Genomic DNA, 57,671 nt, shown 5'->3' with positions numbered 1-57,671 from the left:
TATATATTTAAGTTATTAAAAAATCCCAATTAAGTTAATAATCAGGCTTTAATAATCAATTATTTTTATAAACTAATATTTTAAAGAACATTTATATTTGCAAGCAGATTTTTTTATTATTGCTAATAAAAATTGTTCACTGAAAATGTCTGCCAAGTAAACTTAGCAGACGCTCACAATTTTTATATTACAATTAATCATATATAATAAAAAAGCCAGATTAAATTAATAATCAGGCTTTAACAATCAATCATTTTTATAAACTAATATTTTAAGGAACATTTATATTTGAAAGCAGGCTTTTTATTATTGCTAATAAAAATTGTTCACTGAAAATGTCTGCAAAGTAAACTTAGCAGACGCTCACAATTTTTATATTACAATTAATCATATATAATAAAAAAGCCAGATTAACTTAATAATCAGGCTTTAATAATCAATCATTTTTTTATAAACTAATATTTTAAGGGACATTTATATTTGCAAGCAGATTTTTTTATTATTGCTAATAAAAATTGTTCGCTGAAAATGTCTGCCAAGTAAACTTAGCAGACGCTCACAATTTTTATATTACAATTAATCATATATAATAAAAAAGCCAGATTAAATTAATAATCAGGCTTTAACAATCAATCATTTTTATAAACTAATATTTTAAGGCACATTTATATTTGCTAGCAGATTTTCTATAATCATATCGCTTGTTACATTTTCAGCCTGTGCTTCATAGCTTACGCTTATTCTGTGTCTTAATATCTCATAGGCAACAGCTCTTATATCTTCAGGCATTACAAATCCTCTGCCCTGCATCATAGCATTTGCTTTTGCGGCTTTAGTCAAATATATTCCTGCTCTTGGAGAAGCTCCGTATTCTATGTATTCGCTTTGAAGTTTATAATCTTTAGGATTTCTTGTCGCATCTATAATGTTCACTATATAATCGATCAGTCTTTCTTCTATATGAATTTGATTGGCTAATTTTCTTAATTTTTCTATAGTTTCTATAGTTGTTATAGGTTTTAATTCTGCCGGTTTGGAAGATGACATGTTTTTTATTATAGTTTTTTCTTCACTTTTAGTAGGGTATTTTACTATAACTTTAAGCATAAATCTATCAACCTGAGCTTCAGGAAGAGGATATGTTCCCTCCTGTTCTATAGGGTTCTGAGTGGCTAATACCAAAAATACATCAGGAAGTTTATATGTTTTATCTCCTATAGTAACCTGATGTTCTCCCATAGCCTCTAAAAGTGCTGACTGTACTTTAGCAGGCGAACGGTTTATCTCATCTGCTAATATTATATTAGAAAATATAGGTCCTTGTTTAGGAAGAAATACAGAATTTTTTATATCATAAATTTCAGTACCTACTATATCAGCAGGAAGCAAATCCGGTGTGAACTGTATTCTTTTATAGCTTGCATCTATTGTGCTTGCCAATGATTTTACGGTTAATGTTTTTGCAAGTCCCGGTACTCCTTCTAATAACACATGCCCATCGCATATAATTCCTAATAGAAGTTTATCGAGCATGTTTTCTTGCCCAATTATTACCTTTTTTATTTCATTTTTTATAGCATTTACAACATCAAGAGCCATTTTTGAGGCTTCTGATATAGCCTGTAAATCCCTGCTCGCACTGGCTATTTCATTACTGATTTCATTCGTATTTTCGCTGTTATTCAAATTATCTGTCATATATTATTCCTCATAGTTCTATTATATATTTTAATTATGATTATTTTTATTTTCAAAGTTTTTTTTATTTAATTTATACTGATCTCTTATAAACTTATAAATTAAAAGTGCTATAAGAATTATTACTATCCATTGTCCTATCATTATTAATAGGAACCATGAACTGAATACTCTTATATTATATTCATCTATTATCTGCTCTTTTGGTACTAAACTGTTTCCTCTTTCTACATTATAATATCTCGCTTCCAACTCAGGTATTTTTAATTTTCCATTTCTTAAAGGCTTCATAGTATATATTATTTTATAATTCATAGTTGGAATTTCATTATCTTTATGTATAGTTTCTATTTCTACTCTTTCATTGAGAACTTCAAAATCGCTTATGGCATTCGTATTTATACCCTCTGCTTTAAATTTATCTGCATCTCCTGTATATATGAGAGTATACTCTAAATTCTGCCATGGATACATGTTTTTCTTACTCACTTTTTCTTCTACTATTACTATAGGGTATAGTGCATTTACTGTTATCATCATTAATAAAATATAGTATTTAATCATTAAAGTAGATTATATAAAAATATAAAAAAAGTCAATATATGAAATATTTATTCAAAGTTTAGTTTGCTAATTTCTTCTATTAATTTGGTACTTTTTATTGACATATTAATAATGCTAAGCATAAGCTCAAAAATATACCTGCCTCCGGAATAAAGATTAGGGTTATTAATAATACCGCTGTCTTTATCCTTTGATATCTGATACCTTTCTATCACCCAATCAATAGCACTCTTGCTGTTGATTTTATATTCATAAGCATTCTGAGGTATATCTATAATATCAATATTTTTATTGTATTCTATAGTTCTGCCATTATCTTTAATTTTCATTTTTTCAACATCATAAAAATCTTCTGCATCCATATCAGCAAGCAAACCATCTTTATATTCAAATTTATCCCATTTAGTATAACTTTCATAATTAATATGTAAATCTGCAAGCTCTTTTCCTAAAGCGGATAATTTCCTGAAATCTCTGCTTAACGGTATTCTAGGTGCTTCTTTAGATAGTTCATTTTCATACTCTTTTAAATAAGCTTTATGATGAAGCACACCATATATGTAGTAGAAAATATCTTCCTCATTAATAGAGCTGTCATTATAATGCTCCCTAAATATCCTCAAAGCATAATCGTTAATAGCATAATTCCTTATACCCGTATCATCATAAAAATAAAGCGGATATACCTGTGAATTAGGTAAAAACTGATAATCTATAATATCATTAGATATCAATACAGAAAATTCTTTACCTATCATAGCACTTGTAATAATACTTATATTTTCACTGTTATTTTTTGGAAATAATGATAAAAACTGAGAAGGTCTTTCATTCCATTCTTTGCTGTAATATAAATACTCTTTCATAAATGGTCTATACAATACTTCTCTTATATATATATCATTGTATTTTTCTATATTCTTTTTACTTATTAATCTCTTTTTTAATGCATCTGTCCAAGATATTTTTGTCTTATCTGTAGTGATATCATCATTATCAAGCATTCTATAATAATCTGTTTTCTTTACATTTACTAATTTATCTTTAAATTTGTTAAAATTAAATTTTGATAAATCTTTATTATAAGCATCAATACATTTTCTCATTGACTCTTTTATTTTTGATTTAGCAAAATTATATACCCAAGGATCTCTGCCTGATACAGAACCGCATCCATTTATATTAAAAATTACATAGTTATCTGAATTATTTATTTTTCTTAATTTTATATATTTTTCCCAGACTTCAGAATTCATTCTTTTATTAATCCAGTCATTTTTCTCATTAGGCACTATATTTATAAAATTTATATTATTAATATTTTTAAACTCTTTTAATTTATATAATTTATCTTCTCTGCTTAAATAATCACCTATATCATAATAATAAATATTTCTTTCTTTTTTACTTTTATCTTTGATTAAAAATATAATAGCTATACTTGCCCTAGAACCTGCATCAAAAATTTTACCTCCTTCTTTTCTTGACAATTCTCCGCTTGTTCTCTGATTTCCTCTTAAATTAATTATATAAATATTGCTGAATTCTTCATATAATGATTTTCTTATTCCATCAGCACTTACTGAATCTATGAATGAGCCATTAGTTATAAAGCCTATTATTCCTTTATCTTCTAATCTTTTTGAGGCTATATATATTGACTGCACCAATGTATCTCTTGTATTTTTTGCTAATTTCGCATTTGAGTATTTCCCATAATTATTTTTTATTTCTTCCTCAAGTATTGGGTGTCTTATATTGGCATTATTATCATTTTGATTTTTTGCTCCTCCGAAATAAGGCGGATTGCCCAATATTACATTTATTTTTTCATTTAGTATATGTCTTCTTATTTCTTTATTCTCTTTAAGCTCGGCAAAGTCAAATACATCATTTTTATAGTCTTTTTTCTCTAAATAGTCCAAGCTGTCCGCTAAAGCTATATTTTTGAAGCCGCCTAAATTACTATTTCTTTCATTGGCGGCATTACTAATATTTATCATAGCTATATAGTATGCAAGCAGTATTATATCCTGAGCAAATAATTCATTCTTATATTTATTTTCTAAAGAATCATCATCTATTAAATTATTATCTTTCGATAAAAGTCTTGCTATAAAACTTCCTGTACCTGTAAATGGGTCGAATATTTTTACATTGCTACTGCTGAAATTTTGATTAAAATGCTTTTCTAACAATGCATTTATTGAATGAAGTATAAAGTCAACTGCTTCTATAGGAGTATAAACTACTCCCAATCTTTCGCTTTGCTTTTTGAATGCAGTTTTAAGAAAAGTATCATAAAGATTTTTTATTAATTCCTGTTTGCTTTTCTGACTCTTTGCAAGTTTGGCATTTTCTTTAACATTTTTATAAAGTTTATCCAAATCAGTAGTTTCTTCTCTGCCCAATCCTAATTTCTGAAGTTCATCCACTATTTTATCTAATGCATTGCTTATAGGGTTTTTATTAGAATCATCTCCGAAAAGTGCATCAAATATAGGCTTTGTAATAATATGCGAACATATCATATCTATAGCTTCATCTTCTTTTATATTTGAATGTATATTTTCTTTTAATGAATCCCAAAATACATTTAATATTTCAGGGTTTTTATCAAATATGTCTTTTAATCTTATATTTATAGTTTCTGCTATTTTTGCCGTTTTTGCAGAGAAACTCTCCCAATATCCTTTATCTCCTAATTTTGTAGGCATTACATTATATACAGAATTTGCTATATCCTGCAATGTAGTCAAATCAAATATATACTGTCCTTCTTCCTCATCTTTATTTTTACTGTCTTTTTTATCTTTTTTCTTTGGGTCTGTTTCTTTTGATGTGTTATCGCTTATTGCTATTTTTATTTTTTCTCTAAATACTGCTTCATCTACCAAACTAGGATCATGGCTTCTTAATGCTTTTAAGATATTCCATATATTTTGGAAATTTGTATTTTGTACTGCTTTATCAAGATTATCAATTTCATCTTGAGTTAATGCAATAGGAAGTATTATATATCCTGTTTCTTTGTCAGGAGCCTTTCTCATTACCCTTCCTACTGCCTGTATAATATCAACCATAGCATTTCTGCCGTCAAAAAATATTACTGTATCAAGTGCAGGAACATCAATACCTTCGCTTAAACATCTTGCATTAGATAAAACATTGCATGTATTTTCTGCCGGATTGTCTAATTCTGTGAGTTTATCTAATCTTATTTTTGCATCCATAGTACCGTCAATATGATCTATATATATATTAAGATTATTAAAAGAATCATTTTCTAATTTCTTATCATAGCATCTTATTATAGTTCCGAATGAGTTTTTAATATTTTTACTTGTAGCTATATTTCTGCAAAAACTTATAGCTCTTCTTGACGGATTTTTATCCATTTCATTCATAAAATCTTTATCTTCTTTATTATGAATATCTAAAGTAACTAAATCTTTTTTGCTTAATCCTTTATGCGTACCTATTATCTTACATACAAAATTATGATCTATAAGTTTATGATTAAGTTCTTTATTTTCAGCTTTAAGTTCTACTATGGCATTATTAGCTATTTCTGCTAAACTTTCAGATTTTAATACTAATATAATAACTTTATAGTCTGTTAAAAGCTGTTTATTTACTGCTTCTGCAAAATTTATGCTGTATATTTCATCTCCGTATATTTCTGTATCGTCCATAGAAAATATTTCGCTATCTCTTTCTTTTGCCTTAGCCTTACTTTTTTCTGTATACACTTTCGGAGTAGCTGTCATATATATACGCTTTTTAGCTTTTATATTCTCATCTTTATGGCATAGAACAAATCCATTCAATTCTTCATCTTTTACATCTCCAAATAAATATTCTTTGCTGTCTTTATTTGTATTATTAACCATAGCACCTACTGTTCTATGTGCTTCATCGCAAATCATCAAATCTATTTCAGGAAGTCCATTTTCTTGTGCTTTTTTTATATTATAAGAACTTTGATAAGTAGAAAATATTATAAATCTTTGTGAATTATTTTTAGCTTTATTATAAGTTTCTATTATATCCTCATACCTTGTAGACGGAGCATACGGTAATTCTATTGGGTCTGTATCATCTTCACTTTGTCCTGATTTACTATCACTGCATACTATAGATGCTAAAAAAGGATCAATCTTTTCTTTACAATATTCTCTAAAAGTTTGCCCTAATAATGCTATACTTGGTGCTAAAAATACTATTATTCCATTTTTATCTGTTATACTTTCTGCTATTTTTAAAGATGTAAATGTTTTCCCTGTACCGCATGCCATTATTAATTTTCCGCGTGTATTAGTAGGATTCTTAAAGTATTTTTTTGCATTATTTACTGCTTCTATTTGATGTTCTCTAAGTTTTTTCTTTTCTTGTATAGGCAATTCGGTTTGATTTTGGTTATTTATATCTATTTTTCCCCAATCTATATTTGAATTAATAAAATCTTCTGAAGTTATTAAATCTATTGGTATTTTCTTTCTAATCTGTTCTATTTCTTCTTTGGCTGTTTTTGTAATAGCTGATGTAGTTATAATTATTCCTTTTGAAAAATCTATATTATTTACACCGCTTTGCAGCTTTGATAAAAATGTAGATAAATTTTTAAATCCTATTGTATTATTTTCAAAAAACTTACACTGTACAGCAATGAATTTATTATCATGAGTTTCTATAACTATATCTATACCATCATCATTTTCATTTTCTCTATATTCCCATTCATTCCATAAGGATATTTTTTTGTATGAATTTGAAGTATTATTTTCATTAAGTAATTGCTTTGATATTTTTTCAAACAATTCTCCTTTTTTTCTATTTGTAATATCTAAATTTCTTAATTTATTAATAACATCTTCAAAATTTTGACTCATTGTTATCTCCATAAAAAACAATAAAAATTTTTTGTAATAAAAAGATTGTAATATTAAAATAATTATCTAAGGAATTGACTGAAATCAAATGTATATGATATAGATGCCCCTATTCCGAAATAAAATCCTGTTGATAATTGCTCTAAATACGGTGTAAAGTTTATAGACAAGCTTGCATCACTGTTTAATACTAAATAGAGACCTACTCCTAAATGATTAAGATACAATAAGGCATTATTATAAAAGTCATAAGCAAAATGATATTCTAAATATATACCTGCCAAAGAGAATCCGAATAATGCTCCCGGATAAACTCCGAAAGCTGTTTTTAATCTTATAGATTCAACAACTCCTCTAGGATCATCAAAATACATAGGAAGCTCAAAATTAAAAAATGCTGTAAAAAAGTCTCCTAAACCTATTAAATAGTGAAGCTGAGGATTAAGTCCGAATTTCTGCTTAGATGATCCGGGAAATAATACTTCAACAGCTCCTATGAATCCGTTGAAAAATTGGAATCTAGGCATTATAGAAAATTGAGGCTGTCCCTCCACACCTACGCCTATTTCCGGAATATAAGTTATAGGAACTATTCTTGCAAATATATCTAAATTTCTAAGTATTCCGAAATTTATCATTAAAGGACTCGATAAAGTGTATTTTTTTGTACCTATTCTGTCATTATTAAGATAAAGAGTTCCCCCAAGACGAAGTGCTCCTGTCATACCGGTATACATCTTGTAGGGAAAAGAATAAGCTAATGCTGATAATATTAACATTAAAACAAATGTGAATAAAAACTTTTTCATATATTATATCTTCTTATTTTCTATAGTAATACACTTTATATTATCTAATATAATATATTATGTAAAAAATATCAATAAATAAATATGATAAGTACTGCAATAAAATTGAGTATTTATAAAAAAAATTAGTCCAAAATTTGACTTATAATCTATATATGATATAATATCCGGCAAGTTCATCGGAGGACTTATTGGATAGAAAAATACCAAAGGTTGGATAAGATGTCTAATTATTAGATTTCTTTTTCAGCTTTTTATTTTTTAGGGGTTATTTTATGGATATTCTTAAAACTGATGTGAAGAAAATATTTTTTAAGTATCTATATGCTAGTTTCGGCAGTGCTTTAATAGCGGCAATTTATTCTATAGTTGATGTTGCTATGGTAGGGCAGTATGAGGGTGATAATGGAGCCGCTGCTTTAGCTGTATTTGCTCCTATATGGAATATAATATATAGCATAGGCATGTTATTTGGTATAGGTGGTTCTGTACTTTTTAGTAAGGCAAGAGGATCTGGAGAGCATGAAAAATCAAATATTTTCTTTACTTCTTCATTTATTGCTTTATCAATAGTTATATTTATAATTTGGGTTTTATCAATAATATTTGAAGATAATATACTTTATTTTTTCGGTGCTGATGATGTACTTTTAAGATTAGCTAAAATATATTTCCTTCCTATAAAGATAATTCTGCCTTTATTTTCATTCAGTCAGTTTTTTGCAGCATATCTTAGAAATGATAATGCCCCTATGAAAGCAACTATTGCCGTTATGGCTGGAGGTATATTTAATATATTTGGTGATTACTTTTTTGTATTTGTATGCGACATGGGTATATTTGGTGCCGGTCTTGCTACTGCTATAGGACAAGTTATCACTGCTTCAATTTTAATATCTCATCTATTTACAAAAAAGAATACTTTAAAATTTGTAAAAGTAAATAAATTATTTTCATTATCAAAAAACATTGTATCTATTGGTTTTTCTACATTTTTTATAGATATAGCAATGGGAATACTTGCTTTAATGTTTAATAATCAAATAATGAAATATTTTAATTCTTCTGCATTGGCGGTGTATTCTGTAATAATAAATATTAATATATTAGTTCAGTCATCAGCTTATGCAATAGGACAAGCTGCACAGCCTATAATATCTTCTAATTTGGGAGCAGGAAATATGGATAGAATAAAATCTGCAGTAAAATACGGTATATTTACAGCTTTAATATTGGCTATAGTTTCTACTTTATTTACATACTTTAATACAGATTTCTTAATGAAAGTATTTATGAAGCCTTCAGATGAAGCTTTAAGCATATCAAAAAATATTATGAGAGCTTATTTTATATCATTTTTGATACTTCCTTTTAATATATATGCCACATACTATTTTCAGGCTATAATGAAACCAGCTTCTTCATTTATAATTGCAATATTAAGGGGACTTATAATAAGCGGTATTTTAATATTTGTAATGCCTTTAATATTTGTAAGAGATAGTATATGGTATGTTATGCCTATTACAGAAGTTTTAACTTTTATAGTAACAGCAGTATTTTTTATAAAATATAGAACTTCAAAATGATTATATATTTTATAATGATGAAATAGAATGCAATTATTTATCATAGAAAAATATACTTGTTTCAAAAGTACTTAACAAGATTAATTATGAAAATTATTTAATTGTAAAACTACAAATATAATGTTTTATATGTTGTGTAATTTGTTATTTAGTATATAAATATGTGGTCTTTTGCGAAGCGTATACGAGCTTGTTGAGTATATAGTTTATCGCATGCCGTAGGAATGCTTTGCGATGAGACAAATAGGGCATACATAGCGTAGTCAAAATAAGGTGGTTACTGAAGGCATGCAGAGCGTGGAACGACTGTGAATCTCCAATTATTAAAACTGTAAATATTATTAAAAATTATTGTATAATAATATTACTGTATATATGTATCGAACTGCGGTAGGTATATTTATATATAAAGACTATTAACTTTAATAAATTACTTCCGATAATAAGTTGTATATTTAATAAGGTTAATAATTTATGTATTTTAATGTTAGAATCGGCTCTAAAATATTCTATAGTATCATATTAGTTGGAATAGCTTTTATGGTATATGTATTTGTGTTTAGCTCTAAAGGATTTCTTACATTAGATGCTAAAAAAATTATTATAGAAAGTAAAAAAAAGAGAGTTGAAGAATTAAACAGAAAGAAAATTCAAATATCAAATAACATAGAAAGGTTAAAAACTGATAAAGAATATATATTATCTTATGCTAAAACATTCGGCTATTTAGATGATACTAAAAATGAAAAGATTATAAAAATTATTAGAGATGATAATAAAGAGACAAAAAATACCGAACTTCAATCGCAATCAGATATAAAAGAAAGTGATAATTATTATATTAATATCAGGGGTGCTTTAATATTGGCATCGATGATAGCCCTTTGTTTCATAACATATTTACTTCTTATAAATAAAAATTTACTTCCAAAATTAAAAAAGAAAAAAATAATTATTTCCAGAGGTTAACTTATAAAACTAAAAAAATATTTATGTTTTTTAGTTTTCCGGTAATTACCGCTATATTTTAAAGTATGAATATAGATCATTAATACTTTTTAAAATTAAAGAGGATGATTTAAAGAAAACACAAATCCGGCATCTTTATTTATAGGTTCATAAAAAGGTACAAAGCTGAAAGTGAATCCGTCATTTTTTTTGTTGCCGAAGACTCTTTGATAGCTGTCATAAGCCACCGCAGCTCCGCAGAATAATCCTGCTGTTATTTCAAATAATGTAGTTGATATCCATAAAGTTTTATATCTGCTTCTTCCTGTAGTTGAAGTAGCAACATTTGAATTTTCTATAGAAGTTAAACCTAATGTCAAATAAGTTGCATAAGTATATGAAAAGAATGCCGTTAAAATAAAGGTTACTTCTGTATATCTGAAAGGATTACTTTTGCTTGTATCTTCTATTAAAACAGGAGAGCTTATAACACCATTTTGTTTTATAATATTTGTACCTTCCATATTAAAGAATGATTCAATACTGTTAGTATTTATATTATATTCTGTTTTTAACTGTTCATTTGTTTCTATTACGGGTTTTTTTTCTGTATTATTGCTTTCATTAGTTCCGTATTCTTTAGCTATATCCGAAAAGTAGAAAGCTCCAAAGAATGTGTTTGATATGATAAATAATATTGCTATGATTTTTGTACTCATTATAATATAAAAAATGCTCCAAATGTAAATTCTAATCCTGTAAGATTAACCGTTTTAATTTTCTCTGGTAAAGAAATTTCATTACCATCACTGAAAACACCTAAATTAATAGGATTAGTGTAAAATCTATATCCGACTCCTAAATTTAATCCTATAGTATCTGTGATATTATACTGTAAAGAAGCTATAGCCCCTATACCAAACATAATATCTCTTGAATCTATTTTAGAGCCGTTTTTCAAATAGCTATAATTATCGGTATAGTAATTTCCTCCGAATACTTCTCCTATAGTTGTGAAAGATATTCCCATACCTATATACGGAGAAATTACAAATCTTAAAACTTCCTGATATAAATTTATATTAATATCAAAATTAAATCTAGTATCTACTGCATAACTTGATTTTAAAAAGTCTCCGAATAATATCCCTATACTTAAATTTGGAGAAAATAATACTCCATTATATCCCATTTTTATATGCAGTCCTAAAGCATATTCATTCTTTTTTAATGATATTTTTATCTTTCCGCCATTTGGTTTTAAACTGCTCTGATATATTCTTTCTGTATTATTTATATTATAGGAAGCATAATTTAAGAATATTCCGATACCGAAATCGCCTATAACAGTTTCCCTTGCAATATCTCCTACCTGTATATTATTTCCTCTTGATATTTTTGCTATAGAATATTCATTGTTAAGTTCTTTTATTCTTAAAGTGCCTTTATAATTATATCCGCCGCTTATTATATTTCCGGAAGGAAGTATTATATCTTCTTTTTTGGAATAAACTTTAAATCTAGTTTTTGAATTTACTCCATGATTTTTACCTGCAAGCAATATAACATTTCCGCCGTCTACATCGGCTATTGTTAATGTTATTTTAAATATGCTTCTCATTTTGCTTTCAACTTTATAAGCTAAATTATTGCAGGCATCATCTATAAGACTTTCTCTTAAAGAATAAGAAGGGTATGTACTAGTGCTGTAATATGAAGAGCCTTCTAATTTTGAAGAGTAAAGTATTTTAGTAGTTTCAACATCCACTATTTGAAGCACCATTTCAACTGTAGAATATAAACTAAAACTTCCGTCATCATTATATTCTGCAGTAACATTGGCAGATATTATTTTTCCGGTTACTGCCTTTGAATAACCGTATATTTTACCAACTTCAATTACTTGCTTTTCTGTGATTCCTGTTAATTGAAGCTCCATTTCTTTTAAATATTTATCTAAATTTTTTCTATCTACTATGTTAAATCTATTCATTCTTGTCAATGAATTTTCTATTAAAGATGTCATTTTAGTACCTAAATTTTTTCCGTATCCTGATGATGTACTTTCTATTTCAAATACAGCTATATTCTCTTTTTCATAAGTTTCGCCTATTTCTTTTATCGTTTGCTGGGATAGCAATATAGATGGAAGTATAAGTATTAATAATATAATTCTTTTTATAAACATCTTAAATATACAGTTTTATTTTTGTTAAACTAATAAAGTATATGTTATATTCTTAAAATAAAAAAGTCAAATTTATACAGTTTTATTCTTATTGATAAATTATTAAAAAGAATATATATTATATCGTATTAATAAAAAGGAGTATAAAATTATGAGTGAAAACAGCATAAAATATAGTTCTGCAGGAAATTTGGTATGTTTAACTATGAATAAATCATATAATATAACTAGTTTTACTATAGATGAAAGTCTTTTAGCAAAAGATCAGAAAGAATTATTAGAAGAAATGATAAGTTCAAGCATTAATGAAGCTGTTTTAAAAGTAAATGAATTAAGAAAAAAATTAGAGGAAGAAGATTCTGATAATACTTCAGAGCAGGTTAAGCAGCAGCCTAATTTGTTTAATATGAATTTTAAAGATATGAATCAGATGTTTAATGATATAAGTAAAATGACTTCTGTAGAATATAAGGATGGCAAAATAAATATTTCTTTAGATTCTATAACTCCTGACATGATATCAAAGATGAATGATATGATGAATAACATTAATAATAAAAATAATGACGATGACAATAATAATAAGGAATAATTATTTTGAATAATATACAATCCTTAGATAAACTTACACAGATAATAGCAAGACTTCCTGGAATAGGTACAAGAACAGCTATGAGACTTGCTTTATATTTATTTGACTGCGATGATGAGTATTTAAAAGAATTTTCTGAGGTTCTTTCTTCTTTGCATGAAAATATTAAGTTATGCAATGTATGCTATAGTTTGAGTGATAATGATATTTGCGGTATATGCAGTAATGATAAAAGAGAGCATAATAAAATATGTATTGTAGAGTCATATCCTGATATGCTTGCTATAGAAAAAACAGAAGAATATAATGGAGTTTATCATATATTAGGAGGGCTTATATCTCCGCTTAAAGGCATTGGTATAAGCGATATAAGGATAAGAGAACTTATAGAAAGAGTTAATAAAAATAGTGTAGAAGAAATAATGATAGCATTCAGTGCATCTTTAGAAGCTGATACAACTGCATCGTATATTTATAAAACATTAAAAGATAATAATTTTAACGGCAGGATAACTCGTATTACTTATGGAATATCTTTGGCAAGCGATATAGAAAATGCTGATTCCAGATCTTTAGCCAGAAGTATTTTAGACAGAGTAGATATGAATTAATTTTTATATTTATAGTTAATAAGCAGTTTATATATAATTTTTCAATATATAAACTGCTTTTTAATAATTTAAAGCTCTATATTTATCTTGCCGCAGAATTTTTCTACTCTGCTTTTTTGTTCGTATGGTCCTCTTTTATAAATATCTTTTAATTTTTCTATAAAATATTCATCATTAAATGCTTCTTTATCAATATCTCTTGAAATTTTGTATGCTTCAGTGAGGTTTTCAAGTTTGATGTATGATAAATATAAATAAGCATTATTATTATTCATTTTTATAATTTTATCATAGTCTCCAAGCTCATAATAGGATTTTAATATAAATGAATTAAGAATATTCTTTTTATCTTCATCTATATAAAAGATATTATTGATAGATGAAATAAAATTAATTACTTCATTATACAATTTAGAATTAAATTTTTCATTTATGATATTAAAACAATATTCCATTTGAATATCGGATGCTGTTAATTTAAAAGATCTTATATTATTTGAATCTAATATTTGTTTAAAATATTTTAATGAATCTTCTTTATAATTTTCATCATTATTTATTTTATATAAACTATATGCCATATCTGATAATATATTGAGTTTTTCAGCATTATATAAATCATTATTATCATTCATAATCTCATCATATATATCATATAAAATATAATCATTTACATCATCATTAATTTTTTCTCTCTCTTCTATAACGGAATTAAATATTGAGTGTAGGTAATTACGATAATATATGTCTTTATCATGCTTTTTAAATTTTGATTCAAAATACTTTAATAAATAATCAAACCTATTTCCATATTTCTTAATACTATCAAATATATCATTTTTTATATAATCATTTTTATATTTTAAATATTTTTTATATTTATACTTAATTATATAGAGCTTGCATAATTCCTCATTTATATCAAGATTATCATAAAAATAATATTCTCTTTTCTTATCAATATATTCTTCTAAATATCCAATTCCTTCATCAAATTTTTCTAGTTTGCATAAACATACAGCAATATTAAATGTTATATTATAAGCAAAAGTATCAAAACGATTATTTTCTAAACAAATATATCTTGATATAATAAAATAATTTAATGCCTTTTCATAGTCTGAGTTTTTTAAATTGTTTTCTCCGATTAATTTATAAATACTATAATCATATAAACAAATGTTTTTAAAAAAATTATTGTATTGTGCGTGGTTAGAATTTTTTTGATAATATTCAATATTTGCTGCTGCTTCTTTTATATATTCATAATCATCTGTATACTCATATAAAGACAGCTGAATTACTGCTATAAAAATATATAAAAAATTATAAGTATCTTTATTCTGATTAAAACATTCAATTATATTTTTATAAAATTCTAATGTCTTATCAAGCATACCATATTTATTATAGAAAGAAGATATATAATGTATATCTTTTTCCAGTGTATAGCTAAATGAGGAATTATTAAAATAAAATTTTATTTCATCTTTTTTAGATAATACTTCTTGCAAGTAATAATGATACATATCTGAATTATCTTCTGAAGTTTCATAATCATTATTAATAAAGCTATATAAAGCTGAATAATAATCAAAAGCCCAATTATATGTGTCTTGTAATCTTTTTAATTCTTCTAAAGATTTTTCATATTCTCTCAAATCAAAAAGTATTTTAGCTCTATTCAAACTTAAATCATTATATGATATATTATTTGATTTTCTTAATTCAATAGCTCTTTCATAAAAATACAAGTCTTCAATAGATGGTTCATCATCTTCATTAATATAGGCATTAATATATATGTATTCATTATATATTATATGAATAGTACTAGTAAATTTGGATGTATCATATGTATTGTTAAAATATGCTAATACAAATGAATATATTTTTTTGTTTTGATGAAATATTTTAATTAATTCTTCTATTGATGATATTTTTCCTACTTTTAAATCAAAATATAATCTTAATATATAGGCAAAATAATATAAATAATTATTATCATCAAAATTGCAGTATTTATCAGCATATTCAATTATATAATCTTTTTCTAAAGGAGAATAGTTAATACTTCTATATAAAACTATCATCATAGTATTTTTATATTTATAATTATCACAATTTAATTCCAAAGCCTTTGCCAAATATTCAATAGAATCTTTGTACTCATTTAAGCAGTATAAACAAACTGATATATTATAATAGATTTCATCTAATTTATAATATTCTGAGTTTAAGCATTTTTTGAAACGCTCATAAGACTTTTCGTAATCTTTCATCATAAAATAATATACAGCAATATCATAATTAAAATCTTCTATATCTTTAATAAGTAGTATTAAATCTTTTTCATGTCCTGTTTTAAAAATAAGGCAATATGATACTATATCTATTATAGTTTTATGTATTTGTTTGAATTTAATTGAATATTGAAGTAAGTTATATAAATAATTAAAACTATCTTTATTTTTTTTATTTTCTTTAAAATCATTATAATAAAGCTCTATAAAAACACTAATTATTTCAGCTAAATTTGTTTTATATCTCAAAGCATTAAATATATCTTCTTTTGCTTCATCTTTCATTTTTTCATCGTTATTTTCAATGCCAATATGTAATTTTATTTCAGACCTTTTAGCATAAGCATTTCCTAATTGAGGATTAATTTTTAAAGCTTCGTCAAAATCTTCCAAAGCGTTTAAAGCATTTATATCATCTGCTTTTTTATCTGCTTCATCTTTTTTATATAATTCATAATAGTAAGAGCCTCTAAAATAATATGCTTGGTCATTATCTCTGTTTAATTTTATAGAATCATTTAAATATTTTAAAGCTTCTTTAAAATTATTTTCTTTATAATTTATAATGCCTATATATAAATAGCATTCGTCATTATTATATTTTGATTCTATGGATTTATTAAAATATTCTTTAGCTTCATTGAAATTGCCTTCTTTATAATTTAAAAATCCTTTATAGAAATTTAATTCATCTGAATTGTAATTTTCAATAACTATATGTAAATCATCTCTAAACTCTCCATAATTGTTTAGTTTATAATTTGTTTTAAGTCTGTAAAAATAAGCCTCAAAATTATTACTGTTTAGCTGTATAAAATCATTTAAATATTTTAAAGCTTCTTGAAAATTATTTTCTTTATAATTTATAATACCTATATATAAATAACATTTTTCAGTATTATATTTAATTTTTATAGATTTATTAAAATATTCTTTAGCTTCATTAAAATTGCCTTCTTTATAATTTAAAAATCCTTTATAGAAATTTAATTCTTCATTATCAAAATTTAATTCTATAGCTTTATTGAGATTTTTAGTAAATTCTTCATATTGATTTAATTCATAATTTGATTTTGCTATGTAAAAATATATTTTTTTAGAATCTTTAGTATTAAGTTCTAAACATTTATAATAATCATCTATAGAGCTTTCAAATTCCTTATTTTCAAATTTTGCTGCAGCTCTGTTATAGTAGTATGAACAATTATCATTATTTAATTCTATACATTTATTAAAATATTCTATTGATTGATTATAATCATTTTTATGGTAAAAACATATACCAATTAGATTATATATTTCGCAGTCATCAGTGTTTGATTCTATATATTTATAAAAATTTTCTAATGCCTTATTATATTCTTTTAATTCATAATATGATTTAGCAATATATTTGTATGCTTCAATATTTTCTTTATTTAATTCTAAACAGTTATTAAAATAATTCAAAGCATTTTTGAAATCTTTAGCATTATATCTTTCAATACCTATATTTAAATATTCTTTTTCTTTTTTTGATAATGCTTCAGTATCAAATATCATTTTTTTTATTTCTTCTTTAGTTTTTACTTCTTCTTCTAATCTGCATATTTCTTCAAGTATTATAAAATGATGATATGAATATAATATTTCTTTTTCATCTCTTTTATAATGATTTAATAAATCTTTATAAAATTGTTTATGCAATGTGGTTCTTATAGATTTTATATCATTTTTTATTATAAAACTTTTTTGTAAATGTTCTAATTTTATATTATATACTTGTTCTATAATTTGATATTTGTATTTACATAGATGTATAAAAGCAGAATTTTTGAATAAACATATATTATTTTTTAATGTTTCAATTAATTCATTATCATCATTTAATAATGTTTCAGATGTTTTATATCTGCCTTTTTTATAAGATATTATTATAATATTGCTTGAATTTTCTTCAAACTCATTTAGGTTTTCAGGCAAATAAAATGGTTTATTATTAATATTATATTTTTTCATATTTATACTCCTGCTTAATAGTCTAATTGTATTTTAGTAAAAAAACATTAAAAATCAATATTGAGTATTATGGAATTATCAACTAAATACAGATACACTTCTAAATACACTATTAGATACACATTATTATATATAAAAATACACTTTAAGTTAAAAAAAATATATATTTTTTATTTTATATATTGACTTAATTTTTAAGAATTTAAATATTATAATGCCATATTTTTATTATTGCTATATAATACAAAATTTGCTTGATTTAATAATAATTTATGATAATGTTAATAAGGTTTAATAATAAAATAAAAACATAATTGAGGATTATATGAATACTAAATACATATTTGTAACAGGCGGAGTTGTATCTGGTTTGGGAAAAGGAATAACTGCATCTTCATTAGGAAGACTTCTTAAGGCTAGGGGATTAAGTGTTACTATACAGAAATTTGATCCTTATATAAATGTGGATCCTGGAACTATGAGTCCATTTCAGCATGGAGAAGTTTTTGTTACTGATGATGGGGCAGAAACTGATTTGGATATTGGGCATTATGAGAGATTTATAGATGAAAATTTAAATAAATTTAGTAATGTTACAACAGGAAAAATTTATCAGCATGTTATAAATATGGAGAGAGAGGGTAAATATTTAGGTGAAACTGTTCAGGTTATACCTCATATTACTAATGAAATAAAGAGAAGAATATACAGAGAAAATGATACAAAAAAGACTGATATAGTAATAACAGAGATAGGCGGAACTATAGGCGATATAGAGTCTTTGCCTTATATTGAAGCTATAAGACAGGTAAAAACAGAATTAGGGCAGGATAATGTTTTATATATACATGTAACATTGATACCTTTTATCAGCTCATCTGAAGAAATAAAGACAAAACCTACTCAGCATAGTGTAAAAGAGCTTATGCAAAGCGGTATAATACCGGATATTCTAGTATGCAGAACAAGTAAGCATTTACAGGAATCGCATAAATCAAAAATAGCATTATTCTGCAATCTTCCTAAGGAAAATGTATTTGAAAACTTTGATGAGCCTAATATTTATAATGTACCTTTAATGCTTGAATCGCAGGGACTTTCAGATGTGGTATGTAAGCATTTTAAATTGCAGACTGCAAAAATAGATTTAACAGATTGGACAGATTTAATAATAAGGCAGAAAAATATTTCTATAACAAATGAAAGAGTAAGAATCGCTATAGTTGGAAAATATATATCTATGAAAGATGCTTATATATCTTTAATAGAGGCTTTGAATCATGGCGGCATATATAATGATATTAATGTTGATATAGAATGGATTTCAGCTGAAGAATTAGAAAATAAATATGATATATCCGAATATTTTAAAGGCATTCATGGACTTATAATACCGGGCGGATTTGGAGAGAGAGGAATAGAGGGAAAAATACAGGCTATAAAGTATGCAAGAGAAAACAAGATTCCTTATTTTGGTATATGTTTGGGTATGCAGCTTATGAGTGTTGAATTTGCAAGAAATGTACTAAAATTGGAAGATGCCAATACAATAGAAGTGAATGAAAATACTAAAAATCCTATAATTACACTTATGGAAGAACAGAAAAAAAGCATATTAAAAGGCGGTACTATGAGATTGGGTGCTTTTGACTGCGATGTAAAAGATGGAAGTTTGGCACATAAACTGTATAATAAAACTTCTATTAGTGAAAGGCACAGACATAGATATGAATTTAACAATGAATATATAGATGTAATGGAAAAATCAGGATTTATTGTAACAGGCCGTATGAAAAATGCTGATTTGGTCGAGATTGCCGAAGTTAAAGATCATCCTTTTATGATAGGAGTTCAGTTTCACCCTGAATTAAAATCAAGAATTACTAATCCGCATCCTTTATTTGTAGGATTTATAGAGGCTGCTAAAAGATTAAAAGTATGATTATTATGATTCAGTATGCATATTTTTCATAAAAAAAATTTTTTGTTGCTGCAGCAATCGATTTTTTTATATATCTATTAGATAATAACATTAAAATTAAGTAAGGCTTATAGATGGAAAATTATATTAAGAATATAGATTATAAAAAAATAGTTAACTTAAAAGATTTAATAGCAATTAAAGATATATCTATGCTTTCATTAGTTGATAGAAAAAGTTTAGTTATGTCAATAATATCAGCAGATAAAGATAAAGAAATACCTACGCATACAAGTACAGGAGATGTTCTAGTTACAGTGATTGACGGAAAGGCACAAATAACGGTTGACGGCACTTCATTTGAAACATCAGCAGGAGAATCTATTTTAATTCCTGCAAATACATCTCATTCATTAAAAGCTATAGAGTCATTCAAAATATTAGTCATACAAGTGAAACCAGAGTAACCCTAAATAAATTCATGACTATGGTATGGAATAAATTCTTATTCCATACCATACTTATTTAACTAAAAATATTATAAATACTTATTTAAAATTTAATAAAAATAATATATATTATTTAATATTATATATTGTTTATAGGATTTATATTATGGGAAAAGTGAAAAATATTTTTACTATGGCAACTTTACATCTTATTAAAAATTTACTAAATTTTTCTTTAAGATTGCTGCCCGTTTTTATAGTTATTTTATCATTATTAAAACTGTCAAAAGTATTAATTGATTTAAGCTGGTATTTTATACTAAGTATTTTATTAATAGAAGTTATACTTATAATATTTGCATTAGTCTTTGATTTTATGTTTTTTAAAAATAATAAAACTTCTGATAATACTTCAAGTTCATCAGATGATGCCAAACAAGATAATTCTAATACATCAGAAGCTGCAGCATCTAATAAATTTTCTGTATTGAATATAGCCGTAATATTTTTTGCTTTTTTGGGTATAATATTTGTAATATTAAAACTATTCAAAGCTGTTGATTGGAGTTGGGTATGGGTTCTTTCTCCATTATGGCTTTCTACAGCATTAGTATTATTTATATTATTAATATGTTTTATAGTATTTATAGTATCTGCATTAACTAAAAAGTCCAAAGCAGAAGATAATAATAATTCTAAGCAGTCTTCAGAAGATGCAGATAAAATGGAAAAGACGGATAATACAGAAAATAAAGATAATAAAACAGAATAGTTAAATAATTAATTTAAGGAATATAATTCAATGGAAAATATGTTATTAAATATTGTTTTCACGGCAGCAGGAATATTGCTTTTATATTTGGGCGGAACATATATTGTAGACGGCAGTGTTATGGTGGCTAATAGGCTTAAAATACCGTCTATAGTTATAGGGCTTACAGTTGTTGCTATGGGGACATCAATGCCGGAGCTTTTTGTGAGTCTATTCGGAGCTTTGAGGGGAGAGAGTGCTATTGCAGTAGGTAATGTTATAGGAAGCAATATATTCAATGTTGTATTTGTACTTGGAGTGTCTGCTTTATTTATGACTATGACTGCCGGTAAAAAGTCATATTATGTTTCTATGATATCTATGTTTATAATGTATGCTGCTTTAGGTATTATGCTTTTTAATATTAAAACTAAGAGATTAAGCGGTGATAAAATATCAATAATTGAAGGTGCTATACTTATAGTTTTATTATGCGTATATGTTTATTATTTATATACTGTAATATCCAAAGATAAAGACGAATTAGCAGTATTTGAAAAGGAAGTTTCATCATCTAGTAAAACGCATTCTATATTCAGAGCTATATTTAAAATAATAGTTGCTATATTGGCATTGGCATTTGGTTCTGATGTATTTATTAAAGGCGTTACAGGAATATTTAGAAATTTCTTAAGCGAGCATATAATAGGTTTTATAGTTGTTGCTGTAGGTACAAGTATACCTGAACTTGTTACAAGTGTAATAGCTGCTATCAAGAAAGAGGCTGACATATCTATAGGTAATATAGTAGGAAGTAATATATTTAATGTAGGAGCAGTTTTGGGTATATCCTCTATGGCCTCATTCAAATACGGCGGAATAATTTTAAGTCAGTCTCAAGATTATTTAATGGATTTTTCTATTATGGTATTTGCCGGATTATTATTATTAGCTTTTACTGTAAAAGGAAAGAGTTTGGGTAAAGTAAAAGGTGTTATATTTTTAATTATATATATTGCTTATGTTTCTTATCTTCTTAAAACTACATCTGTATAAAATTAATTATTTATTAATATATCAGTAAGTTTTGCTTGGTGATTTTCTATTGTGTTATTTTTAATATATGTTTCAAATATTAATTGGGTGCTGTTATTTTTATTAGATAATATATATACATAATCTCCAAGCATAACTGCTTCATAAACATCATGGGTAACATAGAAAAAAGTTTTATTTGTTTTTGATTGTATATTTTTTATTATATCAATAAGTTCTTTTTTTCTTTTTATATCCTGTCCTTGTAATGGCTCATCCATAAATATAAAGTTTGAATCATAAGCTAAAGCTCTTGCTAGAGATAATCGCTGCTTCATTCCTCCGCTAAGCTCATTAGGTTTTGAATTTATATTATTTATCAGTCCTGTAATTTCTAATGCATTCTTTATTTTTTTATCCATTTCATTTTTATTTTTAATTTTATCTTTTAAAACATATTCTATATTTTTATATGAAGTTAAGAAATTTAACAGTCTAGGTTCCTGATATACAAATGCTTTATCATCTTTGTTTATTTTTGATGCTATTATATTAAGCAATGATGTTTTACCTGAACCGGAAGAACCTAATATTATATTTATTTTATCTAAATGAAAATCTATATTAAAATTTTTAAATATTATCAAGTCATTATAGGAGAGATTTATATTTTCTAATCTGAATATATAATCATTTATTTTATTTATCATGATTTATCCTTATAATGATTTCAAATACAGCATTAAATATTATTGCAATAAGACAGTATGCAAATAGACTTACACTGTCTAAATATAAATGAGATTCATAAAGTTTTGTACCTATTCCAAAAACAGGTAAAGCTAGTATTTCTGCTGCCAATATGCTTTTCCAAGTTATACCCATAGACTGAGATATTCCTGTAAATATATATGGTTTTATATACGGTATATAAAGGTCTATTATCTGAGTTCTTAAAGATACATTATATGATATTGACATTTCTATTAATTTTTTATCTACATTCATTATTCCATTAGTTATAGAATCGTACATTATTGGAAAAATAATAAGCATAGAAACAAATATAGGGACAGTATTATTATTAAACCATATTATAGCGACTAAGATTAACGGTATAGTAGGTATTGTTCTTATGAAATTGATAATTGGTATTAATGTATATCTAATAGGCATAAATATTCCTGCTGATATTCCTATTATGAATGCTGATAAAAAAGATAATGAAAATGTGATTAATACTCTTAATAAACTTGATAATAAATCTTTGTAGAATGATTTTTCAGATATTATTTCTATTAATTTTTTTAATATATTTGGTATATTGGGAAAAACTATTTCTGAATTTATTTTTAAAGCAGTAAAATACCAAAAACTTATGAATATAATAACACCTAATATTAAATATATAAGTTTTTTATTTTTCATTTTTATTTACTATTTTATTCTTTTGAATATAAGAATTTCATTATCTAAAGTAGTAATTGTGAGATTATTACTTGTAAGTTCTATTGAAGATGCTTTGCTTAATAGTTCTATATATTTTTTTTCTTCTTCCACAGCTTCCGAAGTACCGCCCATTTTGGTAACTACCATATCAGTAAATATTATCATATTACCTCTGCGCATTTCATATTTACCTAAATAAGTATTGAATCCGCTGTATCCATAAAATTCTTCATTGTAGAATGATATTGTAATGCCTCTTCCTTCAAACATATTGCTAAGCTGAAAAGTTTTTCCATTTAAAGTACTTGTAGATATATTTATTGATTGTGATGTTGTATTACAGGAGCTTATAAACATTATTATAGTAAAACTTAATATTAAAATAAAATTTCTTATCATTAAAAATCCTATATGCATTATACAATATTACTTAAAATTCTTCAAAGACTAAATTCTCACTGGATAATAAAGTATATATTATTAACTGTCTTCCATTAATTTTATAAGAAGTAGCATTTTGCAGCATATTGAGATATTCCATTTCAGCAGCAATTCTATCGCTTGTACCAGATTTTTTAGTCATTGAAATTGATAATATGTTAAATATATCTCCGTCAAGAGTATATGAAGATGAATAATTATTAACAGCAGAAAAACCATGTATTGTATCTTGTGTAAACTCTATAGTTATGTCCATATCAGGATATATGCTTACCAATTTAAATTTTCTTCCAAAAAGTGAATCATTTTTTGATTCTTCTATATGAGTAACTTTTGAAGTTGAGCATGAAAATATAAACAATAAAGCTGCCAAAATATGTACAATATATTTCATAATTATCCTAAATTTAATTTATAATATTAATATTGTCGGTAAAAAATCATTATATTTGATAATGTAATTTTATATATTATTTTATAATGTTAGTACTATAAAACATATTGAAGTTTTATTATTTTTATATATAATATATAATCATATAATATTAATATTTTTAACTATAAGGGTATGAAAACTAATGAAAAAAATTTTAATAATTATTTTTATATTATCATTGCTAGCAGGATGCAGTAATGCATCAAAGGATAATAAAGTGTCTTCAAATAAACTTAAAGTTTATGCAAGTATTTATCCTATATACGATTTTGCTAAAAAAATATGTGGAGATAAAGCAGATGTATATAATATGACTTCTGCAGGGTCAGAGCCTCATGATTTTGAAATAACTTCAAAAGATATGGCTGATTTAACAAAGGCAGATTTATTTATATATAATGGCGGAGGAATGGAGCATTGGGCTGATACAGTTAAAGATAGCATAAAAGAACTAAAATATATAGAAACTTCATCTAATATTAGTAATGAAGGATTGGATCCGCATTTTTGGCTTTCACCTATTAAAGCAAAGAAACAAATGGAGAATATAAAAAATGCATTGGCGGATATAGATTCTGTTAATGCAGATTATTATAATTCTAACTATAATTTTTATGCAAATAAATTAGATGAATTAGATAATCATTTCAAAGAAGTTTTATCAAATATAAAAAATACTAACTTGGTAGTAACTCACCCTGCTTTCGGACATTTCTGCAAAGAATATTTATTAAATCAGGTAGCTATTGCTAGAGATGAAGCAGATCCTAAAGCTATGTCTGAAACTATTGATTTTATAAAAAATAATAATGTAAAAGCTATATTTTATGAAGAGTTTTCAAGTTCTAAATTAGTTGATTCTATAGCAAAAGAAACAGGAGTAAAAACATTGACACTAAATCCTATAGAATCTTTAAGTGAAGAATATATTAAAGCAGGAAAAGATTATTTTTCTGTAATGGAAGAGAATCTTGCATCTTTAACTAATGGACTTAATTAGAATAATATTATGAGTAAGATTGTAGAGTTTAAAAATGTGCATTTTGGATATACTTCTGATGATATACTTAAATGTATAAGTTTTGATGTTAATGGCGGAGATTTTGTATCTATAATAGGTTCTAATGGAGCAGGAAAGAGTACCATATTAAAACTTATTTTGGGTGAGATTAGTCAATTCAGAGGAAGCATAAAACTATATGAAGAAGATATAAATAAATTCAAAGATTGGAAAAGAATAGGCTATTTAGAGCAGAATGCATATTCAAAAATTGTAAATTTCCCAGCCACTGTTTATGAAATAGTTATGTCTAATAATTTTGCTGATATAGGTTTATTTAAATTTCCTAATAAAAGTCATCGTATAAAAGTTATAAAGGCATTAGAGCTTTTAGGTATGGAAAAATATAAAAATAGAATGATATCAAAGCTTTCAGGCGGACAAATTCAAAGAGTATTTTTAGCGAGAACATTGATATCAGAACCAGACTTACTTGTACTTGATGAGCCTACAAATGGGGTAGACAGAGAAACTATTGATTTAATATATAAAATCCTACAGTCTTTAAATAAAGAAAAAAAAGTAACTATAATAATGGTTACACATGATATAGAAAAAATATCTAGTATATCCAACAGAATATTTTGTTTTGAAGAAGGTTCTTTAGTAGAGCTTGAAAAGAAACAAATATACGATGAACTTTCACATAAACATAAACATCCTAATAGCGACAATGTTTGTTCTTGTTAATTAATTTTATTTACATACCCCGCCCTTTATTTTTTCTGATTTATTTTGCAATTTTAATACTCATTATATTTATTGATTAATTAGAATTTTCAGCACCCGCCCAAGTTTTGATTAAATTTAGAATTTTATTCAACGCACGGTGTATTCTCTTTTTTATATGATTTAAATTCTATTGTTAATTAAATTATATTTGAAATTTTATTTTGCGTGCGTTGAGATTAACTTTAAATTTAAATAAATTTAGGGTGGGTGTTATAATAACAGAATAAGTAAAAAATAAATATGATATTATATTATCAAATTAGATTATAAATTTATAGGGCGGGAATATGTAAGTTAGTTTTATGCTTCATTATGTTTTGATGATAAAGCAGATTTTAATAATATTATAATTATAAAAGTTGTTATGCTTATTAGAACTATAGTTGCACCGGGTTTAAGACCTTGATAATACGAAATGAATATTCCTAATATTGTGAATAGTAAATTAAAGAGTACAGCAAAAATAATAGTTTTTTTGTAACTATTAGCCACCTGCATAGAACATGCAACAGGTACTACCATCATTGATGATACTATTAAAGCACCCACTGCTCTTGCTGATATTGATACAGTAACAGCAGTTAATATTGTGAAAATGAAATTAATTCTATTTACAGGCACGCCGGAAAGTTTTGCTAATCTTTCATTGAAAGTTATATAAAAAATTTCTTTGTATAGGAAGATGAAAATTAGTATTGATATGAAACTTATTAATATTACTAATTTCAATTCAAAGTCGCTTATAGCAACAATACTTCCGAATAAGAAACTGTTAAAGTTTGAATTGTTCGCTACAAATCCGGAAAGAAGCCCGGCAACTCCTATAGACAAAGACATTATAATTGATATAGACATTTCTCCATATTTAGCTATTTTTTTTCTTATAAACTCTATTGATAATGCAGATAGTATACAGAATATTATGGAGGCTACTATTGGGTTTATGTTAAAAACTAAACCGAATGTAACACCGGCAAGTGAAGTATGTGATATAGCATCTCCTATCATAGAAAGTCTTTTTAATACAACAATCACCCCTATGCAAGGTATTATAACAGCAAGCATAATACCAACTAAGAAAGCTTTACGCATAAAATCATATTCAAATATTTCCATAGGATTTTCCCATATAATTAAGTAAAAAGTATATTATCTTATTTGCTTTATAAGTTTGCAAATTAGTTCTGCTTCATTTTTCTGCAAAGTAGGGTATATAGGCAATGATATACTTTTTAAATATGCATTTTCAGTATTAGGGTAATTTTCATTAGGCAAATTAAGATACTGATGCAAAGGTTTAAATATAGGTCTTGCCGCTTCTACATTATGCCTTTCAAACATCTTTATAGCATCATATATATTCATACTGCCATTGAGCATGCAAACATATCTGTAGTATGAAGGACTTTCACTGTCATGAGTAGATAATTTCATCAAATTGCTTTCAAGTATAGCATTATCATAAAATGAAGCTATATCAGCTCTTACTTCAACCATTCTTTCAAGATGTTTAAGCTCTTCTATACCTATTGATGCTTGAAGGTCAGTTGCACAGTAATTGAATCTTTTAATAAATTTTTCTTTTTTATCATAATGAATTATATCCCTTATAGCATCCATTCCTTTTTTCTTTGTGAGTATCATACCTCCGGCACCTCCAGAAGTAATCATTCTAGTAGCAGAAAGAGAGAAGTAAGCAAAATCTCCGAAACTTCCAAGTAAAGTATCTCTGTATCTGCCTCCCAAACTATGAGATGCATCCTCTATAACAGGAACTTTAATATCAGCAAGCTCATCTATTAAAGCACAATTTCCAAACATATGAGAAACTATAATTGCTTTAGTTTTTTCATTGATAGCCTCTATAACATTGTCCATAGATATTTGAAAGCTGTCTTCATCTATATCTATAAGTACGGGCGTAGCTTTTAAATTTGTAACGACTTGAAGGGGTGATGCGTTAAGGAAAGAAGACATTATAACCTCATCTCCTTCTCCTATATTAAGATGCCTTAATATAAGCTCTAAGGCAGCAGTTCCGCTATTAACAAATATGGCTGTAAAACCTTTTCCGAAATAATTTGCAAAAGATCTTTCAAATTCTTGTATAACATCACCTGTAGCAAGATTATCGCTAATCATTACTTTTAAAGCAGATTCTAAATCTTTTTTTCTTATAGTAGGTCTGGAATGTCTAATCAATTTTCTGTTCCTTATATAAAGTTAAAATATTATAGATGATGATATCATAAAATATATTATTTTCAATATTATGATAAATGCTGAATGTTTGATTTTTTATTGTATTTTTATTTTATTTTTAGTATAATTCTTTAGAGTGAATTATAAGGATTATAAAAAATATGAATAATTTAAAAAATAATATAAAAATTATATTTTTATTTTTAATTATTTTTTCATTTATACTTAACATAATATTATCTTTTCGCATAATTCCAATAAGAAGTACTTATGATGATTTTCAGCATTTTTATGATATGTATAGATGGTATGAAAAAGGTGAATTTCCTGTAACAAGTACTAGATTTGAATTATCTGATACTTATAAAGAGGAATTTACAACTCCAAGGGTACCCGGAGGAGCTTATTATATATTCTATACTTTATTCTATAGACTTTCAAATGAAAACTTATATACTGCCAAAATTATCAATTATTTTTTTAGTCTTTTAATAATATCATTGTTTATATTTTGGATTTATAAAAGATTAGGACTTTTTGTTTGTTCATTAATGTCTCCGCTTATTCTGCTTAATGGTTATTTAGTAAAAGCTATGACTAATTTTTGGAATCCCAATATATCATTAATATTCAGCTTTATATTTTTTATTCTTCTTTATGAATATATTTATTCATGTGAAAATTCTAATAAAAAAGCTATTATCTCATCTATATTTATTTTCCCTACATTGGCCATTGTTGCTCAAGGACATTTTGCTTCATTTTTTTCTGTAATTCCTACTATGATATTTTATTTGATATTAACTTACAAAAATACTATTAAATATTTAAAATATTGGATTTTAGGAGTTTTTTTATCGTTTTTGGAATATCTGCCTTACTTGATTTCAGAGTTTAATAATGGTTTTCATAATATAAAATTAATGCTTTCAAAAGGTTCTAATGCTGACGGAATTACGATTGCTAAAATACAAGCATTATTTTTCTTTCCTACAAATGAAATGTCATCTCATTATTTACGAGGTTTTAGAAATATTATTGAGTTTTGGACTTTATCACCTTCTTACATATACGGATTAATATTTTTAGTTTTTAGTCTTTCATTTTCTATTTGCTGTTTAATAAATATGTTTTATTTTGTATTTAATTTTAAGTACAAATCTCATGATACAATAGAAATGTCTCTTTTAGAATTATCAAAATTTTTTATTTTATCAGTATTTATTACTCTTTTATGTTTTTTGATTTTCAGATTTGGGGAGGGATATTTCCATTATTTATATGGGCTTTTTTCGGTATCTTATGCACCTATTATTTTATTTTTATTTCAAAAAGAAAATTTTATTCTAAATAATAAAAAAATATTTTTGGGTTTATATGTTTTTTTAGTATTAAATGCAATAGCCATGTTTGGAAGTATTGAAAGATATGTAGTAAAATTTGAAAAAATGTCATCGTATCGTAATAATAATACTATAATAGAATTTTTAGAAAATAATAAATAGTAATTTTATTGACTTTATTACATCGGTATTATATACTACTAATAATAGTAATTATTTAAATTTTAAGGAGATATAATAATGAAAAAGTTATTTATTGCTTTATCAATTTCAATATTATTAATTGCATCATGTTCCAAAACAAATGATGCAAACACCTCATCAAATAATGAATCTAAAAAAATAGGAATACTTCAGCTTGTAGAACATACAGCATTAGATCAGGCTAATAAAGGTTTTGTAGACGGCTTAAAAGAAGCTGGTTATGAGGATGGAAAGAATATTATAATAGATTATCAAAACGCTCAGGGAGAGCAGGCAAACTGCATTACAATATCGCAGAAATTTATTAATGATAGGGTAGATTTAATATTGGCAATAGCAACACCGGCAGCACAGGCAGTTGCTAATTTAACTAAAGATATACCTATATTAATTACAGCAGTAACAGACCCAGCCGATTCAAAATTAGTTGCTGATAATAATGCTCCGGGCGGAAATGTTACAGGTACTTCAGATTTAACACCTGTAAAAGAACAAATGGATTTATTAAAAAAATTAGTACCTTCAGCACAAAAAATAGCATTTTTATATAATTCAAGCGAACAAAACTCTAAATTTCAAGTTGATATTGCAAAAGAAAAAGCAGATGAATTAGGCTTATCCTATGTAGATGCTACAATCACAAATCCTAATGATATACAGCAGGTAGTTCAAAGTTTGGTTGGCAAAGTAGATGCTATATATGTACCTACAGATAATATGGTTTCTGCAGGAATGGCTAATGTTGTTTCTATCACAGAACCTGCCAAAATACCTGTTATATGCGGAGAGGCTGGAATGCTCAATGCGGGCGGACTTGCTACTTATGGTATAGATTATTATGAATTAGGAAAATTGACAGCTAATCAGGCAGTAAAAATATTAAAAGGAGAATCTCAACCTGCTAATATGCCTATAGAATATATACAAAACCCTGTATTAGAAGTTAATACTAATGCAGCTCAGAAATTGGGTGTTACAATACCTGCAGATTTATAATAAATATAATTTATGACTATACAAAAGCCTGTATAAATATTATATAGGCTTTTATTTTTTTGTTTTATGAATAATATAAAGATAACGATACAATATGACGGCACAGACTTTTACGGCTGGCAGATACAGCCTAATTTGAGAACGGTACAGGGAGAAATATATAAAGCGGTACAGAAAGTATACGGCGAGAAGATTACTATATACGGCTGCGGCAGAACAGATGCAGGAGTGCATGCTTTAGGTCAGGTAGCTAATTTTAGAGTTCCTAAAATGCTTGTTCCTATTAATAAGGTGCATATAGCTTTGAATTCATATTTAGATAGAGATTTAAGAATAATAAAAGCTGAAGAAATGCCTGATAATTTTAATGCAAGGGCTTCAGCTATATTTAGAGAATATTTATATATAGTTCATAACAGCAGCACTTCTTTTCCATTTTATGAGAGATATGCTTGGTTTTACAGAAAAAATATTATAGATGAAAAATTAATCAATGAATATGCAAAATATTTAATAGGAGAGCATAATTTTACATCATTTTGTTCTACAGAAGATGAAAATGATTCTAAATTTAGGTATTTAGAGAGAGTTAAAGCCATAAGGAAAGGGGATACTATATATTTTATTATTAGGGGCAATGCTTTCTTACATAATATGGTAAGAATTATAGTTGGTACTTTGGTAGAGGGTCAGAAGAAGAAAAAACCTGTTAATTTCATAGAAGATATATTAAAAAGAGAGGACAGAGCATCTGCTTTTGTAACAGCTCCGGCACATGGACTTTATTTTAGAAGAGCATTTTTTAAAGGCGAATAATTTTAATAAAAAAACTAAATAATAAAAACAAAAAAAACTTGAAATAAATTTTATATATGTTATAATGGCATTCATATTTGTTTGGAGAGTTCGTTCAATTGGTAGAGCAGCGGTCTTGAAAACCGCCGGGCTAACACCCATGTGGGTTCGAGTCCCACACTCTCCGATTACTTAATAGCTTCTTAAATATAAGGGGCTTTAGCTCATCAGGATAGAGCACTGGTTTCCTAAACCGGGTGGGCAGGTTCGAGTCCTGTAAGCCCCAAAATGTTTTATCCTAATATCTTAATAAAAGTTTCTAAAATGAATATCAGAGATTATATTTCATACCTGCTTAATAAGAGTAAGTTAAAAAAAGTTAAGCTATTAATATCCGATATAGACGGAGTTATGACTGACGGAAGATTAATATTCGATGATAATGGGGTTGAAAGTAAATTTTTTAATACTCAAGATGGTATGGGAGTAGTTTTAGCATTAAAGGCAGGAATAAAAATTGCTGTTATATCAGGCAGTAATTCTAAGGCTATAAAAACAAGATTTGATAAATTTAGAAGGCATGGTTTTGAGGATTTAATTCTTGGCGAAGAAAATAAAATGCCTATTGTTTTAACTTTAATAGAAAAATATGGTTTAAAAAAAGAAGAGATAGCTTATATCGGAGATGATTTAATAGATTTAAGTGTTATGAAATATGTAGGAATCTCTTTTTCTCCTAAAGATGCACATCATGAGGCTTTAAAAGCTGCTGATATTGTAATTCATAAAATGGGAGGATATGGTGCGGTTAGGGTAGTAATAGATATGCTGCTTAAATCCAAAGGTATTTACGATGAAATTATTAGTAAAATTTAGTATAATACTTCTATTATGTGTTTCCTGCACTAATTTTAATGATCTTGGAAAGGAATTTACTCAAACTGAGAATTTTGTACCGCCTCCTGATATGGAATTTTATGGTTTTAGACGAGAAAGTTATGATACGAATTTTAAACAGTTGGATTCCTTTGCAACTAATGCCAAATTCTATAATAAAAAGAAATTGGTTGAACTTTATGACAGCAGAACATATACTTATGATTCTAATAATACAATAGCAGCCAGTGTTTCCGGAGAGTTTATAACTGTAAATCAGGAGACATTATTTACTCAAATATATACAAATGTTATCGTTAAATCATCAAACAATACTATACTTTACACAGAATATCTTCAATGGGATAATGAAAAACAGCAATTTAAAAGCCCAGTTCCAATTCGTGTAGAGCAGGAAGACGGCAGCTGGCTTACAGGAAGCAGTATGGAAGGTGATATGGGACTAGAACATATTACAGTATATAATGAAACTGATGAAGGCGATGCTATAGGAGTTCCGCTTGCTGAAGATCAATAAATTTTTTGTATTAATTATATTGTTTATATTAGCATTGTCTTTGCTTGCTCAATCTAGAAGAAGTGCTGATAAATTTACATATAATAATAAAACAAAAGTTTTTCAATATACAGGTAATTCCAAAATGGAAGATTCATCTGCTGTAATTACAAGCTATGTTATGACATTTTATCAGGAAACAGAGCTTGCTACATTCAGCGGAGGCGTACGACTTCTAAGTAAAACTAATGGTTCTACTATATCAGGCGGCTATGCTAGTTATAATGGAAAAACTAGATATGCCTATGTTAAAAATAAACCTGTTTTAAGATCTCCTACAAATAATATGACTATAAAAAGTTCATTTATGGAACGAGATTTTAATACGCCTTTAGCCAAGGCAATTAGTAATGTTCATTTAACTCATATTGATAAAGAAAGTAAAAGAAAAACAGATGGTTATGCGGATAATTTAGTATATGATATGGATTCTGAAATAGCAGTTCTCACAGGAAATCCTAGACTTTATCAAGGTGCTGACAGATTAGAAGGTGAAATATTAGAGTATAATGCTAAAAATGCTACTGCTAATGTTATGGGAAGAGGTAAGATATATGTACTTCAGACTAATAATTATGTAAATTCTTCTGAAACAAACAAAAAAAACAGCAATGTAAGTAATTATAATATTGTAGTGGCAGACAGATTGTTTTTGAATGAATACGGTGGAAAAGACAATAATACAAGAACTTTGTATGCTTATGGAAATGTTACAGCCTATTTTTATGAAGAAAATATGATACTTAAAGGCGGATATATAGAATATGAGATAGATAATGAACATATTTATATGTATCAGGATCCTTCTGTTAGAATACCAGACAGAGGAATTATCGCTTTTGGAGAATGGATAGAATATAAAAAAGATGAAAAATTTAAAGATGTTATATTTCATAATGATGTTGTTATGATAGATTATGATGAGAGTATATCATTAGAAGGTGATTTACTGCATCTTGACCCGGATACTAAAGTTGCCACAGTAAGCGGAAGTCCTAAAGCTTATGTAGAGGACAGAAGTATTAAAATTACATCTGTAACTATGCAGATGTTTAATGATGAAGAAAAACTTAGGGCTAATGGAAATGTACATGTAGAAGGTAAGGATATGAATTCTCAAAGTGCTTGGGCTACTTATTTTGATAATGAAAAATATTTGAGGCTTTGGGGTGAAAGTCCATATTTGAAACAGAAAGAAAGTGTTGTAAGAGCTAGGGAAATAAAATATTATATAGATACTGAAAAAGTTGAAGCTATGGGTGTAAGCGGTGAAATACCTGAGTAATACAGTATTTTTATTTTTGCTATTCTTTTTATCATGTCAAAAAAGTAATGAACCTCTTAATAAAAATAAAGTATATGATGTTAACATAACTTATATAGAAGATAATAGTATTCTAGGTTTCGCTCCTGGAGATTTTCTTGATATTTTTGATGATGATTTATCAGATCTTACTTATAAAATATTGGGCTATAAAATAAAATATAATCTGATAAATGGTATAAGTTATGATAAATTTTACAGAGACAACAGAAAAATAATGATAGAAAATTCTGATATATTTAAAAGATATTTTATAGATGTAAAAAATATAGATTCTGCTCAATTAGAAAAAGATATACTATATTCCCTTTCAAATGAAACTAGCGTAAATATAAGAAATTTATTCGGATATGAATACGGAACTCCCTTAAGATTAATAGCAAAGAATATAGCTCCATCTTATCAGCAAAGTATACTTAATATTTGGAATAGCCATGTAAATGGAAGAAATGAGCTTTTAGATTCCAAAAGATTATTTATTTATACATCTTTGTATTGGAGAATAGCTGCCAATGAGTTTACAGACAGCTCTATAGTAATAGTAAATATTCCATTAACTTCAAATTACAGAGGAATGAGTGCTAAATCTATTGCAGACGGAGGATTTGTAGATAGAATAATTTGTGAAAATAATAATATAAAGCCATGCAAATCAATTTCTATAATTAGCACCTATCAATTTTTTAATTCCGGCTTGGATAATGAAACATTAAAAAATATATTTTCTTATTATATCATTCAATCTATTGCTGTTATGTTTGCCAAATATGATATACATTCAGATGAAAAACATTCAATAATGGCTGAAGTTAATAGATTTGATTATGTTAATTGGTACAGCAATATAATAAACTTTAAATTAAATCAGCCTTATAAAACTATTAAATATTATAAAGACACTCTTAAAAATTAGATATAGTATGAATTAACTATGTAAAAATCAACATAATATAAAAAATGTCTATAAAAAATAATACAAAAATTATTAAATGTCTAAATATTATGTATTATATGTAGTATGTTGTATGTAGTTTATAAACATAATAGTAAAATTATAGTAAATTTATAAAAAATACTATTTACTTAAAATTAAAAGGTAGTACAATTTGCATATAAACATTTTTATTATTATGTCGATTTTATTAGTGGGAGAAAATTTTTATTATGAAAAAGATATTTATTAACATTTTATTATTAGCAGGATTTTCGGCGGCTTACGGTTTTGATGAAGGTTTTATCTGGGCATTAAAGGCAAATTTTAATGGTACAGCTACAATGCCTTCTATTAGTCAGGACGATTTGGACAAAATAGGTGCTGCTTATATGAAAGGTTCTGTAGGCTACACTATGGACGGAGAGGCTGAGCTTGGTTATCTATTCGGATCTGAAAGATGGTTTGGCGGATTGGATCCTGCTAAATTCAGCGGTATGAGCGTATTTGGTTCTTTAGGTGTAGGAAGCGGATTTGCCGGTCAGATTGCTGGTAATACTGTAGGCGGAGTAACAGCAAATGCTTATATCAATGTAAGTTATGCCCCTGTAATAAGTTTTGGAGTTGGTACTAAAGCATATTTTTTAAACAGCAGATTAGCTTTAGGACTTCATATAGGAGGAAAATTGATAGCAGATACATCTCCTGAATATTTAGCTTATTTTGACCAAGAGATGCCGGGTTTTCCTGAAATAGGAGAGATAATAGTAACTGACTTTATGATAAAAAATATGAATCCAGTAATGTTTAGCATTAAGTTTATGATAGAATATAATCAGCCTGTAAATGACAGAGTTGAAGTTATATTAGGTGCATATACAAGATTCAATGTATATTCTCCAAAATATATAACAATGCCTGATTCTTTATTTAAACTTATGCAGACAGCTGCTCCTAACTTTACTATGGAGACACCATTAAAATCTTATTATATAAACTCATTAGATTTTGGTCTTACTTTAGGATTAGCTTTTAAAGGATAATTAGCAATTAGAGGCACTATATGAAAAAAAGTTACTTATTGTTTTTAATAATATCTATGTTTATGATGTCTTGCGGAGGGCATTTCTTTAACCCTAGGTATTATTATAATAGGAGCGAATCTAGTGCTTCTTTAGGAGATGAAGATTCATCAGGAGTGGTTGATATTGGAGGAAGTGAAGAAGCAGAAATACCTGAAGGTCCTTGGAATAATCAAGATTATGTATTTGATGGTTCAATAATAAGAGATTATGCATTTGGTGTTAGTTTTGATGTTAATAATGTACCTGCTTATAAGTTTTTTAAAAGTTCCACAGCATGGGCCTTACAAGATAGTTTAAAAAATGGATATTACTATAATGGTGTAAATGATGGTAATAAGGCACAATCTTATGATATAGATCCTGCTAATTTCTACAGATACGATGGAAAAAATCCTTTAGTATCTCCTACTTCTAAATATAATTCATTTGAAATAATGGAAAGGTTTTCTTTCTATAGATTACAGGGAGAGGCTGTTATAGTTCCGCTTAATAATTATTTAATAGCAGTTGATACATATTCTAAATTTGTTTTTGCTTATGGTAAAATAACTAAAACTGAAAAAGCTCCTATTGTTGGAACTCCTTATCCTGTTGAGTTTCAAGCTGTAGAGTTATATGGTGAAAAAAGAAATTTCTGGGAATATGACCCTATAGGTATAATGGTTTATGAGAATGGGGAATTAAAATTAGAGCTATATGAAGAATATAAAAAAGAAATGGCTCAAGATGCTAATAATTTCTTTCCTAAAATTCATGATCCTGATAGATCAATGGCTAGCAGAAATTCACCAGGAGTTTCTCCATATTTCAATAAGGATAAAGTAATAGTTACTAAACCGGAAATAAAAATTTCTATGACAGAGCTTTATTTCAAAAATATTGATAGTAAAACAGTGAAGAGATATACTGTAGGTAATATTAGCGATTTCTTAGGAGGAGTATGGGATAAAGGTGATGCTAGGGAAGTAATGGATTATGGATTTTTCGGTTATGATGTAAAAATGAAAGTTTCAGCTGAAGATATAATAGTGTCAGAATATAAATCTGTTGCTAGTAAGGACTCTGGTACAGGAATTGGTGCTTATTTAAGAAGATATGAAGTTGGAGTAGGTTCTGAAGTTGCACTAGAGTTTAATACTGATAAAGATCAAACAGTAGAAACTGAATCTAAAGATATTAATATTGATTTGTCATTTAATCTTACTAAATATGATGAAGGTTATGGAGATTATAATGATCTTTATTGGCCTTATAAATATTCAGAAAATGATAATTTATATTTGACTATTAAGTTTAATAAAGAAACTAAAAATGTAGAATTGATAGGTTCTGCTGATAGCAATAGAATTGTGTCTAAAGAAGTTAAATATAATGCACAGGGAGAAATAGAAGTTACTATTGTTATTGATGGACAGGATGGAGATCATATTGTAATAGAGGACAAAGAGAATACATGGGGAGCTTGGTATGGTGTAGGAGCTTGCGGAGAAGGTGTTACAGGATATAATGATAAAGTACAGTTCAGATGTAAAATAAAAGTAGAGGATATTGAAAAATAATTAAATAATAAAATTAGCGTAGGAAATAAAAAATTCTCTCCGCTTAATTTTATAATAAACGAGAAATTTTTATGAAAAAGATTTATTTATTATTTTTAGTAATAATATCTATATTTATGATGTCTTGCGGAGGGCATTTCTTTAACCCTAGGTATTATTATAACAAAAGCAGTTCTATAGCTTCATCAGAACAAGGCGGAGGGGATATAGATTTAGGAGATGAAAATTTATCACCTGAACAAGATCCTTTTAACCCTAGCTATCAAGGTGATGGATATTATGGCTGGAATGATAAAAATTATATTTTTGACGGCAGTGTTATAGATCAATGGTTTATGAAAGTTAATTTTGGAAGCGGAAATGTACCTGAATACAGATTCTTTATTCCAACAGACGGCAGAGTATGGGTACAAGGAGATGCACTAAAAAATGAATTCTCATTTGATGCTTCTCCTGATGGAAATAAGGTAACTTCTCCAGTAACAGTATCTATATCGGATATGGTGGTATACAAATATGTAAGTAAAAATCCTTTGCTTGATGCTAATGGAAGTTATAATTCTTCTTCTAGGCTAGAAAGATTTATATTTATGAAAATTGATGGTGAAGCAGCAGGCGTTCCTATGAATAACTATCTTATAGCAGTGGATAAGTATTCTAAATTTATTTTTGCTTATGCTAAGATAACTAACACAGGCTCTACATTTGGACAAAAATATCCTACTGCGTTTGATGCTATAGAAAAATATGCAGAGAAAAGAAAATTTTATGAATATGATCCTATAGGTTTTGTTCATGAAGATGGTTCGGTTACTTTATTTGATGAATATAAAAGTGAAATGGCGTCAGGTGCCACAGATTATGTTCCTTCTGTGCATAAAACATCAGATGGAAAAGTTAGAGAATTGGCTACAAGAAATAATCCTGGCCGTTCTCCATATTTAAATATGAATGAAGAAGGTAATAGGGTTTCTATTGTAGTGTCTTCAAAATCTGTTGAAAATATAAGCGTAAAAAGTTACTATAAAAAAACATTTTTTCATAGTTGGGAATTAAAACCAGAAGGCTATTTTGTATATGCTACAAGAGCTTCTATATATGAAGATTCAACATCAAAAGTATTTGAGATGCTTGGTAATTATGGTGAAGGTAAAGAATTGGGATTTGGAGCAATGCCAAATAGCATTATAACAATAGAAAATAATAGCAGTATTCAATCTGATGGAAGCATTAAATATGCTGTGTCAGATATTGATAAAGCTAAATGTTATATTGATATTGATACTAAATTTATTAAATATAATTGGCTATCTGGTTTCCCTGATTATTCAGGAACAGTTACTCATATATCTGAATATGATAATTCTTTATTAACTTTATCATATAATGGAGCAACTAAAACTGTTAAAGTAGACAGCAAGCAAGATAAAGTTGTGTCTTGTACTCCTGACACATTTACTTTGAATAAAGGAGAAACTAAAGATATAGTTGTCAAATATCAAGATTATAATGATAATAGAACAGAAGAATGGTCTGTTACTTATTCTATAAAAATAGAATAAGTATAGACAAATTATAATAAACTGTAAAGCTATAATAATATGGTTTTACAGTTTATTAATTTAAATTTTGCGTAGGTATAGTTATTTAATTATAGTCAATATGCTTGAAAGTGGTATTTTGCTATATAAGGAGATATATTATGAAAAAAACTTATTTATTATTTTTAGTAATAATATCTATGTTTATGATGTCTTGCGGAGGTCATTTCTTTAACCCTAGGTATTATTATAACAAATCAAGTTCTAGTTCTTTATCGCAGTCTCTTGACACTGGTCCAGAAAAACTTCCGGAGCAAGTTGCAGCTGATGAAGATCCGTTTAAACTTCCTGAAGAATATAATAGCCCTAATTATCAGTTTTCTGCAGATAAATTTAAAGATTGGCTATTTAAAGCGAGTTTTCAGGGAGATAAACTTCCTATATATAATTTCTTTAATGATAATACTAGAAATTGGATACCCGGAGGCTCAGATTGGAATGGTATATCAGCAGAATACTATGACGGTAAAGATGGAGAAACTTATGCTGAAAGCGGACCTTTAACTGTAAATATTACTGAGTTAAAAGTATATAGATATGCAGGAGAAAATCCTCTTTACAGCAGTTTAGGATATTTGCCTGGAAGAATGGATAGATTTAATTTTTATTCTATAAATGGTAATGCTTCTGTAGCTGCATTAAAACAATATTTGATAGCGGTTGATACTTATTCTAAGTTTATATTTGCTTTTGGAGCCATTACTTCCACAACTTCTATTATGGGTGATAAAGTACCTACTGCTTTTGAAGCTGTAGAAAGATATGGGGATAAAAAAGCCTTTTATGAATATGACCCTATAGGTTATGTTACAGAAAGCGGTTCTGTTATTTTATATGAGCATTACAAAACCGAGTTTACATCTGCGCCTACTTCTTATATGCCTAAAGATCATAACTTTGACAAAATGGCACAGCCTACTCCTACAGGACAGGGTTATTCTCCTTATAGACCTTTAAATGCATCATCTACAGATCCTGCTTCACCAGAAGATCAATCAACTTTTAAGGTTAATATAAATAAAATAAAATCTAGTTATCAGCAATTTGAATATCGTGATTATTCAGGATATATGGTTGATGGAACATCAGCAATAGATTTAAATTTATGGAAAAGCGGTAATTACAGCGGTCTTAGTCTTAAATCATATTCTTATACTTTTATAGACAATGGTGCAGAAGCTCCAAAAATAAAATTTGTAGAAGAAACATATAATGATGCTTCTGCTAGAGAAGAAAAAACATATCAAGTTAAAACTATAACTTCTAAATATAAGGCTATATATGAAAATATTTCTAATCCTGGAGACACTGTTATAGTTTCATTAGTTAAAGTAAATAACAAAGATACAATATCTTTTGATGGCACTTCATTAGACCCAGACTTTAAAGATTATGGTCCTATATTTACAGACAGAGTTATTGGAGCAACATTTAAAGGTGTAGATACAGATTCTATGAGAAATCTTGTATATAAATTTAATAATGATGGAACTGAGTTTACCTTGACTTATGAAGAGGAATATTGGGAATGGTTTGAATATAAATGGAGGACTAGATCATTTACATATACATTAAGCAGATTCGATAATACTCAAGAAAATAATTATAGAGCTGCTTATGGTGTTCCTAGCGGTACTTCTGGAACTGTAGGTGATATTAGGCATGGATGGGTAGTTTTTGAAAATGATAATGATAATATTATAAAAGTAAGTAAAAGTTATGGAACAATATTAACACCTGGTTCAGGCTCTTCATACGGATATGAGGCTAATAGGCAGCCATAATTGATAATTAATTTATAATAAATAGCGGGGAGAAGATGAAAAACTCTCTCCGCTTTTTAAATTACTGTTTACAAAAATTATATTTCTTATATAATATATACTATATAATGTTAGGATAAATAAAAATGATTAAAAAAATTACTTTATTACTTATATCTTTGTTTATATTTTCATGTACTTCTTCTTTAGGAAGTACTGGAATTAAGTTTAAAGACAGAAATGGTACTTATCAGGATACTTCTAAAAATATTACAGTAACTGTAACAGAAGCAGATAATCAAAATTTAACTGTTAGTGTTTTAAGTGTAGATGGTACCTCTCTTAATGATACTTATGATATTACATCCGCAGTAACTACAGGAAATTTTACTCTTACATCAAAAAATAATAAAGATTACACTTATATAATTAATTTTTATGGAAATACTAGTGTAGTTTTTAGTGTTAGAAAAGGTCCAAAATATCTTATAAATAATCAGGAATTAAAAAATAATAGTAAATAAAAAATAAGGTATATATAAAAATCGATTATATATACCTTTTATTTTTTGCATTAATTATTTGTTTCTTTTACTCATTGCGGATTGTCTTTTCCATGACAATGTTTATATTTTTTACCGCTTCCGCAAGGGCAAGGATCATTTCTTCCTATTTTTTGAGTCATTTTCACATTAGCCTGTGCGTTTTTTATTTTGCTTTGGATGTTTTGATTATTATTACCATTCATAGCACTAGCACTGCTTTTCTCTTCAACTCCTCCGTCAAAAGCACTTTCTCTCTCCATAGCATCAAATGAATTAGGTATAATACGAACTCTCATAATTAAGTTTACAAGCTCAGTATGTATTGCATTCATAGTAGCAACAAACATTTTATAGCCTTCAAGTTTATATTCAGTAAGAGGGTTTTTTTCAGCATATCCTCTAAGTCCTATACCTTCCCTTAAACTATCCATAGCAAATAGATGATCTTTCCACCTATTATCTATTATTGATAGGAATATATTTTTTTCTACTTCTCTGAATATTTTTTCATTTACTTCCAAAGATTTTTTTCTGTATGCTTCTAAAAGCAGATTAGTAAGATTTTTTACAGCATTATCAACACCGCCTTCTACTGCTTTATTGGCAGCATCTTCATCTATCGCTATTAAATAACTATTAAGCCATTTAGTTACTTCCAAAGGATCAACATGTTTTTTATTATCGCTTATATCTTTAATAGTTTCTTCAGTTACTTCGGATATGATTTCTTCTACTCTAGGAGATATATCATCAGAGTAAAGTATATAATCTCTTTCTCCGTAAACTGCCATACGCTGCTGATTCATAACATCATCATACTCAAGTAAATGCTTTCTTATATCAAAGTTTCTGCCTTCAACTTTTCTCTGAGCATTTTCTATGGATTTATTAAGCCATTTATGACCAAGTTCTTCTTCTTCACCCATTCCCATAGCAAGCATCATTCTTGACACTCTCTCACCGCCGAATAAACGCATTAAATCATCTTCAAGCGATAAGAAAAATACGCTAAGTCCCGGATCCCCCTGTCTTCCGCTTCTTCCTCTAAGCTGATTGTCAATTCTCCTTGCCTCATGTCTCTCGCTTCCTATAACATGCAAACCGCCGGCTGCAAGAACTTTTTCTTTGTCTATTTTAGATTTTTCATTTATCTGAATAATTCTGTCAATTTTTTCTATCATTTCATCAGCATTATTTTTTTGAGCCAATTCTTTAGCTTCATCTATTTTTCCGGCAATAACACTTCTTACAAATGCCTCTTTATAAAGGTCTATTGCTTTAACTTTTTTTGTTAATTCTTCTTTTTTGTAAGGATCTCTATCTTTGAATGCTTTATCTCTCATAAGTACAAGTATCTGCTCTATTTCAGCTACACCTTTAGCAACAGGATTTCCTCCAAGTACAATATCCGTACCGCGTCCTGCCATGTTTGTAGCAAGAGTAACTGCTCCCGGTTCTCCAGCCTGTGCTATTATTTGAGCCTCTCTTGAGTGGTTTTTAGCATTTAATACTTCATGATTAATTTTATGCCTTTTGAATACTTTAGAAAGCTCTTCGTTCATTTCTACTGATACCGTACCTACAAGTGCAGGTTTTCCAGCATCTTGAAGTTCTTTTATATATTTTGCTAATGCTTCAAATTTAGCCTTTTTAGTTCTGTATATTTTATCTGATAAATCCTGCCTTGCTATAGGTTTATTAGTAGGAATAACAGCCACATCCAATTTATATATTTTATAAAACTCTTCAGCTTCTGTTTCTGCCGTACCTGTCATACCGGAAAGTTTAGGATACATTCTAAAATAGTTTTGGAATGTTATTGTAGCATAAGTTTGGGATTCATTTTGTATAGCAACTTTTTCTTTAGCTTCTATTGCTTGGTGAAGTCCGTCACTGTATCTTCTGCCTTCAAGTACGCGTCCTGTAAACTCATCTACAATCAAAACTTCTCCGTCTGTAACCATATAGTCAACATCTTTTTTGAATACTTTATGAGCTTTTAAAGCCTGATTAACATGGTGAACTATAGTGCTGCTTTGAGCCCCATATAAATTTTCTACATTAAGGAGTTTTTCTACTTTATGTACGCCTTCTTCTGTGAGGTATACATTTTTATCTTTTTCATCAAGCACATAATCACCAGTGCCTGCCACCTCACGCATTCTCTCATCTACTTCAGCCTGCTTAAGCATAGGTATTATTCTGTCAATCTCATAATACATTTTTATATTTTTCTCAGCTGGTCCTGATATTATAAGGGGAGTTCTAGCTTCGTCTATTAAAATACTGTCTACCTCATCCACTATGGCAAAATAGAATTTCCTTTGAACTTTATCCTCTTTTCTTGTAACCATATTGTCTCTTAAATAATCGAATCCGAACTCATTATTAGTACCGTAAACAACATCGCAGTTATAAACAGCTCTTCTTTCTGGGGAATGAGGTCTAGTATTATCAAGTATGCCTACCGATATTCCTAACATAGAGTATATAGGAGTCATCCATTCAGCATCCCTTTTAGCAAGATAATCGTTTACTGTAACTACATGTACTCCAAGCCCTGTTAAAGCATTAAGGTACACCGCAAGAGTGGCAACAAGTGTTTTACCTTCTCCTGTTTTCATTTCAGCAATTCTTCCTTGATGAAGTACAGCTCCTCCCATCACTTGAACATCAAAGTGTCTCATTCCTGTAGTTCTTATACTAGCTTCCCTTACAACAGCAAATGCCTCTGGTAATATTGCATCTAATATATCTTGAAGTTTTTTCTTGTTTTCTTCTTTGCTTAAATCTAATTCTTCTGTTTTGCAGCCTATATGCTTTTCTACTCTTTCTCTGAATTCTTTTGTTTTATTTGTAAGTTCTTCATTACTTAATTTCTTTATTTCTTCTTCAAATGTTAATGTTTTTTCTGCTATAGGTTTTAATATTTTAGCGTCATTTTGTTCTTTAGAGCCGAATATTAATTTAAATACTAAGTCCATTGCTCCCATTAGTAATAAACTCCTTAAAATCTAATATCATGTAGAATGTTTTTTTATTAAAACTTAATAATAACATAAAATGTAAATATAATAAAGTAGAAAATTATCATTTATATACTTATAATCTAAATTATATAAATAATTCTAAGCATCATATATAAAAAATTAATAAATCTTTCTTTGCCGTTTAAGAAAGATTTAAATATGGTTTTATAAGAAAATTATTATTATAAGTTAATCTTTTGCAATATTTATAATGCTTTCTAATTACAATTATATTAAAAAAGCTATTCCTAAAAATATTTAAGAATAGCTTATTATTTTTTGATTATGAAACTTTTATGCTCCCATATCCATTATGCCTTCATTAAGCATAGCATCATTATTCATCTCATCAGGTAAATAATTAGGGAAGTCATTAGGTGAAGAAGGCACTGTATTATTTCCCGGATTAGATCTTGCTTCATATTTTTCTAATATTCTAGCAGCTACATTTGGATCCATTAAACTTAAAAGATAAGAAGTTGTACTGTTTCTTCCTTCAGCAGCAGCTATGGAATCCATTTCTAATAATACATCTATAATTAAATCATCAGAACCATTTGCAGCCAACTGATTAAGTAATGCCACAGAGTTTTGAGGCGGCATACTATTGATTTTATTTGCCAAATCTGTTAATACTAATTGATACTGAGAAGATTCGTCCATAGTAGCCTGATAATTAGACCAAGCATTTAAAAGATTTTGTCTGTCCTGTTCTATCAATTCAGATTGAGTATTCAATTCTATTGCTCTGCTTGCTATTAAAGATTCCTGAGCCTGCAAATCTTTTTCTCTTAAATTGAATGATTCTCTCATTTTATTTAAGTCTTCTCTTGCCAAAAGAGCCATGTCTTCTACTCTTGGTTTTTGAGTGAATCTTGTTAAGAATCCTGGTACATTTGGTGCTATCTTATTACGCATTAAAGTATAATAATTAACTACACCGAATATATCAAACATATATAATAGTGCTATAAATGCTATTAAGTTTACTATAGTTAAAATTCCTATTTTTAATTTCATAACCTTTAATCACCTTATTGCAATAGATAAATATATAATAACATAATATAGAAAAAACAATAATATGTCAACTAATATTTTGTTATCATAATTATTATCGTAATAATAAAATATTTAGTTATCATATTTTTTTATTTTAACTATTAAAAATTATTTTTTATTTATTCTTTTTAATAAAAAAGGGACTATATTTTAATATAGCCCCCTATATTTAATCATCAATAATTTTAAGCTTGTTTTTTAAATATTCCTAAAGGTTTTCCTACAGGAAGTACAACTCTTCCTAAATTTTTATTTAATACTCCGGCAGCAGCACCATAGAAACCCAATAATCCTGCCACAAGTTCAGATATACCAGCTACAATCTGAGTTTCTTTTACAGCTATTCCTAAATAATTTAATGCCATAGCTACTAATAAAACATCTACAGCAACAAATATAAAGAATAAAACTTTATGAGCTTCAGCAGCACCGAAAGTTAAAGGTCCTACAAGGAATAAATAAGCTATACATACAACACCGAATTGTTTCATGTCAATAGAGTTTTTCATTGCTTCTCCGAATACTCCCAAAGTAGTAAGCCAAATGAATGCTACAGCTATCCAGAATAATCCGAAAGAACCAAAAACAGTAGCTCCGAAAACATTGTCTTTTTTGAAATCAATAATAGCAGCAACAAATTGTGTTATACAGCCAAGAAATATAGCCCAAGGGATAAGTCCTGGAAATCCTGATGTAAGCCCCAATTTTTGCGTGGAAGCTACAAATGTTATTACTGCAAGTCCGAATAAACCAAAAGGTGCCGGATCTGCAAGTGTTTGTGTTACTTTTACTTCATTGTTCATATAAATACTCCTATACTCTATTTATTAACTTAGTATAGAAAAATATTTTTACATGTCAAATAAATATGTAAATAATTTTGTTTTTTTTACAAAAAAAATATACTTATTGTGAATTTTTCTGTATTATATTAACAAATAATGTTTGATTTGTTTTTTTATCAGTTAGTTCTTCTTAGAATTATCATGCTTATATCATCTGATAATACATTATTTGAAAATGACTTTAATTCTTTTATTATATTGTCTTTTATTACATTAACATCTTTATGTGAATTTTTTATAAATATATTCTTTAATTCTTCATCTCCAAGCATTTTTCCTTCAGTATCAAATAGTTCATAAGCACCATCTGTAAATATAAATAATATATCATTATGATTCATTTTTATATGTGCTTCTTTATAATCGCTGTCTTCAGACATTCCAACCAATGGACCTTCTATATCAATATTTATAGCTGAATCTTTAGAATGATATATAGGTTTAGGCGATCCGCCGGATGAGCATATAAAATCTCCTGTAGTATTATTGTATATAGCATAAAATACAGAAGCAAATAGGCTTTTATCGAAATTTTCTTCTATAAAAAAATTGTTAAGTTCCTTTAAGAAATTAGCCGGAGATGTATTTTTTGAATTAGTTATTATATGTGAATCAAAAAAAGATTTTATTAGTATTGTAAGCATACTAGCTGCTACACCATGTCCTGATACATCTGCCAGAAGTATAGCATACCAACCGTCATTAATACTTTTTATTCCGCTGTAATCTCCTGAAACTTCATTAGGAGCATAATGATAAATAGATATATCATTTTTAGGTATTGAGGTATTTCCATAAGAAAGTATAGATTTCTGCAATTTTGATGCATATTCTATGTCCTGTTTTAACATATTCATATACATTATATTAGATTCTATAGCTTTTTTTAATCTTATATACGATTTTATTTTTGACAATAATATATCCGTATCTATTGATTTTGGAAAAAAACCATCAGCACCGCATTCATAAGCTTTAAGAAACTCCGATTTACTATTAGTTGCTGTTAGAAAAAGTATAGTTGTATTTTTAAGTATATTATCATTTTTTATATGCTGAGAGAGACGGAAAGCTCCCGCATTAGGAAGCATATAATCCACTAGTATACAATCAGGTATTTTATCGTATGACATATTAACGGCTTCTTTATAAGACAAAGCTATATATGATAAATATCCTGATTCTTTCAAAAAATTCTGAATAAATTTAGCATAATCTATATTAGAATCTGCTATTAAAATTTTTTCTGTTAAAATATTATTTTTCATACTAACAACTTCTAATGAACATACCTTCTTGCTTCTACATTAAATATTAACCCTATTGATATACAGAAAGTCCATATAGATGAACCTCCGCTGCTTATAAAAGGCAAAGTTAGACCTGTAATCGGCATCATTCCCACAACCATTCCTATATTAATGATAACATGGCATAAGAACATAGCTATTACTCCTGATACTATCAAGGCACCAAGTCTGTCTTTAGCATAATATGCAGCCATTGTTCCTCTTATAAATATGACAGCATAAGCCAAAACCACCAAAGAACTTCCTATAAATCCCCATTCTTCGCATATATTAGAAAATATAAAGTCATTTACTTGCTGAGGAATGAAATTTAATTGGGACTGACTTCCATTTAAAAAACCCTCTCCTAATAATCCTCCGCTTCCTACGGCTATAAGGGATTGAATAATATTATAACCGGAACTTAATCTAGTTAATTGCGGATTCATAAATACCAATAATCTTTGTTTTTGATATTCTTTTAATCCTATATCAAATATAAGAGCTGCTCCCATACATAAAAATAATACAAAGAAAGTAAATGATAATAAACTTACATATTTACTATTCATATAAAAATTTAATGTGATAAGAAGTATTGATACGAATAAAAATATTCCGGCTAAATATCCTATATATATTCTTTGTGAAAAGAAATTAAAAAGCATATTATCTATATCATCTGACATTCTTTTATATTCAAGAAACATAGGTATAGAAAGCCCTATAACTCCTATACTTATCAAAGCTATAATATATCTTGTAGGAACCCCTCCCACAAAAAGCATTATAAATACTATAAAACAATATACAAGCACAGTACCTAAATCCGGCTGAAGCAATACTAAACCTATAGGTATAGAAATAAATAGTCCTGCTAAAGCAAAATATTTTATTTCTTTTATTTTATCTCCTATTTGATCTAAATAACCGGCTAAGAATATGATAACAACTATTTTTCCGAACTCTGAAGGCTGCATACCGAATAACCAGCTGCTGCTGCCGTTTACAGTAGTTCCTACACCCGGTATTAAAACTAATATTAAAATTCCAAGCATTGGTATATATAATGACATTCTATGTTCTGCTAATTTAGTATAGTTTATAAACATACTGATGAATATTAGTACTATACCTGTTGCACAGAAGAATATAAACTTTAAAAACATCCAACTTGTTTTTCCTGATTCAGGAGAGTAGGTTGATGAATATACTGCAATAGCCCCTGCAGTCATTAAAAATATTACAGCTGCTAATATTTTCCAATCGAAGACAAATAGTTTTTTTAACTCTTTTTTATCACTCATATTTTATCCTCTCATCTTCTTGAGTTTTTTCTTCTTTTTGCTGTTCTCCGTCAATATTTTCTAAAGTTTCTCCATTTTCCTGAGCTTTCATTTGTTCTCTTGCAAGTCTGATTTGCTGATATATATACTGCATTCTAGCATATATAACATTTTTAGCCTCTAATGCGTTTTCGCCTCCTAATATAGAACGAAGCATTGCTGTAGCTATAGGACCTGCAGTAGTACCGCCGCCGCCGCCGCTATGTTCAAGCATAACTGTAACTGCTATCATATCATCAGTAGGTCTAGGATTATAAGGACCAAATATTGTAACCCAAGTATGGTCTTTACCCTGAGCATTTTGAGCAGTACCTGTTTTAGCTGCTAATTTAATATTAGGCGACCAAGCACCATTTCTAGCAGTACCGCCTGTTACAGCCATTCTCATACCTTCTTTTACTACTGTAAATATATTCTTATCTATATCTAATTTTTTGATTATTACTTTATCATTATTGTATATAACTTCGTCTGTCTGAGAACTTCTTATTTCCTTAACAACATGAGGTCTGTACATTACTCCGTCATTAATTATAGCGGAAGTAGACATATGAACTGCTATAGGTGTAGCAGACATATAACCTTGACCCATAACATACTGAATAGTGTCTCCATCCCACCAATACTCTCCGATTTTTCTTCTTTTCCAATCGGCACTAGGTACAACTCCGACTTTTTCTCCCGGTAAATCTATGCCTGTAATATCGCCAAATCCTAGCATTTCAGCATATCTTTTAATGAAATTAGGTCCTAATTCATAAGCTAAGTTATAGAAATATGTATTGCATGAATATTGTATGGCTTTATACATATTTACATAGCCATGCTGACCTGTGCATCTGTAGAATCTGTTTTCAAGAAGCATACCGCCGCCGCAGAATCTTGTTGTATTAACGCCTATTCTTTTTTCATTTAATGCCCCTACAGCAGTTACCAATTTGAATGTAGAACCCGGAGGATATCTTCCTCTTATGGCTTTATTCCAGAATGGATTAGCAGGGTTATTTATAAGTTCAGCATATTTCTGCCTGTCTATTTTACCTATAAAGATGTTTGGATCATACCAAGGAGAGCTTACCATAGCCAATATTTCACCTGTTGTAGGTTTTGATACTATTATAGTTCCTACTTGTCCTCTTATTAAATCTTCTGCATCTTTCTGAATTTTAGAATCTATACTTAATATGAGTTTTTTTCCCGGTATTGGTTTTCCTATGGCAGGTGTTATAGTCTCTTTTACTCTGTTTCTTGAGTCTACTATCCACTGTTCATAACCATCTATACCTCTAAGCTCTTTATCATAGAACTGTTCAACACCTTCTTTACCTATAACACTGTTTCTTCTGTATCCATCTGCCTGCTTGCTTTCAAATTCTTCCTGAGATATGTTGCCGATATATCCTAGTACATGCGTCATAGTTTCTCCAAGAGGATAGTGTCTTATAGATTTACTTCCATAATATACTCCCGGATATTCTTCAGATCTTTCAGCCAAATAACTCATTTGAGACATTGATATATTTTCTGATATTTCTACTGATTCATAGCTGTTTTTTGAAACTTTTTCTAAACTTGATTTTATATGTCCTAAATCTATATTAAATACTTTAGATACTCTGTATAATAATTCTTCTCTTTCAAAATAATTTTTAGGCAAATAAACAGGGATCATATACATTGTGTATGTTTTGATATTTTCTGCTACTATAACGCCATTTCTATCATAAATTTCGCCTCTATAAGCATCTATAGGTATTATTTGCTCTTTATTGTTTCTAGCTAAGCTGTCATAATGTTCATTTTGTATTATTTGTAAATAGAACAGCCTTATTAATAATAATGCAGCAACTAATATTGATATTATAAATACAACTATTAGCCTTTTTCTATATTTAAAATCTTCACTTATTATTTTTTTATCTTTATTTAATTCTATTTCCAAAAAATTCATAAATAAACCTTTTACCTCTTAAGAATTATTATTAATACTGCAATATTATATTAACAAAAAAATTTTATCAATAGTATAAATAACGGTATTTTTTAGTATATTTTTTACTTCTTAATTTAATATTATGTTAATTAATTTTAAAAAAATGATACATTGTTTTATATAAAATTTAAATAGCTAAAATATAAAAATTATGTTTTTATTGTATATTTTAGTATTTTAATGAATAGAATTCTCTATATATCAATAAATTAAAAAAATATATAAACTATTGAAAAAATATTGATTATAGTATATTATTTTTGTAATTATAATTTTAAGGATATAATAATGACTACAGACAGAGAAGAATTAGAAGCTCTTTTATATCAAACAAGATTAAGAATAGAAGAAAATCAAAAAGATGAAATGTTAGATAGATTAAATAAAGATTTGGAATTCATAGAAGGATTATTTGAGGTTAATGTTGACGGCATTGATCCTTTATACCATGTTATAGATTTGCCTGAATATTTAAGAGAAGATGTTCAAGGTAATACATTAGATAATGAAGTAATAATGGACTTATGCAGAAGCGGTGAATACGGATATATTGTAGTTCCTGCTGTTCCTGCTGCTTTAGAAAATAGCGAACATCAAGCTAAAAAATCATAAAAAGTTATTTTTATTTACAGAGGTCATCAATTATAGATGAATTATTCTTATGACAGAGAAGAATTAAAAAAAGAAAAAATTAATGCACTCAAGTCTGTATTAAAACCTTTCATTTTTATATATTGCAGAAGCAATAGCCTGCTTTATAGGGTAGCTGCAAGATTGATATTAGGATTTATTATTGCTTTTGTTTTATTCGGTATTTTTACTTTATTTATAAGAATAGATAGAATGAAAAGTTCTACTATGATGAATACTATAGAACCTAATGAAATTATAATTACTTCTAAATTAAGATATGGTATTGCATTAAATCCTTTTGTATCATCTCTTACAGGAAAAACTATTGTTTTCTCAAGACCTAAAAGGGGAGACATAGTGTTTATGATAGATCCTAGAACGGAAAAGGAATTTTTTCTAAAAAGATTTGCTTCATATTTTGTATATTTTGTAACATTTGGAAATGTAAATATATCAAACACTAGATATTTAATAAAAAGAGTTGTAGGACTTCCAAATGAAACAATAGAAATAAGAGATAAGGTTGTTTATATAAACGGAGAAGTTTTGAATGAACCTTGGGCTAATGCAGAGTTTGACGGTAGAATATTAGATGCTGAAGTATCCTCAAGAGATAATTTTGGACCTTATATTATAGGCTATAATGAATATTTTGTGCTTTCTGATAATAGAGATTATGGTTATGACAGCAGAGATTTTGGGAATGTTCATTTTTCTAATATAGACGGAAAAGTTATATCTAAATAAAAAATATTTCTAAATTAATATATTTACTTAGAATTTTATTAATTGTAATCATATATTAAATGTATAATGCGTAACTGCCTCATCGGGTAGAAAATAATCATTGCCTTTATCTTTAATAATTTTTATCATGTCAGCCATAGCTTTATAATATAGAAAATAATAATCATATTTTTTAAAATCAGAAATAGAAGAGTTTAAAAGCAGATTATAATATTTCTCTGCAAGATTTAAAGCCGTTTCATATTGATTGTTTAATTTAAATTGTTTGTCATAATCAATCAAACGAACTATTTTATTATTGAAAGTAAATAAATCAGTTCCTCCACTTTCCCATCCTATAGCAGAAGTTATCTCATTATTAGGAACAATATTAGCCCAGTCGGATTCTTTGGCTTTATCCGGAGGCACTGAAGAGACTTGTAATTGATAATAACCAGATTTTTTAATATGTTCTTCTGTAACAGTGAAGTTAGTTTCAAATCTATCAACGGTTTCCATAATCTCTTTTATTGGAGGTATAGGATAAGTGCTGTTAAAAGTCCTATAGTATTTGCCGTTTAATTCTGTATATGAAGGTTCTAAAGGAGTTCCGTATTCTTCTGATTCATATCCTCCTACTATATCAATTTTATCACGATTAGCATCATAATAATAATTATCAAGTTTACTTACATCTATTGTTTTTTCTTCTTTCCAATTTATACCGTCTTCTGTTGACCATACTCCGTCTTTCTCGCTAAAATTTTTATCTTTTACTTCTTTCCAATATCCGCCTTTATACTCATAATGCGAAGATATTCCTCCATATATATATACTTTGTCTAATTTATTTCTATCATATTTTATAAGAAACTGCTGTCTTTTTTCTGGAAAAGGGAATTCATGTTTATCCCAATTATTATTATTTAGAGTGTCTTTTGTAATATCAACAGTATAGTAGTTTTTTGAATCACATGTATATTGAGAGGCTTGAGGGTCTCTATATCCGCGAAGATTATCATCAGCAAATGACTTTTGACCTGTAATAAATAATTTGCCTTTAATATAAAATAAAGCAGAAAAGTCTAAAGTTTCCATGCCATGTACACCCTGTACACCTAGCTCATAATTATCTGGACCTGGAATATAATAATCTGCTTTTTCTATTTCATTAGCAGAATCAGACCAATTTATAAGACTTTGAGATTCTCTATATACTGCATAAATAATTAAGTTTCCATAGCATGCAAAGTTATAATAAGGAGGCGGATTAGTATTATAAAAATTTGCTCTATCTAATCTGTATGGATATTTAGGAAAATTAAAAGTTTTTTGTCTTGCCTTTGATGAAGGTATTGTTACTTTATCTGATTCTATAACTAATTTTTTTGAGTTTAAATTTCTCCAATATTCAGTATTTTCTAAATTATCAGCTAATGATAAACTATGAATTTTAATTATTGTACTTCCGTCATTATTAATTTTTAGTAATGCCCCTTTTGCTGAAGGAGTAAGTTTTTTAGTGTTAGGGTTATATTGATATTCATTAGTAGCTAAAACATACCATTCGTTTTGAAATTTGAATCTTCTTCCGTAACCCCCAAAAACAGTACCATTTGCAACTATTTCAGGGTTTATTTCTATATAGCTTTCCTCTATATTTTCTGGAGGTATAGGCGAAGGTACTATATAATCAGGCATTTCTCCTGAAACAGGAAACTTCGTAGGAGGCGGTATAATAGAGGGACTCAATAAATTTATTTTTTTGCATGAAATTATTAAAACTATAAAAAGCAAAGATATAATGAAATAAACTTTATTTTTCAATATAAAAAATCCTCAAACTAAATACTATGATTTTATAAAAACAATAGAATTTAATTAAAATCTAGCTTTATTCTATAATAAAATATATATTTTTCAAGAATACAATTAATTTAAAAGTTATTATTAATAAAATACGCATTATAGAGTAAGAATAATTATCATTTTTATATAAATATGCAGTTTTGTATAGCTATAAAAAAATAAGCGGTTGTTTCTTCATTTGGTTAGTACAGTAACTATAAATAAAATTAGTTTTAAAATAAGCATAATTTATATAAATATACGAGTAAAAATAAAAAATAGGTTTTTGAATATTAATAAATAATAAACAAAAACCTATAAGCAAAAAAATACATAATTGTGAGGTTAAAATTTGTGAATATCTATGTTTTTTTCTAATCTCTCTAATTCATTTCTTAAGAATTCTTTCCATTTTTCTGCTCTGAATATAGGAGAAGTTATGAATATATCTTTATCTCCTCTTCCGGACATATTAACTATAATTACATCATCTTTTGTGTATTGTTTAGCATATTCTATAGCTTTAGCACCTGCATGGGCACTTTCTAATGCAAATATTACTCCTTCATTTCTAGCAAACTCTTTAACAGCATTAATTGCTTCTTTATCAGTAGCATAAGTAAACTCTATTCTTCCAGATTCTCCCAAATATGCAAGCTGAGGACCTACACCGGGATAGTCCAAACCAGCAGATATAGACATAGTTTCTGATATTTCTCCGTTTTCTTTTAATATAAATTTGCTCATATACCCTTGAGCTGCTACATCTTTTGCATAAGGGTTTTTCATTCTAATGGCATTTTCTCCAAGATTCATGCTTATACCGCCTGCTTCAACAGCTATTAATTTTGGATTTTCTCTTTCTATAAAAGGCTCAAAAAATCCTATAGCATTAGAACCGCCGCCAACGCATGCTATCATAGCTTTAACATTCAAATTCTTTTCCTGTATTTGTTTATCTAATTCCCTTCCTATTACCGATTGGAAAGTCCTGACAATATCCGGGTAAGGGCTAGGTCCAACTGCACTTCCAAGCAAATAGTGAGTATCTTTTAAATCTTTAACCCAATCTTCTAATGCCGCATCAACAGCATCTTTAAGTCCTCTTCCTCCTCTTGTTACCGACACTACATTAGCTCCGTATAATTCCATAGAGGCAACATTGGGCTGCTGTCTTTTTACATCAATTTCGCCCATATATATAGAACATTCAAGTCCTAATTTAGCACATGCTGCAGCTGTGGCAAGTCCATGCTGACCCGCCCCCGTTTCTGCTATAATCTTCTTCTTTCCCATCTTCTTGGCTAAAAGTGCCTGTCCTATTGAATTGTTAATCTTATGTGCACCTGTATTTGCTAAGCCTTCAAGTTTAACATAGATTTTAGCACCGCCTATTTTTTCTGACAAGTTTTTAGCATACATTAAAGGAGTAGGTCTTCCTATAAAATCTGCTCTTAATTCTTCAAGCTCGCTTAAAAACTCTTTGTCATTAATATAATGTGCAAATGCCTCTTCCAATTCAATTAATAATTTTTCTAATGGTTCTGGTACGAATCTCCCTCCGAATTTACCGAAGAACCCCTTATTACTATTTTTCATAGACATAAATCCTTAAATTAAAATATTTTTATTAGTAATATTACTTTATATAGTAATATTAACATTTATAAAAAATTTGTCAATAGTATTTTTATATAATTAAAGAATTTTATATAATTAAAAAATAGTTTATAATAAAATAATACTAATCATCGGAGAATTGTTTATGCTGAAAGATAGAATAGAGAATATGTTTATTCAGGCTAGATTTTATTTTAATTTAGAGAAATATTCTTCAGCACTTAGAATATATTTAAAAATTATAAGTTATTTTGAAAATAATAATGAAGAGCTTGATAAAAATTATACAGACAGATATTTTGCAAGAAGCTGTTATAAAACTGCATTAACATTATATTATTTAAATAGATATGAGGAAGCAATAGACTATTACACTAAAGCTATAGAAATTAATCCCTTATACGAGAAGGCTTTTATCAATAAAGGTATAATACTTGCAAAGTTAATGGCATTTGATGAGGCTTTATACTCATTTAATATGGCATTAGAAATAGATGATAAATCTGAGATATCTTATTTTAATATAGGAATCATATATTCAAAGTTAGAGCGGTATGAAGATGCATTATTTTATTTTAATAAGGCTTTAGAGCTTGGATATGATTATGCTTATTTAAATGTTGCTATGGTTTTAGAAAAACTTGGAAGAATAGATGAGGCATTCAATATTTATGATATAGCTTTTGAAATAAATAAATCTTTGGAAGTGTTATATTTAAATAAAGCAGCTTTGCTTATAAATACAGGAAGATATAAAGAAGCTATAGAATGTCTTGATAAGGCACTTTCTATTTTAGATGAAAATAATTCAAAAGGCGATACTATTATAAAAAATAAAGATTATATAGAGTATATAGAAATAGGCATTATGGGAAATGATACTATATATGACAGAATATATTTTTTGAAATCTGAGGCCCTTATAGGTTTAGAGCAGTATGATTATGCTTTAACTATTATATTAAATATCAAAGATTCTAAAAGTATTAATATATTCGGTATTATATCAAGGT

The 57,671-nt window shown here is 27.5% G+C and carries 46 protein-coding genes and 2 tRNA genes (1 of these 48 only partly in view); 27 read left to right on the top strand and 21 right to left on the bottom strand.

Translation table 11 applies throughout. The features are described 5' to 3' along the window. Positions 1 to 654: 654 nt before the first annotated feature. The 4 genes from BHAMNSH16_RS02535 to BHAMNSH16_RS02520 form a co-directional block, all read right to left on the bottom strand. On the bottom strand, positions 655 to 1,698 hold the full coding sequence (locus BHAMNSH16_RS02535; protein WP_008726977.1) for an AAA family ATPase: 1,044 nt from the start codon (positions 1,696 to 1,698) through the stop codon (positions 655 to 657). Positions 1,699 to 1,728: 30 nt separating this feature from the next. Continuing rightward, positions 1,729 to 2,238 carry a BatD family protein gene (locus BHAMNSH16_RS02530; protein WP_039953833.1) on the bottom strand — a complete coding sequence of 170 codons (510 nt, stop codon included), beginning with the start codon at positions 2,236 to 2,238 and terminating at the stop codon, positions 1,729 to 1,731. A gap of 71 nt (positions 2,239 to 2,309) precedes the next feature. Continuing rightward, a complete protein-coding gene (locus BHAMNSH16_RS02525) occupies positions 2,310 to 7,154 on the bottom strand; it encodes a type ISP restriction/modification enzyme (RefSeq protein ID WP_069731714.1) in 4,845 nt (1,614 codons plus the stop codon). 62 nt (positions 7,155 to 7,216) lie between these two features. Beyond that, positions 7,217 to 7,963 (bottom strand): hypothetical protein, encoded by a 747-nt coding sequence (locus tag BHAMNSH16_RS02520; protein ID WP_008729326.1) that lies wholly within the window; start codon positions 7,961 to 7,963, stop codon positions 7,217 to 7,219. A gap of 275 nt (positions 7,964 to 8,238) precedes the next feature. Here BHAMNSH16_RS02520 and BHAMNSH16_RS02515 point away from each other — a divergent pair, with 275 nt between their 5' ends. Beyond that, positions 8,239 to 9,552, top strand: a complete 1,314-nt coding sequence (locus BHAMNSH16_RS02515) for an MATE family efflux transporter (protein WP_008729327.1) — start codon at positions 8,239 to 8,241, stop codon at positions 9,550 to 9,552. A 474-nt stretch (positions 9,553 to 10,026) separates the two neighbouring features. Next, a complete protein-coding gene (locus BHAMNSH16_RS02510) occupies positions 10,027 to 10,521 on the top strand; it encodes a septum formation initiator family protein (RefSeq protein WP_008729328.1) in 495 nt (164 codons plus the stop codon). 95 nt (positions 10,522 to 10,616) lie between these two features. Here BHAMNSH16_RS02510 and BHAMNSH16_RS02505 read toward each other — a convergent pair whose 3' ends face one another. Together BHAMNSH16_RS02505 and BHAMNSH16_RS02500 are read right to left on the bottom strand one after the other, a co-directional pair. Further along, positions 10,617 to 11,219 carry a hypothetical protein gene (locus tag BHAMNSH16_RS02505; protein ID WP_008729329.1) on the bottom strand — a complete coding sequence of 201 codons (603 nt, stop codon included), beginning with the start codon at positions 11,217 to 11,219 and terminating at the stop codon, positions 10,617 to 10,619. Further along, complete coding sequence (locus BHAMNSH16_RS02500) at positions 11,219 to 12,688, bottom strand: CsgG/HfaB family protein (protein WP_069731713.1); 1,470 nt, start codon at positions 12,686 to 12,688, stop codon at positions 11,219 to 11,221. The genes BHAMNSH16_RS02505 and BHAMNSH16_RS02500 overlap by 1 nt, the downstream gene beginning before the upstream one ends. A gap of 151 nt (positions 12,689 to 12,839) precedes the next feature. Between BHAMNSH16_RS02500 and BHAMNSH16_RS02495 the strand changes: the two genes are divergently transcribed. Further along, positions 12,840 to 13,280 (top strand): YbaB/EbfC family nucleoid-associated protein, encoded by a 441-nt coding sequence (locus tag BHAMNSH16_RS02495; RefSeq protein WP_008729330.1) that lies wholly within the window; start codon positions 12,840 to 12,842, stop codon positions 13,278 to 13,280. Between the two features lie 5 nt (positions 13,281 to 13,285). After that, positions 13,286 to 13,891: a recombination mediator RecR gene (gene recR / locus BHAMNSH16_RS02490; RefSeq protein WP_008729331.1), complete on the top strand. Its 606-nt coding sequence runs from the start codon at positions 13,286 to 13,288 to the stop codon at positions 13,889 to 13,891. A gap of 68 nt (positions 13,892 to 13,959) precedes the next feature. Here recR and BHAMNSH16_RS02485 read toward each other — a convergent pair whose 3' ends face one another. Continuing rightward, positions 13,960 to 18,192 (bottom strand): tetratricopeptide repeat protein, encoded by a 4,233-nt coding sequence (locus tag BHAMNSH16_RS02485; RefSeq protein ID WP_069731712.1) that lies wholly within the window; start codon positions 18,190 to 18,192, stop codon positions 13,960 to 13,962. A gap of 325 nt (positions 18,193 to 18,517) precedes the next feature. On the opposite strand from BHAMNSH16_RS02485, the gene BHAMNSH16_RS02480 reads away from it, so the two are divergent. The 4 genes from BHAMNSH16_RS02480 (at position 18,518) to BHAMNSH16_RS02465 (ending at position 22,369) form a co-directional block, all read left to right on the top strand. After that, entirely contained in the window at positions 18,518 to 20,134 is a 1,617-nt protein-coding gene (locus tag BHAMNSH16_RS02480) for a CTP synthase (RefSeq protein WP_008728448.1), read from the top strand. Positions 20,135 to 20,247: 113 nt separating this feature from the next. After that, complete coding sequence (locus BHAMNSH16_RS02475; protein ID WP_008728449.1) at positions 20,248 to 20,580, top strand: cupin domain-containing protein; 333 nt, start codon at positions 20,248 to 20,250, stop codon at positions 20,578 to 20,580. 148 nt (positions 20,581 to 20,728) lie between these two features. After that, complete coding sequence (locus BHAMNSH16_RS02470) at positions 20,729 to 21,334, top strand: hypothetical protein (RefSeq protein ID WP_008728450.1); 606 nt, start codon at positions 20,729 to 20,731, stop codon at positions 21,332 to 21,334. Between the two features lie 30 nt (positions 21,335 to 21,364). Beyond that, a complete protein-coding gene (locus tag BHAMNSH16_RS02465) occupies positions 21,365 to 22,369 on the top strand; it encodes a calcium/sodium antiporter (RefSeq protein ID WP_008728451.1) in 1,005 nt (334 codons plus the stop codon). A gap of 2 nt (positions 22,370 to 22,371) precedes the next feature. Here BHAMNSH16_RS02465 and BHAMNSH16_RS02460 read toward each other — a convergent pair whose 3' ends face one another. The 4 genes from BHAMNSH16_RS02460 to BHAMNSH16_RS02445 are packed head-to-tail and all read right to left on the bottom strand — an operon-like array spanning position 22,372 to position 24,632. Then, positions 22,372 to 23,058 carry an ATP-binding cassette domain-containing protein gene (locus BHAMNSH16_RS02460; protein ID WP_008728452.1) on the bottom strand — a complete coding sequence of 229 codons (687 nt, stop codon included), beginning with the start codon at positions 23,056 to 23,058 and terminating at the stop codon, positions 22,372 to 22,374. After that, on the bottom strand, positions 23,048 to 23,776 hold the full coding sequence (locus BHAMNSH16_RS02455; RefSeq protein WP_008728453.1) for an ABC transporter permease: 729 nt from the start codon (positions 23,774 to 23,776) through the stop codon (positions 23,048 to 23,050). Before BHAMNSH16_RS02455 ends, BHAMNSH16_RS02460 begins: the two co-directional genes overlap by 11 nt. A gap of 9 nt (positions 23,777 to 23,785) precedes the next feature. Further along, positions 23,786 to 24,196, bottom strand: a complete 411-nt coding sequence (locus BHAMNSH16_RS02450; protein ID WP_008728454.1) for an META domain-containing protein — start codon at positions 24,194 to 24,196, stop codon at positions 23,786 to 23,788. Between the two features lie 31 nt (positions 24,197 to 24,227). After that, a complete protein-coding gene (locus BHAMNSH16_RS02445) occupies positions 24,228 to 24,632 on the bottom strand; it encodes an META domain-containing protein (protein WP_008728455.1) in 405 nt (134 codons plus the stop codon). Between the two features lie 184 nt (positions 24,633 to 24,816). Here BHAMNSH16_RS02445 and BHAMNSH16_RS02440 point away from each other — a divergent pair, with 184 nt between their 5' ends. Both BHAMNSH16_RS02440 and BHAMNSH16_RS02435 read left to right on the top strand, forming a co-directional pair. After that, complete coding sequence (locus BHAMNSH16_RS02440; RefSeq protein WP_008728456.1) at positions 24,817 to 25,674, top strand: metal ABC transporter substrate-binding protein; 858 nt, start codon at positions 24,817 to 24,819, stop codon at positions 25,672 to 25,674. A gap of 9 nt (positions 25,675 to 25,683) precedes the next feature. Beyond that, on the top strand, positions 25,684 to 26,424 hold the full coding sequence (locus BHAMNSH16_RS02435) for a metal ABC transporter ATP-binding protein (protein ID WP_069731711.1): 741 nt from the start codon (positions 25,684 to 25,686) through the stop codon (positions 26,422 to 26,424). A gap of 342 nt (positions 26,425 to 26,766) precedes the next feature. Here BHAMNSH16_RS02435 and BHAMNSH16_RS02430 read toward each other — a convergent pair whose 3' ends face one another. Both BHAMNSH16_RS02430 and BHAMNSH16_RS02425 read right to left on the bottom strand, forming a co-directional pair. Continuing rightward, positions 26,767 to 27,582 (bottom strand): metal ABC transporter permease, encoded by an 816-nt coding sequence (locus tag BHAMNSH16_RS02430; RefSeq protein ID WP_008730789.1) that lies wholly within the window; start codon positions 27,580 to 27,582, stop codon positions 26,767 to 26,769. A 33-nt stretch (positions 27,583 to 27,615) separates the two neighbouring features. Further along, positions 27,616 to 28,668 carry a DegT/DnrJ/EryC1/StrS family aminotransferase gene (locus BHAMNSH16_RS02425; protein ID WP_008730790.1) on the bottom strand — a complete coding sequence of 351 codons (1,053 nt, stop codon included), beginning with the start codon at positions 28,666 to 28,668 and terminating at the stop codon, positions 27,616 to 27,618. Positions 28,669 to 28,829: 161 nt separating this feature from the next. On the opposite strand from BHAMNSH16_RS02425, the gene BHAMNSH16_RS02420 reads away from it, so the two are divergent. The 14 genes from BHAMNSH16_RS02420 to BHAMNSH16_RS02355 all read left to right on the top strand — a co-directional run bounded on the left by BHAMNSH16_RS02420 (position 28,830) and on the right by BHAMNSH16_RS02355 (position 42,246). Next, complete coding sequence (locus tag BHAMNSH16_RS02420) at positions 28,830 to 30,173, top strand: hypothetical protein (RefSeq protein WP_069731710.1); 1,344 nt, start codon at positions 28,830 to 28,832, stop codon at positions 30,171 to 30,173. A 78-nt stretch (positions 30,174 to 30,251) separates the two neighbouring features. Then, a complete protein-coding gene (locus tag BHAMNSH16_RS02415; protein WP_008728529.1) occupies positions 30,252 to 31,211 on the top strand; it encodes an ABC transporter substrate-binding protein in 960 nt (319 codons plus the stop codon). Positions 31,212 to 31,277: 66 nt separating this feature from the next. After that, the gene (gene truA, locus BHAMNSH16_RS02410; protein ID WP_008728530.1) at positions 31,278 to 32,027 is read left to right on the top strand and encodes a tRNA pseudouridine(38-40) synthase TruA; all 750 of its coding nucleotides are present in this window, start codon (positions 31,278 to 31,280) and stop codon (positions 32,025 to 32,027) included. An 83-nt stretch (positions 32,028 to 32,110) separates the two neighbouring features. Then, positions 32,111 to 32,193 (top strand) — tRNA-Ser (locus BHAMNSH16_RS02405). Between the two features lie 26 nt (positions 32,194 to 32,219). Further along, a tRNA-Arg gene (locus BHAMNSH16_RS02400) sits at positions 32,220 to 32,292 on the top strand. A 38-nt stretch (positions 32,293 to 32,330) separates the two neighbouring features. After that, on the top strand, positions 32,331 to 32,882 hold the full coding sequence (locus tag BHAMNSH16_RS02395; protein WP_039954406.1) for a KdsC family phosphatase: 552 nt from the start codon (positions 32,331 to 32,333) through the stop codon (positions 32,880 to 32,882). Then, positions 32,860 to 33,420 carry an LPS export ABC transporter periplasmic protein LptC gene (lptC, locus tag BHAMNSH16_RS02390; RefSeq protein WP_008728534.1) on the top strand — a complete coding sequence of 187 codons (561 nt, stop codon included), beginning with the start codon at positions 32,860 to 32,862 and terminating at the stop codon, positions 33,418 to 33,420. The genes BHAMNSH16_RS02395 and lptC overlap by 23 nt, the downstream gene beginning before the upstream one ends. Then, a complete protein-coding gene (locus BHAMNSH16_RS02385) occupies positions 33,404 to 34,744 on the top strand; it encodes an LptA/OstA family protein (RefSeq protein WP_008728535.1) in 1,341 nt (446 codons plus the stop codon). Before lptC ends, BHAMNSH16_RS02385 begins: the two co-directional genes overlap by 17 nt. Then, a complete protein-coding gene (locus BHAMNSH16_RS02380; protein WP_008728536.1) occupies positions 34,728 to 35,696 on the top strand; it encodes a hypothetical protein in 969 nt (322 codons plus the stop codon). The genes BHAMNSH16_RS02385 and BHAMNSH16_RS02380 overlap by 17 nt, the downstream gene beginning before the upstream one ends. Positions 35,697 to 35,947: 251 nt before the next feature. Further along, positions 35,948 to 36,757, top strand: coding sequence for a hypothetical protein (locus BHAMNSH16_RS02375; protein ID WP_008728537.1), 810 nt, complete (start codon positions 35,948 to 35,950; stop codon positions 36,755 to 36,757). Between the two features lie 20 nt (positions 36,758 to 36,777). Further along, on the top strand, positions 36,778 to 38,358 hold the full coding sequence (locus tag BHAMNSH16_RS02370) for a hypothetical protein (protein WP_008728539.1): 1,581 nt from the start codon (positions 36,778 to 36,780) through the stop codon (positions 38,356 to 38,358). A gap of 71 nt (positions 38,359 to 38,429) precedes the next feature. Next, complete coding sequence (locus BHAMNSH16_RS02365; RefSeq protein WP_008728540.1) at positions 38,430 to 39,920, top strand: hypothetical protein; 1,491 nt, start codon at positions 38,430 to 38,432, stop codon at positions 39,918 to 39,920. 140 nt (positions 39,921 to 40,060) lie between these two features. Next, positions 40,061 to 41,743: a hypothetical protein gene (locus BHAMNSH16_RS02360; protein ID WP_008728541.1), complete on the top strand. Its 1,683-nt coding sequence runs from the start codon at positions 40,061 to 40,063 to the stop codon at positions 41,741 to 41,743. 125 nt (positions 41,744 to 41,868) lie between these two features. Continuing rightward, entirely contained in the window at positions 41,869 to 42,246 is a 378-nt protein-coding gene (locus BHAMNSH16_RS02355; protein WP_008728543.1) for a hypothetical protein, read from the top strand. Positions 42,247 to 42,317: 71 nt separating this feature from the next. Here the strand turns inward: BHAMNSH16_RS02355 and secA are convergent, their stop codons facing one another. From secA to mrdA, 6 genes are all read right to left on the bottom strand, one after another. Continuing rightward, positions 42,318 to 45,260, bottom strand: coding sequence for a preprotein translocase subunit SecA (secA, locus tag BHAMNSH16_RS02350; protein WP_008728544.1), 2,943 nt, complete (start codon positions 45,258 to 45,260; stop codon positions 42,318 to 42,320). 330 nt (positions 45,261 to 45,590) lie between these two features. Next, complete coding sequence (locus BHAMNSH16_RS02345; RefSeq protein ID WP_008728545.1) at positions 45,591 to 46,316, bottom strand: periplasmic-type flagellar collar protein FlbB; 726 nt, start codon at positions 46,314 to 46,316, stop codon at positions 45,591 to 45,593. A 227-nt stretch (positions 46,317 to 46,543) separates the two neighbouring features. Further along, positions 46,544 to 47,161 (bottom strand): acetate uptake transporter, encoded by a 618-nt coding sequence (locus BHAMNSH16_RS02340; RefSeq protein ID WP_008728546.1) that lies wholly within the window; start codon positions 47,159 to 47,161, stop codon positions 46,544 to 46,546. 158 nt (positions 47,162 to 47,319) lie between these two features. Then, a complete protein-coding gene (locus BHAMNSH16_RS02335) occupies positions 47,320 to 48,471 on the bottom strand; it encodes a fused response regulator/phosphatase (protein WP_008728547.1) in 1,152 nt (383 codons plus the stop codon). Positions 48,472 to 48,482: 11 nt separating this feature from the next. Continuing rightward, positions 48,483 to 49,799 (bottom strand): FtsW/RodA/SpoVE family cell cycle protein, encoded by a 1,317-nt coding sequence (locus BHAMNSH16_RS02330; RefSeq protein ID WP_008728548.1) that lies wholly within the window; start codon positions 49,797 to 49,799, stop codon positions 48,483 to 48,485. Further along, the gene (gene mrdA, locus BHAMNSH16_RS02325; RefSeq protein ID WP_069731709.1) at positions 49,792 to 51,789 is read right to left on the bottom strand and encodes a penicillin-binding protein 2; all 1,998 of its coding nucleotides are present in this window, start codon (positions 51,787 to 51,789) and stop codon (positions 49,792 to 49,794) included. The genes BHAMNSH16_RS02330 and mrdA overlap by 8 nt, the downstream gene beginning before the upstream one ends. 330 nt (positions 51,790 to 52,119) lie before the next feature. Here mrdA and gatC point away from each other — a divergent pair, with 330 nt between their 5' ends. Both gatC and lepB read left to right on the top strand, forming a co-directional pair. Next, positions 52,120 to 52,443: an Asp-tRNA(Asn)/Glu-tRNA(Gln) amidotransferase subunit GatC gene (gatC, locus tag BHAMNSH16_RS02320; RefSeq protein WP_008728550.1), complete on the top strand. Its 324-nt coding sequence runs from the start codon at positions 52,120 to 52,122 to the stop codon at positions 52,441 to 52,443. 36 nt (positions 52,444 to 52,479) lie between these two features. Beyond that, positions 52,480 to 53,211: a signal peptidase I gene (gene lepB, locus BHAMNSH16_RS02315; protein ID WP_008728551.1), complete on the top strand. Its 732-nt coding sequence runs from the start codon at positions 52,480 to 52,482 to the stop codon at positions 53,209 to 53,211. Between the two features lie 48 nt (positions 53,212 to 53,259). Here the strand turns inward: lepB and BHAMNSH16_RS02310 are convergent, their stop codons facing one another. Both BHAMNSH16_RS02310 and trpB read right to left on the bottom strand, forming a co-directional pair. Beyond that, positions 53,260 to 55,017 (bottom strand): hypothetical protein, encoded by a 1,758-nt coding sequence (locus BHAMNSH16_RS02310; RefSeq protein ID WP_008728552.1) that lies wholly within the window; start codon positions 55,015 to 55,017, stop codon positions 53,260 to 53,262. Positions 55,018 to 55,383: 366 nt separating this feature from the next. After that, on the bottom strand, positions 55,384 to 56,637 hold the full coding sequence (gene trpB, locus BHAMNSH16_RS02305) for a tryptophan synthase subunit beta (RefSeq protein WP_008728553.1): 1,254 nt from the start codon (positions 56,635 to 56,637) through the stop codon (positions 55,384 to 55,386). 166 nt (positions 56,638 to 56,803) lie between these two features. Here trpB and BHAMNSH16_RS02300 point away from each other — a divergent pair, with 166 nt between their 5' ends. Further along, a protein-coding gene (locus tag BHAMNSH16_RS02300) for a tetratricopeptide repeat protein (RefSeq protein ID WP_069731708.1) crosses the window boundary here: on the top strand, positions 56,804 to 57,671 show its 5' portion. Its footprint extends 1,181 nt past the window's final position; only the first 868 of its 2,049 coding nucleotides appear in the window; the start codon lies at positions 56,804 to 56,806; its stop codon lies off the right edge, out of view.

The sequence above is a fragment of the Brachyspira hampsonii genome, from assembly GCF_002214805.1.
Lineage (GTDB): Bacteria > Spirochaetota > Brachyspiria > Brachyspirales > Brachyspiraceae > Brachyspira > Brachyspira hampsonii.
The sequence above is the reverse complement of the archived record's forward strand: the minus strand, read 5'-3'. Positions and strand labels throughout refer to the sequence as shown.

Bases quoted from the DNA above. Each gene is read 5' to 3' on its own strand.
- BHAMNSH16_RS02340 (WP_008728546.1), bottom strand. From the start codon at position 47,161: ATGAACAATGAAGTAAAAGTAACACAAACACTTGCAGATCCGGCACCT.
- BHAMNSH16_RS02435 (WP_069731711.1), top strand. From the start codon at position 25,684: ATGAGTAAGATTGTAGAGTTTAAAAATGTGCATTTTGGATATACTTCT.
- BHAMNSH16_RS02470 (WP_008728450.1), top strand. From the start codon at position 20,729: ATGGGAAAAGTGAAAAATATTTTTACTATGGCAACTTTACATCTTATT.
- BHAMNSH16_RS02360 (WP_008728541.1), top strand. From the start codon at position 40,061: ATGAAAAAAACTTATTTATTATTTTTAGTAATAATATCTATGTTTATG.
- trpB (WP_008728553.1), bottom strand. From the start codon at position 56,637: ATGAAAAATAGTAATAAGGGGTTCTTCGGTAAATTCGGAGGGAGATTC.
- BHAMNSH16_RS02330 (WP_008728548.1), bottom strand. From the start codon at position 49,799: ATGAGTGATAAAAAAGAGTTAAAAAAACTATTTGTCTTCGATTGGAAA.
- BHAMNSH16_RS02500 (WP_069731713.1), bottom strand. From the start codon at position 12,688: ATGTTTATAAAAAGAATTATATTATTAATACTTATACTTCCATCTATA.
- gatC (WP_008728550.1), top strand. From the start codon at position 52,120: ATGACTACAGACAGAGAAGAATTAGAAGCTCTTTTATATCAAACAAGA.
- BHAMNSH16_RS02525 (WP_069731714.1), bottom strand. From the start codon at position 7,154: ATGAGTCAAAATTTTGAAGATGTTATTAATAAATTAAGAAATTTAGAT.
- BHAMNSH16_RS02455 (WP_008728453.1), bottom strand. From the start codon at position 23,776: ATGAAAAATAAAAAACTTATATATTTAATATTAGGTGTTATTATATTC.
- BHAMNSH16_RS02465 (WP_008728451.1), top strand. From the start codon at position 21,365: ATGGAAAATATGTTATTAAATATTGTTTTCACGGCAGCAGGAATATTG.
- BHAMNSH16_RS02510 (WP_008729328.1), top strand. From the start codon at position 10,027: ATGTATTTTAATGTTAGAATCGGCTCTAAAATATTCTATAGTATCATA.
- BHAMNSH16_RS02515 (WP_008729327.1), top strand. From the start codon at position 8,239: ATGGATATTCTTAAAACTGATGTGAAGAAAATATTTTTTAAGTATCTA.
- BHAMNSH16_RS02495 (WP_008729330.1), top strand. From the start codon at position 12,840: ATGAGTGAAAACAGCATAAAATATAGTTCTGCAGGAAATTTGGTATGT.
- BHAMNSH16_RS02480 (WP_008728448.1), top strand. From the start codon at position 18,518: ATGAATACTAAATACATATTTGTAACAGGCGGAGTTGTATCTGGTTTG.
- mrdA (WP_069731709.1), bottom strand. From the start codon at position 51,789: ATGAATTTTTTGGAAATAGAATTAAATAAAGATAAAAAAATAATAAGT.
- BHAMNSH16_RS02355 (WP_008728543.1), top strand. From the start codon at position 41,869: ATGATTAAAAAAATTACTTTATTACTTATATCTTTGTTTATATTTTCA.
- BHAMNSH16_RS02520 (WP_008729326.1), bottom strand. From the start codon at position 7,963: ATGAAAAAGTTTTTATTCACATTTGTTTTAATGTTAATATTATCAGCA.
- BHAMNSH16_RS02415 (WP_008728529.1), top strand. From the start codon at position 30,252: ATGAAAAAGTTATTTATTGCTTTATCAATTTCAATATTATTAATTGCA.
- BHAMNSH16_RS02535 (WP_008726977.1), bottom strand. From the start codon at position 1,698: ATGACAGATAATTTGAATAACAGCGAAAATACGAATGAAATCAGTAAT.
- BHAMNSH16_RS02505 (WP_008729329.1), bottom strand. From the start codon at position 11,219: ATGAGTACAAAAATCATAGCAATATTATTTATCATATCAAACACATTC.
- BHAMNSH16_RS02485 (WP_069731712.1), bottom strand. From the start codon at position 18,192: ATGAAAAAATATAATATTAATAATAAACCATTTTATTTGCCTGAAAAC.
- lepB (WP_008728551.1), top strand. From the start codon at position 52,480: ATGAATTATTCTTATGACAGAGAAGAATTAAAAAAAGAAAAAATTAAT.
- BHAMNSH16_RS02370 (WP_008728539.1), top strand. From the start codon at position 36,778: ATGAAAAAAAGTTACTTATTGTTTTTAATAATATCTATGTTTATGATG.
- secA (WP_008728544.1), bottom strand. From the start codon at position 45,260: ATGGGAGCAATGGACTTAGTATTTAAATTAATATTCGGCTCTAAAGAA.
- BHAMNSH16_RS02375 (WP_008728537.1), top strand. From the start codon at position 35,948: ATGAAAAAGATATTTATTAACATTTTATTATTAGCAGGATTTTCGGCG.
- BHAMNSH16_RS02440 (WP_008728456.1), top strand. From the start codon at position 24,817: ATGAAAAAAATTTTAATAATTATTTTTATATTATCATTGCTAGCAGGA.
- BHAMNSH16_RS02395 (WP_039954406.1), top strand. From the start codon at position 32,331: ATGAATATCAGAGATTATATTTCATACCTGCTTAATAAGAGTAAGTTA.
- BHAMNSH16_RS02475 (WP_008728449.1), top strand. From the start codon at position 20,248: ATGGAAAATTATATTAAGAATATAGATTATAAAAAAATAGTTAACTTA.
- BHAMNSH16_RS02460 (WP_008728452.1), bottom strand. From the start codon at position 23,058: ATGATAAATAAAATAAATGATTATATATTCAGATTAGAAAATATAAAT.
- BHAMNSH16_RS02450 (WP_008728454.1), bottom strand. From the start codon at position 24,196: ATGATAAGAAATTTTATTTTAATATTAAGTTTTACTATAATAATGTTT.
- truA (WP_008728530.1), top strand. From the start codon at position 31,278: ATGAATAATATAAAGATAACGATACAATATGACGGCACAGACTTTTAC.
- BHAMNSH16_RS02420 (WP_069731710.1), top strand. From the start codon at position 28,830: ATGAATAATTTAAAAAATAATATAAAAATTATATTTTTATTTTTAATT.
- BHAMNSH16_RS02345 (WP_008728545.1), bottom strand. From the start codon at position 46,316: ATGAAATTAAAAATAGGAATTTTAACTATAGTAAACTTAATAGCATTT.
- lptC (WP_008728534.1), top strand. From the start codon at position 32,860: ATGAAATTATTAGTAAAATTTAGTATAATACTTCTATTATGTGTTTCC.
- BHAMNSH16_RS02430 (WP_008730789.1), bottom strand. From the start codon at position 27,582: ATGGAAATATTTGAATATGATTTTATGCGTAAAGCTTTCTTAGTTGGT.
- BHAMNSH16_RS02335 (WP_008728547.1), bottom strand. From the start codon at position 48,471: ATGAAAAATAATATTTTAACAGAAAAAATTTTAATAGCAGATTCTAAT.
- BHAMNSH16_RS02530 (WP_039953833.1), bottom strand. From the start codon at position 2,238: ATGATGATAACAGTAAATGCACTATACCCTATAGTAATAGTAGAAGAA.
- BHAMNSH16_RS02365 (WP_008728540.1), top strand. From the start codon at position 38,430: ATGAAAAAGATTTATTTATTATTTTTAGTAATAATATCTATATTTATG.
- BHAMNSH16_RS02445 (WP_008728455.1), bottom strand. From the start codon at position 24,632: ATGAAATATATTGTACATATTTTGGCAGCTTTATTGTTTATATTTTCA.